The sequence below is a fragment of the Methyloprofundus sedimenti genome, assembly GCF_002072955.1.
In the GTDB taxonomy this organism is placed as follows: domain Bacteria; phylum Pseudomonadota; class Gammaproteobacteria; order Methylococcales; family Methylomonadaceae; genus Methyloprofundus; species Methyloprofundus sedimenti.
Map to the genome: position 1 here is coordinate 1,536,786 of NZ_LPUF01000001.1, position 57,671 is coordinate 1,594,456.

A 57,671-nucleotide genomic window follows, 5' to 3' on the forward strand; every position below is an offset into this window, starting at 1 on the left:
GAAGAGGAGGTTCTTAGGGATAAAGAACTGCGATCGCCTTCAGAAGCCAGGAAGACCATTACTAAAATATTTGTCATCATTTCCATCGCATCGGGAATGGAAGGACTGGTTTATATATTTAAAGCAGGAACAATCGATATGGCACTATTAATTTATCCGGCATTATTAATTCTGTTTTCTTCACTTTCCATTGTATGCCTGGGAATTTATCAGAAATTAAGTATTGGCGTGGAAGAGATCATCAATGAAGATATAAAATAAATGGCTATGGAGATATTACAGACTGTTCCCTATTGGCGTACCTGGATACCCCGTAATTGCATCTCTGCCGTCCACTAACATAAACCCCAAAAGGAAATATTCGTGAAATTAATAACGAACATAGTTTGTCTTCTGTTTATATTGACTTTATCACCGTACAGTCATGCAGATGCAATCAATGATCTTTTAACTGAGAATACAGCAGCGGATAAAAGCTCAGATAACAAGATTATTTCTCTAAATCATACAGAAAAATCCGACAGGCTGATTGAAAAACGATTGCACAAAATTTATTCTGAAATGGATGATTTAAAAGGTTTACGTGTTTATGTCAGCAATGGGATTGCAACATTGGAAGGTGAGCTTGACTCAAGCGCCTCAGAGAAAAAAGCCTTGCAGTTTGCAAACCAGATGGAAGAAGTCATAGAAGTTAAAAATAATCTGCAGGTCAGCCATAATGCAACAAAGCGCTTACAAAAAACGTTTACCAAACTCACGGCTTTGGCTGAACAGGCGATCTCCAGCTTGCCTATTATATTTCTGGCTTTTTTTGTATTTTGGATCTTCTGGGTTACAGGCAGATGGGTTTCAAATAAAAACAGCCTGTACCGGCGCATTACCATTAATCCCTTTATTGCTGACTTACTGGGAAAAATAATCCATCTGACATTTATAATCATTGGCATTGTGCTGGCTCTTAGCCTGCTGGATGCAACAGCGCTATTAGGTACAATTTTAGGTGCAGCCGGTATTTTTGGCCTGGCTATTGGTTTCGCAGTACGTGACACTGTTGAAAACTTTATTGCCAGTCTGTTGTTAAGCATACGCAATCCATTTGAAGTCAATGACGTTGTTAGCATTGATAGTCACCAGGGGCAAGTTGTTCGGCTGACGCCACGGGCCACAATCCTGTTATCATTTGATGGAAATCATATTCGTATTCCGAATGCGACTGTTTATAAAGCAATTATCACTAATTTCAGTCGTAAACCGGAGCGACGGTTTGAATTTGATATTAGCGTTGGCGTTGATCAGGATTTGTCATATGCTCAAGGTCTGGTGCTGAAAACACTCGATGAAATGCCCGGTATTCTGCAAGAACCCAAATGCCAGGTCATAGTTCATGAGCTTGGAAATTCCAGTGTCATTGTCCGTATCTATTGCTGGATCAATCAACAGGAAGTCAGTCTTGGCAAAGTTCGCAGTGAGGCCATAAAAGCAGTCAAACAAGCTTTCGATGAGGCACATATCGCCTTACCCAATCCGGTTTATGACATTCATATTTCTCGTGACAAAGCAGGTTATTCAGCCAGTCACCATCAAAAAATCAATATAAATAATAAAACAGCTATCGACCATGAGATTCAGGATGTTGCTGCAGATCACACACTTACACAGCAAATAGATCAAGAAAATGTAGCCTTTAGTGATGAAAACCTGCTTGACAGTCATTCAGAAAAAGAACTTTAGAATACGCTTCCTGACCGTCTTTGATGTGATGATGTTTACCAGGAATGAGTCCTGTCTCAGAACATATGCTTCATGTCAGTTACCAGGGAAGGTGACCAAGAAAGTGAGCTTGAGAAACACCGGTTTGTAATGGGGCTAATATGATTAAATTTTGAGGTGATTTATTCAGGTATAAATTGAGGAGCAGCCAGAGTTATTTGATACGCAATATCTAATCCTGTAAAAAACAACACAATTGGAGACAAGATTTATGAAAAGAAATACATTTAAACTAAAGGTTCTTTTTGCCATTTTATTGTTAACAGGATGGCTTGTTTCTGAAAACCTGGCATTCGCTAAAGAAAACGCTCATAAGCAGGTAACTCAGGATCTGATAAGTCTGGTGAAAAATAATCCTGACATCAAGCATATGCTGGAAAAATCGATTTCCGAAGCAAAAAAAGTTAATCCAGATCTGAAAACAAATCCGGTTCAAAACCTGTCTGATTATTATGATTTTTTAGACAGTGCTTCTGAGCTTATTCCACAGAATGTACTTGAAAACCCATCTAATCTCACCCGTGATCAAATACTGCAGAGTATCTGTTACTTTTATTTTCTTATTGACCAGCCTTTACCAGAATTGAAGGATAAGGGATTATTCAATAATTCGCTTCAGTATTACGCGCCTTTTTCTAGCTGGAATCGTGCTTTTGTGAACGCATGGGGGAAATTTCTTGATACTGAAAAATCATGGAACCAACAAACATATCAAGGGTTTTATAACGACCCGCGTTTTGGCTTACAGAAAGGATGGTATGAACCCTCATCCAACTGGAAAACATTTAACGAGTTTTTTAGCAGATATCTGAAGTCTGTTGATGAACGGCCTATTGCCTCCCCGGAAGAACCGATGGTCGTGGTTGCCCCTGCCGACTCAGTACCGCAGGGCGCATGGACAATTGATAAAGACTCAAATATCAAAGTTGCCGGTGGGTTAAAAGTCAAACTGACAACTTTTTACAATGTAGATGATTTGCTGAGTGATGACAGCCAGTATAAGGGCGCCTTTGCCAATGGCGTTCTGACACACACCTTCTTGAATGTTAACGATTACCACCGTTATCATTTCGCTGTTGGAGGCATCATAAAGGAAAAGCAAAACATTGCGCAGAATGTTGCTGTAGAAGTTATCTGGAGCAAAAAGCAAAATAAATATGCTCCCATTGTTTCAACAGGCTGGCAGTTTACCCAGACGCGTGGATATGTCATAGTCGATACAGAAAAATACGGATTGGTAGCACTTATTCCAATGGGGATGGCTCAGGTTTCTTCAGTGAATTTTGAGGGCAGTGTCAAACCTGGGATTGCGCATAAAAAAGGCAGTATGCTCGGTAATTTTCTCTTCGGCGGATCTGACTTTGTGATGCTTTTTCAGGATAAAGCCGGATTTGAACTGACTGCCCGCAAGGCCAAAACAACCGTTAAAAATGCTAATCAGAAATCAGAAGACATCTATGAACATATCCTCATGGGCGAAGAGTATGGCGTCATGAAAGGGATGCAGTAATTGCCTGCTTTTCAGTTTTGCGAAGGTTTTGAACTTAATACCTGCTCCAAAGGCATAAATAATCAGGAGCATAGTAAAATTAAATGTCTGATATGGCACTCAACCGGAGCGCGATTATAATACGGTTTAGTTGCTTAGCGTTCCGTGTTGCGTCCGGTTAGTTTTGCATAATCACTTCACTGACTGGTTCGGTTATTCATTGTAAGATTTAGGTAGTAACTTAGTACCCTGATTCTGTGGCTTAATTATCGCTAGCGCATGAGAAAATAGTAATGCAAACTTATGTAAATTCCGCTCTCTTTGTTTATACAGAAAAAACCGCAGCTTTACTGGAGCCGTTGCAAAGCAATGCTTTTGGTACACAGCTTAATACCATTTCTTTTGATAGTTTATTACTCAATCCGCACGCTTCTTTAGAAGGTGTCGGGCATGTCATTATTGCGGTAGGGTTAATAGAGATTAAGGAAATTTTTAGACTGGCTTTAAAATATAATTTTAGTGTAGGTCTAATTCCCGAGAAAGGCGAAAAAAAGTTAATCAAATCATTCAATCTGCCGATTGAATCCGATAAGTGCATCGAACTTGCATGCCGTGAAAATACTCAGGCGATTGACTTGGTATTATGCAATGATAATATTTTGCTTTTTAAAGCAACTCTAGGTTGGCTACCTTTACTGGATACCAGTGCCGATATCAGCAAAGCCAGATTCCTGATTGAATCATTTAAAAAAAGTTTTAAACTCAAACTTTTAAAATTCTGTTTTACCACAGCGAAAGGGCAAAAAATAACCACCGCAGCAAGTGGCTGTATTCTTATCCAGCAACATCAGGGAAGCCTGGTATCAAAGCTTATTGAAAATGATGGTACTGTTAACGATGGTGCTATTTCGATGGTGATTTTTTCACCTATTTCGATCGTCGTGTATAGCAAAATTTTACTGCATATACTGACTTTTTCCAGGAATAAAAATCGTTTACCTCCAGGCATTGGCTATATTAAAAGCAGTCAAATTGATATTGAAACAGTCCCGGAGCTGAACGTTACAATCGATGATGTGAGTGTGACACAGACCCCTCTACATTGTGAAGTGCTGCCTAAAGCGATTCGATTGAATATGGGTGATACACTCACTAAAACCTGCCAAAAGGTAAAGGTTTATAAAGAAAGCGTAAAAATTGCTAATCTTCCTGGCGACAAAGAACTGGATCAGATAAGCCTGAAGCATATACCCATATTTGCTTATGCTTCTGAAGCGCGTTTTCGTGAGTTATTTATCTCCTTGCGAGATGATGCAAAGATGGGTTCAATTTATATCACTTTGATGATATTAAGTACTCTGTTAGCAACTATAGGACTTTTTCAGGGAAGTACAGCCGTCGTGATAGGGGCTATGTTATTAGCGCCTTTAATGGCGCCGATCGTGTCGCTTTCAATGGGTTTATTGCGCGGCAATATTGAATTACTTAAAAATTCAGCGAGTAAAATCGCGGTAGGGATTGTGCTTGCATTATTAGCATCAGCCATCATTACTCAGCTATTCCCTTATAAAATGGTGACTGATGAGATGTCTTCGCGGCTAAGTCCCTCTTTGCTGGATTTGGCGGTGGCTATTGTATCGGGCGTAGCTGGCGCGTATTCGAAATCATATAAGGAAATCATGCAAAGTCTGGCCGGGGTTGCGGTCGCTGTCGCCTTAGTACCCCCGCTTGCAGTTGCCGGTATTGGTATTGGCCGGATGGATATGAATTTCTTTTTACAGGCCTTTCTATTATTTTCCACCAACTTGATTGGCATTACTCTCGCGGCAACATTTACCTTTAGAGTGTTAGGTTACTCCCCGATAGTTTATGCCAGGCGGGGGCTGGGGATAGTGTTTGTTTTGTTTATGGTCATTGCAGTGCCTTTATATGCATCTTATGATCAAATTGTGGAAAAGATTACTTTCGAGTCAACCTTTAAGAAAAAACGTTTTTTTATTAATGGTAAATATATTATCGTTCAGAAAGTACAGCTCAACAGGGTAAATAAACCTAAAATAGTCACGGCGGAAGTTCTGATGCGCAGCACGATCACCCGAAAGGATATGCAGGAACTTAAAAAGAAAATACAACTCCATTTTCCTGGCAAACCTATTATTAGAATCTGGGTTATGTATAATTTATAAATAGAGTGTCATAAAGATTTAACCGCGATTTATCAAGCCATAGAGATTTAATATTAGCTATGAAATTATCTCATTTATTCTTTTTGTTGGCTTTGTTGGCGGTATTCTCATGGTTTATGAAACATGAAAGTACGCCACAAATTACGCCCAGTGGCCATAAGATCAAAGTAGGCGTTATTGGTCCTTTTAGCGGTGTCAATAAAGGTCAAGGTGATAGTGGGTTGCAAGGCATAAAAATCAGTCAGGCACTCTTACCTTATCTGAATAATGGTGATGCGCTGGAATTCATAATGATTGATGATAAAAATGTCTCTGAGCAATCAGTCGAGGCGCTACGTGAACTGTCGGAAAAACACCAAGTGACTGCGATTATGATCTTTTCGGATAGTAATTCTGTGTTAGCCATCGCTAAAGTTGCAGATCGATATCAAATTCCGATTTTTGCACTGATTGCTTCTCATCCAGATATTACCAAATACAGTTCTTTTGTTACGCAGTTAAATTTTGATGATACATTCCAGGCTTCGGTCGCAGCACTGTATGTGCGAGATGAATTATTACTCGATAAAGTGGCTATTGTGGCGCAGTCGAATAACGCACATTACTTATATTTAGCTAATGAATTTTCCCGGCAGTTTAGAGCTGTAGAAGGGGAAGTTACAGATACTGTCTATTTAACTACTAGCAGACAAGACTATACGGAAATTCTTCAACAAATAAAAAACACAGCTCCTGAGTTACTCTATTTACCGGTTGATATCGACGCTTTATTCGCAATCAAAACGGCCCTGGTTAAGTTAAAGTGGGATCCTGTTATCATGGTTAGTGATGGGATTATGGCTGATGTCAAGGCACAAACAAAATACCCGATGAATTTTCTTGCCGGGATGTTAGCCGTTGATACCTATTCTTATGATATGCATTTGACTGATTTAGGTAAGCAACTGAAGGCACAGATACAATCAATGGGAATAAATATGCGAAGTATCGATACGCATAGCGCACTCGGGATGGAAGGCTATGCGTTATTAGTTGATATAATGAATCAATGCCTGGAGTCTAAAAATATGCGTGCATGCATTAATGACTCAATACTCGGCATAGATCGCTTTGAAGGAATTGAGGGGCTTATTTCTTTCGATAAAACGGGTAAGGCTCACCGGTCTCTGGTAATAAACACTATTAATGATGATGCAACCATGGATTTTATAGTTCAGGTTTATTAATGCAGTGCAGGTTTCAAGCCGTTATCATAGCGAAATTAATACGCCTGCTATGTATATACAACCGTATCCATGACCGCGAAGTATAGATTTGGAATAATGAAAATCGCGATTATCACTTAACTCAAAAAACTACCATTATGCAAAAAAAATTATTGATAAGCCTTATCTTACTGCAAGGCTGCAGTATGAATTCACCAACCCAAAATACAGCGGCAGAGCAGTTAATAGAGCCGCCTGATATTCGATACGCAAGTGTAGCACCAGACAAAGATATTCAGGAAGGACAAAGGATGCAAAATCCATTAAAGGAAAATCAGTGGCAATTGCAGAGTTATTTGAGCGAGCAGGGTATGCAGTCGGCTTTAGCAGATACACAAGCGAGTATCGAATTTTCGGAACGTAAAGTATCCGGTAGTACAGGCTGTAACAGATATTTTGCAGACTATCAGCTGATAGGTGATGACACTCTGAAAATTTCCCAGACAGGTCTAACCATGATGATTTGTGTAGAAGCTATCGCGGCGCAAGAGCAGCAGTTTTTAAAGAATCTGGCAGAGATCAATTTTTATCTGTTTCAGGATCAACAATTACGACTGCTAGATGCTGACAGGGAGGTGCGTCTGGTATTTAAAATGTTACCCGCTTTAACATTAGAGCAAACTGCCTGGCAAATGACAGGTATTAACAATGGTACGGGGAACGTGGTCAGTAGTACGCAAACGGGGAAAGCCAACTTGCAATTTATCGATGGTAAGTTGCAAGGCAGCAGTGGCTGTAATGCATTAACAGCCAGTTATCAAATCAACGGCAGTGAATTATCTATTGGTCCGGTAATCAGTACGCGTAAATTTTGTGCAGAAAATGGATTAATGATTCAGGAGCAGCGGTTATTACAAGCATTAACACAAGTGTCACGCTATGAGATTCGTGCGCAGCAGCTACGTCTAGTCGATGTGAATGGTTCATTGATGCTGAGTTTAAAGCAAAAGTGATCACTTTTCGCGGATTTAATAAATCTAAAACGGTAGCCATGTACAAAAAATCAGCGTCTCTATGTTGCTAATGAGGTTGACCTCTTTAGTCTGTTTGAAGCTTGACTATTAATTCAGGCAATTCTGATCATTATGCTGGGGGTTATTGACCCAGCTACTTACCGGTTTTAGTATTATGTCCTGGTATGCATCGCTTGCTAATAGCTGCTCTGTTGTTTCCAGCGATGCCTGCTTATCCAGCCAGTCCTTGTGATGCTCGTTGGCTATGATAACGGGCATACGCTGATGTATGGGCTTGATCAGGGCATTAGCCGGTCGGGTAATAATGCTACAGCTATAAACAGTTTCTGTGTCATGTTCCCAGTATTCCCAAAGCCCGGCCAAGGCAATTAATTGACCGTCTTTACGGCTGATGCAATAAGCCTGCTTACCTTCTTGCAACTGTTGCCACTCATAAAATCCTGTTGCTGGAATAAGACAGCGACGCTGTTTATAGGCCACTTTGAAAGCAGGCTTCTCGGTCAGCGTTTCTGCGCGGGCATTGATCATGTGATTGCTGATCTTACGCTCTTTGGCCCAATGTGGAATCAGTCCCCAGTGTAGATTAACGGCTTTGTATGAGCCATCATCCAGTTTAACAACGGAGAGTATCTTTTGCCCTGGCGGAATATTGTAACTGGTTTCATAATGCGGCAATCCGTGCAACTGAAAGGTTTCTGCCAGCTGCTCTGGACTCGCAGTTAAGTAAAATCGACCACACATAAGTCCTCCTGATAACAAATACTGAGGAATAAGACGTTAATAACTTGAGCAGGAATAAAAAAGCTTTAGCTTTTTTCGTCATACACAGCAACAGCTAAAGCTATTGCACTCCTTTTCAAATGTCGAAGTTAATAAATACTTATTCCTAAGCGTTCATTGTAATATACTTCGCGCGGTTACATATGTGGTTTTCTAGCGGCTGATTTTAGCCGATAGCCGCGCGGAGTATAGATACCAAAAATAAGAGCTTGCTTGTTTTATTAAGAATACTGTACACTTTTCTAACTTAATTTTTAGGGTGTACATATGTCCGATACAGTGAACAGTAAACGCGGTGGTGCCCGCTCTGGTGCAGGGCGTAAAAAAGGCTCTTCTGTGTATGGCGAGAGTACGCGTGCTATTCGCGTGCCTGAGAGTATGCTGCCGGAGCTTAAGGTCGTGCTCGGATTACGCAAGCAAAAAGCGCGCAATACAAGCGATCATTCGGCTGTTATATTACCTGCGGAGCAACTCACTAAATTAAACATTCCGTTGTTTAATGGCAAAGTATCAGCCGGATTTCCTTCGCCAGCAGATGATTATATAGAAAAGACACTGGACTTGAATGACCTGCTGATTCAAAAACCAGCAGCCACTTTTTTTGTCCGCGCAGAAGGGGAATCGATGCTTGGTGCAGGTATTCATCCCAATGATATTTTAGTGGTAGATCGTTCGCTTGAGCCAGTTATCGGTAAAATTGTTATCTGTGCATTAAATGGAGAGCTCACGGTAAAACGCTTAAAAAGTATCGGTAAGGAAATTGTGCTGGGAGCGGAAAATCCAGCCTATGCTGATATTATCGTGCAGGAATATATCGAGCTGGTGATTTGGGGTGTGGTGACTAATGTGATTCATCCGCTGTGAACTCCTTATCTGCACCGGGTCTTATTGCTTTGGTGGATTGTAATAATTTCTATGTGAGTTGTGAGCGGGTATTTCGTCCTGATTTATGCAATAAACCGGTCGCCGTATTGAGTAATAATGATGGCTGTATTGTTGCTCGTAGCCAGGAAGTTAAAGATCTGGGCATTAAAATGGCAGTTCCTGTTTATCAGGTGCAGCACTTGATCAAGCGCCATAAGATCCAGCTATTTTCCTCCAACTATGCGCTTTATGCCGATATGTCCGAGCGGGTTATGCAATGTTTAGAGCCGTATAGCCCTCAAATTGAAGTGTATTCCATTGACGAGTCTTTTCTGGATTTAACCGCTATTTGTGAACATAGCTCTACTGCTTATGCCCAGCAGATAAAAAAATCGATATATCGGGCGACTGGTATTCCCGTCTGTGTAGGGATGGGACCAACCAAGACCCTGGCCAAGCTGGCTAATTATGCGGCAAAAAAATGGCAAAAAACCGGCGGTGTTCTGGATCTGTCTGATCCTGTGCGTAAAGAAAAGCTTATGCGTTTAGTGCCTGTCAATGAAATATGGGGAGTGGGACGACAAACAACTCAGCGACTACAGCTAATGGGCATTAACACGGCTTATGATCTGGCAATACAGCCGGTGGAAAGCATACAGGCACAATTTAATGTGGTTATTGCCAGAACAGTGATGGAATTAAAGGGTATAGCCTGTTTATCACTGGAAGATATTGCTCCGGATAAACAGCAAATTGTTTGCTCGCGTAGCTTTAGTAGACGTTTAACCCAATATCATGAACTGGCAGAAGCATTAGCCAGCTTTAGCAGCAGGGCAGCAGAAAAGTTGCGTAAACAGCACTCTGTTACTGGTTCTATCAGCATTTTTATCCGAACGAATGCGCATAATGAGAATGAGCCACAATACCAGCGCTCAATCCGTATGGTGCTCAATCAGGCAAGCAGCGATAGCAGAAAAATTATCAGCATAGCAAAAAAACTGCTCCAGGAAATTTTTAAAACAGGTTATCGCTACCAGAAATGCGGCATTACCCTGGGGCACATCCGGCCAGCAGCAATATCTCATCAGGCAGATCTGTTTGAATTGTCAGGTCATCAGCAGAATAAAGCCAGTCAGTTGATGCTCACGATGGACAACATTAACCAGCGTTTCCCCAAAGGTATTGCTATTAGTGCAACGCATATGACAAATAGCTGGCAAAGCCCGGTAGAGTATCGATCCAGGCACTATACAACGAACTGGGATGAACTCCCGCTGGTAAAATGCCATTAAAAAACAGGAGTAAGAAAATAGATTGTTATTTGCAAACCCCTCTGAAAGCGTGTTGATTTTTTAGTTTAAAATAGCCGTCAGTTGCCGGCCAGGAACAGCCGGTAATATCAATATCTCAGAGCAAGAATCAAGAAGCTTACAGCGCATGGTGGAGACAGGAAAAGTGAAAACTATAAAAATCAAGCTGTCTGAGCCTCTTGATAACTTAGTAAGGTTTATGGTTAAACGGGTTGATTGGTGGGTGCTGTTGACTTTTTTGCCGCATCTTCAGCAACGGTGTTAAGGAGTAACATTCTATTAAAGTTAGCCATTGTCAAACCTAAGCATTTATTGCGTAAATCGACCCGTGATGACTTTATCCGTTTACCGCCACCTGACTCACTAGGCGCGTCTAGCTTTTCCTGGCTCAGCCATTCTTCGAGCTGCTGCTTGTTATTGAAAACGATACACTCGCCCGCAATGGACACGTTGCCAGATTGCTTATGTGGCTTACCTGTCGTTGTGTTATCGCTACCGAAATATCTAAAACCGTAATATTGCTTCATTGTCTTACCTCATTATTATTTTGATTAATTATAACAGCTCGGCAGGATGCGGTGAGGGACGAACCGCATCAATCGAAAAACATAACGGCTACATTTAAACTATAACGGTCTACTGCAGATTTTAATAGCCTGGAGCTACCTGGTTTTTTTACGATAAATATGGCCGAACACCATGGTTATGTAAAGCGTGGGAAGTCGCCTGAAACCGGGTAATGGCATTAATTTATCGGATGTGGCGGCAGGTGAAAACACGACTGATGCGGTTCGTCCCTCTCACCGCATCCTACGTGCTGTAGTTATTGTATATAAAGCAATAATTTTTCGTCAAGTTGCGTAAAAACAGACTATTTCTTACCAAAAATCCACAGTACATGGGCAAACATATCCTTGATGGAGTTTTCTTTTATAGTTTGCATTAACTCGCCTACTTTAAACGCATGATGTCTTTGATAGACAACACCGACTTGTTGTGCCTCGGCTAATCCCGTTTCACGGGCATGATCAACAAAGCCGTCATTTTTCCAGAAGAATGCACCCGGCATCGTGGTTGGAATAACCAGTACAAAGAATAACGAGCGACCAAAGGCGGCCATGACAATCATGGCAAGCGCCAATAGACCTGCTAAGACCAAACCTGATACACCCGATAAGCCTGTATAAATAATACTGCCAGCAACAATCAAACTGAAAGCTAATAAACCGTTGCGTAACAGATAGGATTTACCATATTGCGTGATTTGACGGTAATAAGAGGCAGCGCCTTCGTTTTCAATCGCCTGCATATCACGGGCATGAATAATATGACCCATGCTCTCGATGATTAAGCCGGCGGTGATGATTATTGCCAGTGTTTGAATCAGTCCACCCAGCGTTGATAATGGCAAAAAGATGAAGCTGACGGCAGCAATAATAAGCGCACCAAAACTAAGCGTGGAGCCTAAAAAGGCGGTTCCTGTTTGCAGGTGGTTCCAGAAAGGTCGTGCTGGAATACGGTATAGCTTATACATAAAATATAAACCTATAGGACCACTGACAATTGCCAAATAAGCAAACATATCGGCAACCAGGTTGAGCATAGATATATCGAACAGTGCAAAAAAAGCATAGCCGAGTAAACCGGTGTAAAACATCGATACACCTGCAATTTCACGACTGACAGGCGAGAGCCTTAAGTTATTAAAACCACGGTAAAAACGGTGCGGTTTACCCAAATGCATGTTTAATTTAAAGAGTCCAATGGTGCTTAGTACAAAAATCGTAGCGACCAGGCTTATATGGATAGCATAATCTTGTAATAGAGAAAAACCTGGCAGTCCGATAGCTGGGCCTATTATCAGCATTAAAAAAGCACCCACAGTCGCCTGGGTAAACAGCGTAAAAATCACATGCGCACTTTCATGGCTGGTGAGTAGTTTGCGCAGGTTCCAGTGTTTTTCATGGCCCATTTTCTCATCCACAACAGCTTTGTATTTGCCTGCGCTGTCGTCTTTATGATATTTCAGCGGCATTGAATCAGTGCGTGTCATTTCACGATGGTTCTGCTTTTTTTGCTGAAAGCGAATATTGGGGTTGGTGATATCGGTAGTAGGAAAGCCAGGGATTTCAGCGATGGCCTGATCACGTTTTTCAGGGATATTTTCAATCACGCCAAAATCCAGGGCATTGCCCAGACAGGCACTGACACAAGAAGGTTTTAAACCAACTTCCAGACGGTCAACACACATATTACATTTACTGACTTCTCCTTTTACCGGATCAAGCTGGGGAGCATTATAAGGACAAACCCAGGTACAGTAACCACAACCAAAACAAATATCGGGGTCTTGTAGTACTGCGCCATATTCGGTAAATTTGGTATAAGCACGTGTCGGACAACCGGTTAAACATACCGGATCATCGCAGTGATTACAGGCCATGGATATATTAAGCCGCTGGTAATCAGGATAGGTACCGCCTTCAACATAGCCGACAGAACGAAAAGCGATATGCGCCGGATTATCATTTTTTTCACTGCATGCCGCTTCGCAGGCGTGACAACCGATACAGTTATCTGCATTGAGGAAAAACCCATGTTGCTTATTCCGGTTAGGGTTCTCCCCTATGCCATCATCACCATTGATATTGAGGCTTTTGTTTCTACGTTCGTCGCCTTCTTCGGTGAGTTCAATATTTTTTCCATAGCGATTCTTTTCTTTGGTTTCTTTATCCCAAAGGTAGGCATATTCAGGTTCGTCACTTCTTACTTTAATCATTTGTTGTTCTCGTTCCCATGTTCTGCGTGGAAATGCGTGTTTAGACGCTCTGCGTCCCGGAGCGTAGTAGCACTCCTGTATGGATTCCCACACGGAGCATGGGAACTTGCAAATAGCGGGTAAAAAATGCAGCTAATATTAAAAACTACGCGATTCTTTATTAATCCTGGCAGCTTCTTCCTGATTGATATGCTCAATACGTACTGCTGATTGTTTGAATGCAGGCTGTCTTGAATGAGGGTCTAATAAACCCAGTGTTAAGCGATTAACACAATCAAAAAAGTGAAAAGGGATAAACACCATATTCCTGGGCACTCGCTGGGTCAGCATCACCATGACCACAGCATCACTGCGTCTGGAAACAACGCGCACATAAGTCTGATGTAATATCCCTAAATCAGCCGCTGCATCAGGATTCATCTCCATAAAAGGTGTCGGACTGTATTTATTGTTGTTACCGATTTTTCCGGTACGCGTTCGGGTGTGAAAATGTTCAACCAAACGTCCAGAATTTAACCAGAAGGGATATTGTTCATCAGGTATTTCGTTATTATCAATAAAGGGCAGGGGAATCAGTTTAGCCAATCCATCTGCATAGCGGAAAGTAGCTGGCTCAGTATATAAACGTTTGCCACCTTGAGGAGGCTGTTCACCGTTATTAGCCTGTTCTTCGGTATAAGGCCACTGAATGCCACGATTTTTTTCAATCAAATCATGCGTCATCCCCGATATATCTACTAACCGGCCTTTAGATAAATGACGCATTTCCTCAAATACGTCAGCAGGTTTATAAGGGAAAGTCATTTTTTCCGATCGCTCAAACTGCTTGGCAATCTCATTAAAAATATGCAAATCTGTTTTGGTGTTTGCATAAGGCTCTTTTATCTTGCGCACAATATTGACGCGTCTTTCAGTATTGGTAAAACACCCCTCTTTTTCAGCCCAGATGGCAGCAGGCAAAAAGATATGCGCATATTCTATGGTTTCAACATCCTGATAGCTGTCTTGAACCACTAAACATTCCAGTTTCTCCAGTGTTTTACGTATCCGCGCGGTATTAGGCATGGAGGTCATTGGATTGGTGCCAATTAGCCATAGTCCTTTTATGGCACCGGTTTCAATGGCAGGGAAAATATCCGTTTGAGCCATACCGCGTTTTTTAGGGAAGAATTCAGGGTCAACATTCCAGAATGCGCCGATTTCTTCACGATCCTGTTTATTTTCCAAGGCACGGTAACCTGGTAAACCTGAGCATGATGACCATTCACGGGTGCCCATGGCATTACACTGTCCGGTAATCGATAAACTGGTGCCGCCGGGTTTGCCGATATTACCAGTCAATAAACTCAGGTTATTCAAGCCAACCACACCATCAGAACCATGAGTACTCTGATTAATGCCCATCGTCCAGATATTCATCGCAGCACCTGCTTTGGCATAAAGCCGTGCGACATGGCGAATAGTATCCTCATCAATCCCGCAAATTTTTGCGGCACTGATTGGATCATAATTTTGCACTTCTTTTTGCAGTTGTTCGAAGCCGTTAGTATTGGCTTTTATATAGTCTGTGTCCTCAAGACCTTCAGCCAGAATCACATGCATTAAAGCATTTTGCAGCACCACATCAGTGCCTGGCGTAATTGCCAGGTGCATATCTGCATTTTGTGCCAGCATGGTCACGCGAGGATCAATGACAATTAATGGAAAGCCGCGTTTTTCCTGAGCTTCTTTCATGCGCCAGTAGATAATAGGATGTTGCTCTGGAAGGTTAGAACCCCAGGCAATTAGACAGTCCGTATGCTCAAAATCTTCATAACATCCGGGCGGTCCGTCAGAGCCAAATGAACGTTTATAACCGGATACGGCTGAGGCCATACACAAGGTGGTATTGCCATCATAGTTATTGGTACCAATAACACCACGAGCCAGTTTTCCTAAGGTATAAAAACCTTCAGTCAGAATTTGTCCGGTGGATACGATGGCAAATGCATCACGCCCATAAGTTGACTGGATGCGCTTGATTTCGGCAGCCATTTTAGCGGTTGCATCATCCCAGTCTGAATTTTGCCAAGGGTCATGAAAATCATTGCGGATTAACGGCGTTGTGCCTCGGCCCGGCGATTCAAATAATTCATGTTCAAAAATCCCTTTTAAACAAAGCTTGCCTTGATTGACATCAGCACCACCCACACCACGGGAAGAAACAGGTATACCGTCCTGATTAGTGCCGATTTCAATAGAACAGCCAGTAGAGCAATAGCCGCAGGTTGAATAAGTCCACTTTTCAACTTTTTTATCTGCAATAGTAATGGGATTTTTTTTATTACGACCGAATAGCATAATATTTCTATGTTTATAATGAAATCATTGCAGATAGCAGTGACACATGGTGAGGTTACTCAGTTGCCTTTTAAAAAAAAGTGCCTGCCCTTTTGCAGGGCAAGCACTCAAGCTCAAGGAAAAACTAAAGGAATAACGAGGTACATTAATTCAAATGCAATAGCTATGCCAATATAATTGCGTGTGTATCTAGTTGTTTTATATGGAATAAAAATAGAAGGCTTGTTAGCAGGTAATAATCGTGTGATTTTTTATGTCTTAATTTGGTGCAATAATCACATTCTTGGTGCGATGGATTGTTGTCAATATTCAATATCAGACAACCTGAACTCACGATAGTTTCTTGATATTACATTAATCATGGGCGAGGCAAACCTTTGGCCTAGTTCCCATGGTCTCCGTGGGAATTCATACGGGAACGCTCTGCGTTCTGTGACGCAGAACGTCACAAACTGCATTCCCACGCAGAGCGTGAGGAACGAGAAAATTTAAATTGATACTGATCTATGAATTAGAGTCTCATCTTATTTTCTTAGGATAATCGTCAAGCTTGAGCATCGAGCGATAGCAATCAAATCCTGTATTGAAAGACTGTTTTGTTGGTTATTGCAGCCAATAAAATACATCGGCTTGATTTACCCTGGAAACCGCAGTTGACCGCTATAAAACATTATCAGTGACTGAATATAAAATATAATGTTCGTAAATGCTTGTCACCTGTTGGGCGACAATACTCCGTTGCATCCGTCCTCAACTGCGGTTACCCGGTTTACTTTGCTATAAGAAATTAAGCCTACCATTTTTTATAAGGCAAAAATTTCCCGTTCATGGTGACTTTGACTCGGTCACCTTTCGGGTCTTCTACTTTATCAATATCCAAAGTGAAATCTATGGCACTCATGATGCCATCGCCGAATTTCTCCTGTATGACTTCCTTCATAGGCATTCCATAGATTTGCATGATTTCATAAAATCGATATATCAGAGGATCGGTAGGAACCAAAGGCCCAAGCCCTTTGACAGGATATTCAGTTAACTTATTAAAGATGTCTTGTTCAAGCTCAAGTGCAACGCTTATTATTGATGCTTCTTCTTCGGAAGCACTCGCTTGACGGTAAAAAAGCGCTGCGACCCAGACTTCATCTCTGTTGATAAGTTTGCCTAAATCCGCAAAACTTTTCTCTTTTTTGTTTTTTGCGGCTAACAGTTTTTGAGTTATTTCACTGGTTTCCATATTTGACTCCACTAAGGTAATAAAATGAAACGGGTTTATTAAGGGTGCAAAGCACGGACAAATAACGCCGGATTTACGTAATTTATAATGTTTGATTACAATTTTCTTGTTTTACGAAAAATCGCCTACTGTTAATACCCATATGCGCTGTTACATCATTAAGAAAATGTGCTGCCTCAGTTACTCAATAATACGCCTATAATAATTGTCAGGATTAAACAGACACCTTTCCAGAAAACCACTGGATTACGTTCCATCAGTGGCGGGCGGGTTTTATTTAAAAATTCTCTATTAGGGTGACGCAGATCAAATACAAACTCGGATAATTCCTGATAACGCTGGTATGGGTTTGGATGTAATACCTTTCTGAGTGCGTCATCAATCCACTCAGGAATATCGCGGTCATCATTAAGTAGGGTGCTATAGCTTAATTTATTTTGTGCCGCTTTAGTCCTGGATTTTGCTACTTGAGTTCCATAGGGTAGTCTGCCGGTTAACATTTGGTAACAAATAACGCCCAAAGAAAACATATCCGAGCGCACTGAGCCTGATTCTCCCAGAAAATATTCTGGTGCAGTATATTGAGCAGTACCGAGCAGATTGTTTTGTTCAATGGGCCTTGTCATTTCCATAATGCCGGCTACTCTAGTTGAACCAAAATCAATAATTTTGACCGTTCCCGTGCGGTCAATCATAATATTGTTGGGTCTTAAATCCTGATGCAGCATTTCCAGACGGTGAAAAGCGCGTAATCCTTTGGCAATTTGTTCCACTATGCCACGCACTGATTCTATCTCCGGTTTTGGATGATCGATCATCCACTGAGCTAAGGTCTGGCCATCAATGAATTCCATGACGATATAGAGATAATGACGTTGCCGGGTCTGTAAGCACGGCTTGAGTACATGTGCATTATTTATGCGTCTGGCGATCCACTCTTCCATCAAAAATCGTTCCAGATAAGCCGGGTCATCCCGAAGGTCAATGGAAGGCGCCTTTATGATGACTTGCGTATTGGTTGCATTATCCAACACCAGGTAAACGTGACTACGACTGCTGGCATGTATTTCTCTGATAATGGTGTAGCCATCAAAAGTCATCCTTGCTTCAAGTACGGGAGGAAACGGTAATCTGGTTAATTGCTGATAAATCTGATCGGAGCCCGGATCGGGTAGTTCATCAACTCTGATAATTTGCGTGGTGAGATTATCTGTACTGCCTCTTTTGTAGGCTTCTTCTACAATAATTTTAGCTGCCTTATCCAGATTATTTTGATGCTTATTTATCGCTTTGCTGATGAAATGATCAGCAGCATATTCATAAACACCATCTGTCGCTAACAGGAAAATATCTCCCTTTTCCACGGGCAGGGTTTGATAATCAATTTCAATATGAGAATCGATACCTAAAGCACGGCTAAGGTAGCTTTTATCCGGCGAAACCCACAAGCGATGATCATGGGTCAATTGCTCTAAAGCATTACCGTTCAACCGATAGATACGGGTATCTCCCACATGAAAAATATGCGCCATTGTCGATTTGATAATGATGGCGCTGAATGTGCATACATAGCCCCGGTCTTTATTAAAACGGTATTGGCTTTGCCGAGTCTGTGCATGTAACCAGGAGTTGGTTGCAATCAGAACGCGTTGTGCAGATTTCTTTACTGACCAGGCTTCCGAGGTGCAAAAATAGTCTTCTAAAAAGCCTGTAATCGCCGCTTTACTGGCAATCTGGCTGACATCACTACTACTGATACCATCGGCAAGGGCAATGGCAATTCCTTTGGTCGTTAGCAGAGGTTCCTGCGGGATGCCGATGCCATGGAAGTCCTGATTGACTTCCTTACGACCTTTGTCAGAGTATTGACCGGTGGCTATTTTTAATTGATTTGGCATAATAAAAGTTTCAGCTCTTTGTGAGCTGATAATTCATTTACTTTGATAGCAAGCTTACCGTTATAAAGCACGTTGCGGGCTAGTTCTTACATGAGTGTAATACAAGGGTAATCCAACAAATACAAAGCCGCCGACTAAATTACCCAATACAGTAGGCAGTTCATTCCAGATTAAATAGTCTGCTACAGTAAACCCACCTCCCATAATCATTGAGAATGGGAATAAGAACATATTTACAATTGAATGCTCAAAGCCCATATAAAAGAACAGCATAATGGGCATCCACATTGCCATCATTTTCCCCGTTGCGGAAGTAGAAATCATCGCACCGACAACCCCCATAGAAACCATCCAGTTACACAGCATGCCGCGTATAAAAATCGTCATCCACCCAGAAATTCCGTATTGTTTATAACCCAAGGTTCTGGCTTCACCTATTTTTCCCACTTTTGCTGCGATGGCACCACCATCAGTGCTATAGCCATAAGTCAAAATAAAAGACATCATAAAAGCAACAGCCAGGGCACCTGCGAAATTACCAATAAACACTAATCCCCAGTTGCGCAATACCTGATTTACGGTGACCCCGGGCCTTTTATCAAGAAGAGCAAGCGGCACGAGCATAAAGACGCCAGTTAACAAGTCAAATTTCATTAGATATAACATAATGAATCCAACCGGGAAAAGCACTGCACCTAATAAAGGTGAGCCTGTTTTTACTGCGACAGTAATCGCAAATATAGCCGCAAGCGCTAACGTTGCTCCGGCCATGAACGCGCGAATCAAAGTGTCTTTAGTTGACATATAAACTTTAGATTCACCAGCATCAACCATTTTGGTAACAAATTCGGTTGGTTCTAAATAAGACATAATTATTTCTCTCTAAGATAGGGTTCAAAGTTTTTTTAAGGGGGAGTTATGTAAATCGCTTTTTACATATCACATGATCAAAGCAACAACTGTTCCAAAAATAGCTAATATCTCGCTATAGTCATTGTTTTATTTTGCGCGGTACATTTTTTAATCCTAGAAACCGCAGTTGAGTACGGATTTCGTGCTCAGATTTATCCACAAAATTGTGAAGCGGTGTATAGTCACCCAACAGGTGACAAGCGTTTACGATCATTATATTTGTATATTCCGCCACTTATAGTGTTTTATAGCGTTCAACTGCGGTTTCCAGGTTAATAGAAGTACGGATGCTTTAGTATTTTTTACAAGACTATTCTTGCCTGGAGTGCGATCTTTAAGTGCAGTATAAAAAATTTATGCACTTTTGTGGGGCAGTGCTAGTGGGCAGAGAGGAACTTAGCTGATTGACTGGTTTTTTTGATTTTCTGCAACAACGGAGAGCAGGGATGTTAAATCACGTGAAAATTATTATTAATGAATATGAGAATTTGCTTTCCTGAATTTGGATTTCAGAGCAATATCAAAAGTGATATTCAACACCAATCCAGCCATTGTTATTATGGACATTACGTGTTTCATAACTAAATTTTCGGTTGCCATGCTGCCAACCGGCTTTTAGCGCAATTGCTTCAGTCATTTCATACAAAAATTCGATCTCTCCCTGATAAACATTTTCGTAGCTATCATGATGAATATCATTTTCATATGGGCTGGTATAATCATTATGTTCGTAATCAAAGATTATGTTCATGAACAGTTCAGGTAGTAGACGGAGCTTAAGTTCGGCTGATGCAAAATGATTGATATAGCCGATATCATCCTGATATTGGGCGGTTTGATCTTTATCGGTATAACCGCGTTCAAAATGATAGCCGACTAATAGCTCAATGTCAGGGGTAATAATCCACTCCAGGTGTGGACCAATGGTAAAAAACTGGGTATCACGATAGCTAAAAGGCTGGTTGTATAATCTGGCTCCATAGCGAACCAAAGCACGTAAAATAAGATGCTCAGTGAGCTCTTGTTCAAGATGTATTGCCAAAATATGATTGTTTAATTGTTCATCTACTTCGGTTTCATTATGTTCTTCTGAGCCGCTAAGGTGTTCTTCAGGTAGTGAATTCTTTCCTAAAAATAGCCCGGGAATAAAATCACCCGAATTCATATAATAACTGCAACACCTCTTTAAAGGGTTAGATGGTATAGTTTCCGTCGACTAAAACCTGAAACTAAAAAGAGGTGCTCAATGAACACGTTTAACCATCTAACCCAAGAGGAAAGATTTTACATTTATACGCAACTAAAACAAGGCGTTTCTAAGAATCAAATAGCCATCACATTGGGGCGTCATAAATCGACTATTGGACGTGAAATTACGCGTAATACAGGTCAGTGTGGTTATCGTTACAAGCAAGCTGAGAGAATAGCTAAACAACGCCATATTGATAAGCCCAAAAACATCAAGATGACGGCTGAGTTACAACAGATAATAACGCCTTTAATCAAAGAGAAATGGAGTTCTGACTGTATTTCAGGACGCTTAAAACAACAAGGTAAGGACTCCGTCAGTCATGAGACTATTTACCGTTATATTTTAGCTAACAAAGCAGCCGGTGGCGATTTGTATACTTATTTGAGGCATCAAGCCAAACCTTATCGTAAGCGATATGGAAAAAATGATTATCGCGGAACGATACCCAGCCGTGTTGATATTGATGAGCGACCACAAGTGGTTGATGATAAAACGCGTTTAGGTGATTGGGAAGCAGATACTGTTATCGGTAAAGGACATAAAGGCGTATTGGTGACGCTGACTGAACGGGTCTCAAAGCTCAACTTCGCCATCTCAATTGAGCGTAAAGAATCTGAACTAACGAAAGAGGCGATTATCAATGCTCTTGAGCCTTTTAAACGTTGGGTTCACACGATTACCTTTGATAATGGACGTGAGTTTTGTGGGCATGAAGCCATTGCAAAAACACTCGACTGCGGCACTTATTTTGCCAAACCGTATCATTCGTGGCAACGAGGTTTAAATGAAAACCACAATGGCTTATTAAGGCAATACTTCCCTAAAAAAGAACCTTTGGATAAGGTAACTCAAGATGAGGTTGATAGTGCAATTACAGCACTTAATCATCGTCCAAGAAAAGGGTTAAATTACAGAACTCCATGGGAAGTATTTTGCCAAATAACGGGGGTTGATATAAATAATAGAAGTTACGCATTGACAGTCAATGTTAAACTATAATACAGAAAAATGCCGAATCCACTATAAATCTAGACCTTGATAAGAGAAATAACCCGCCCATCAACTGCTCGTTGTACTTTACCGATGTACATAGGATTTTTGTTAAGTGAGCCTAAACAGGCTAGCTGTTGCCGGCTAGGAGAAGTTATGTCAATTTCACATGATAGCGTCAACCGATTTCTGAATCGTGAATCGTATACCGGGCGCGATTTATATAACGAAGCCAGTCCTACTTTGAATTTAAAGGGCGGAACCTTAAGTGTTGACGATAGCGTACTGGATAAGCCTCATAGTCAGTACATGGCTTTTGTCAGTCATTTTTGGTCAGGCAAGCATCACCGAGCGGTCAAAGGGATTAACCTTGTTACTTTGTACTACACGGATACTCAAGGAAAACACCAACCTGTCAATTTTCGAGTGGTAGATAAAGCCGAAGGGAAAACAAAAAATGACTACTTTCTGGATATGCTTGCAGAGGTATTATCTTGGGGGCTTGAGCCAGGCTTTGTAACAGGAGATAGTTGGTACAGTTGCGTAAAAAATCTTAAACGGATTAGAAATCATCAGATAGGATTGCTCTTTGCGCTGGAAAGTAACCGCTTGGTTTCTGTTGAAGAAGGAACATGGGTTCAAGTTAAGCAACTAGAAGTTCCAGAGGAAGGCTTGGTCGTTTGGCTCAAAAATTTTGGGTACGTGAAATTATTTCGGACAAAGTTGAAAGACCAACTTCGCCATTATATAAGTGCACTACCTAATGACGAGCAAACCAAGTCCTTTGGCAGTAGGGATTTTACCGAACAACATGATCGGCATTGGCAAATTGAGCAATATCATCGTGCAATTAAGCAAGTATGTAACATTGAGCGATTTCAGGTTCGCAGCAAAGGAGCCATTAAAAATCACCTTTTTGCTGCAATTTGTGGGTTTGTTCAATTACAAAAATTGAGCTTCGCAGAGGTCATTAGTAATTGCTATAGCGTGCAAAGAAATTTATTCAAAGATATCATGGCTTCATTTATTGAGACGTTTATGCCAAATATAAGCCATTTAAACCCAGAATTTCAACCTGTCGTCAATGCGTAACTTCTAAATAAATCACAGGGTGTTGCATTAATTGCTTGAATTCGCGTCATAATACAGTTTTAAATTTGTATTTTCAGCGAGTTCCTGTTCAATGGCAAACTGGAAAAAACCATGAGTGTAGTCTGAATGATCTTGAAAAATATATCCGCCAGCATCAAGAGACATTACAAATTCTCCCAGATTATTTTCAGTACCCCAGCTGATGTTGGCATTAGGTTCATAGACAAAATCAGAACCCTGGTCTGGCTCATCTACTATAGGTTGGGTAGGGTCCTCCTCTAATGAAAGACGGCGTGTGACTGAAAACAGGCCGACATCATCTGTATAGTAGGTACTTAAATCAAAACCTCCAGACCATTCGGCTTGTGCTGTATTGGACATTGCCAGGCAGCCAGCCAGTATTGATATTCGGCGGATAAGGGGGAAAATGTATGCCTGCATAGTATTAGCGCTTCGTTATTAGCATAATCTTGACGCTGAATTTGCAAATACAGTTCCGGAGAAATGTCTATTGTTTATGACGATAAATATCATACTTAATATCAATCGTAAAATCACCATATCCTAATATCAGGATTATGCATATACCCCTTTGGCTATACTCAAGGCCTCGTTATTTCTGCAGACTTTTAGCAGGATTCCAGGTAGATAAGAAAATAGATTCCCGATAAAATATTTCGGGAATGACCGGCTACTTTTTTAATATACTGAATTTAATGCTTTTATTCTATAGTAGCTGCAACTAATACGTAATCAGGAAAGCGAAAGGAACGATGAGATTCGGTCAGGGTATTTATAACTGATATTGATATATACCTAGATGTTATCAGGCACTAAGCTGTTCTACTGCATCAATCGTCTGAAAAAACACCAAACCTGGGCTTAATTGATCAAGCAGATCAGTTTGATTCAGTTTATCAAGCACTGGGCCTTTGACTTCTGCTAAATGCAGTAGGATATGTTGTTTTTTTAACGTGTTAATGAGATTTTCCAGAGCTTCAAAAGCAGTACTATCAATATAGCTGACAGAAGAAAAAATTAATATGACATGTTTTAACTCTTTATTATTGAGAGTTTCCTCTTCTATAAAATCGATAATATAGCTGACATTCGCGAAGCTGATATTTTCATCGATTCTAATCAATAGTAGTTTTTTCCATGTTTCTACCTGATGACGCTTTATATTCCTGAAATGTTGCGTCGCTTTTATGCGCCCTACAACTGCAATATGCGGATGGCTGGTGCGGCGTAAATAACATAATATGGTAATGATAACGCCCAGGGCAATGCCTTTTTCAATGCCTAGTGCGAGTACTCCAAGCAAGGTAATTAATTCGGCAATACCATCGCCTGGATCATATTTCCAGGTGGTAATGATTTTACGTAATTTTATTAGAGGAAAAATAGCGATGAGGATAACTGCGGCTAAAGCGGCTTTAGGCAGGTAGGTGAATTGTTCGGCAAAAAAGATAACCGTGATGCTGAGTAGTACCACGGCAATTAACATAGCCATTTGCGTGCGTGCACCGGCAGTGAAATTAACCATGGTACGACTAAACCCGCCCGCAACTGACATGCCGCCCGAAAATGCTGTTGCCAGATTAGCAGCACCTAAGGCAATCAGTTCCTGATTAGGGTTGATCTTCTGGTTTCTTAAATTGGCGGTGACTTTGGCAATAGCGACGCTTTCAACATAGGCAATAATGGCGATAAAAGTAGCGCCGGGTAATAAGGCTTGCCATTGAGTGATGTTGCTGAAAAATGCAAAACTGATATTTGGCAGGCCGGGTTGAATTTCACCGACAATAGAGACATTATGCAAGTCTGACAACTGATAAAATTTAACCAGTAAAGTGGTCATGATAACGGCTAATAAAGGTGCGCTTTTACTGAACCCGATGATCATGTTTGGTCTAACTTTAAATTGTTTAAGCAGCATTGCCAAAGGCGAGCCAAAGGACAGTAATAGCAAGATACTAAAAAGACTTAGTCCCACAGTATAGTGATTGAAGTGTTGAAAATAGTCGCCATAGCAGGCCAGGTCAAGGCCACATTGAGGTTTTGATAAACCGAGTAAGTGCGGAATCTGACTTAATACGATCAGTATTGCTGCGCCACTGGTAAATCCTGTTAGTACCGGGTGACTGATAAAATTTACTAGCCCCCCCATGCGTAGCATGGCCATGAATAATAAAATAAAACCACCTTCCGCAGCCAGGATAATGGCATTTTCAACAGTGCTGCCTAATTCTGTGATTTCTGGTGCAGTTAAAACACTGGCGATCATAATGGCGGCGATAGAAACAGGACCTACTGATAAAGTTTTGCTGGTGCCTAAAAGAGCGTAAATAAGTGGAGGCAGGATACTGGCATATAAACCGACTTGTGGTGGAAGCCCAGCCAGCATTGCATAGGCAATGCCTTGGGGAAGCAACAAAATAGCTGTAATAATACCAGCAAAAATATCACCGCTCAGATCTTCCCGGGTGTAATTTTTTAACCAGACTGAGATAGTGAAGTATGTGTTAATCCATTTGCTGGTTTTTGGTAAAGCCATGAAAGTTATTATGATTGTTTGGGAAATGAGTAGTGCAGGTTTATTGATTACTGTGACACGTTAACTTTCGTTTGCAACAAAACAGCATCAAATCTGTAGGGCGGCTGTAGCTCGCTAATGCCAGAGAGGGCATTTAAAGGCGGGCTTAAGCCGCGCCCTACACATAGTTATGTCCCATCTTAAAGTAGATCATCACCAAAGCTGGCTGATGACAAAAGACAAGTTAGACTCGGGTATTATTGAATTCTCGCTGCTTAGTCTTCTTTGGTCAGATTCTCCACGTAAGAGGCTTTATGTGGAATATCAAAACGTATACCTTTAATCATGATATGCCAATATAACCACGGAAAGCCGAATGTTTTCCCAAACCACCACAGACGGCTATTTGTTCTGGGATCAAGAAAAGGGAATGAAGGCGTTACTTTACCGCCATAGGCAAATTCAGCTAACATCACCATGTTTAATGATGTGGTTAGCGGACAAGAGCCATAACCATCATAGCCGTCAATAACTGATTGATTCTCCAACAACTTGAGAATGTTATCGACAACTACAGGCACTTGTTTTCTGACTGCAGCTGCTGTTTTAGCGTTTGGTGTTGACGTCACATCACCTAATCCAAAAATATTGCTGTATTTGTTATGCTGTAAGGTGCCTTGATGAACATCAACCCAGCCAGCTTCATTTGCTAAAGGACTTGTTTTGATAAAGTCAGGGGCACTTTGCGGAGGGGTGACGTGTATCATGTCAAATGCTTTAGTCACTGTCGATTTAAGACCATCAGCATCAGTTGCTTCGAAGGTTGCTGTTTTAGCTGCGCCATCAATGGCTACTAAATTATGATTAAAGTGAGTGGTAATCCCGTAATCTTTAACCACTTTGCTCAGTGCTTTGGCAAAGAAAGGCACACCAAACATCCCCGGGCCAGCATTAAGGAATTCCACATTAACTTTATCTGCTATACCTTTTTTGCGAAAACGGTCAGCCGCCAGATACATGATTTTTTGCGGCGCACCGGCACATTTGATAGGCATAGGTGGCTGGGTGAATAAGGCATTTCCTGACTCTATTTTTTGCAAGACTTCCCAGGTATATTCCACAGTATCTGCAGAATAATTACTGCAAACACCGTTTTTTCCTAATGTTTCAACTAACCCCTCAATTTTATTAAAATCCAGTTGCAGACCAGGGCAGACGACTAAAAAGTCGTAACTGATAACGTCACCGGATTTTAAGGTGACTTTATTTTCTTCAGGCTGAAAACTCTCGGCAAAATCCTTAATCCAGGTCACACTTGAATGTATCAGATCCGCTTCGTTTTTGCTTGCTCGTTTCAGCGTATAAGCGCCGCCGCCAATAATAGTAAAGCCGGGTTGATAGTAATGTTTCTCAGACGGTTCGATCAGGGCAATATCAATCGTTGCATTTTTACGCCGCATATTATTTGCTGTAGAAACACCTGCAGCGCCTCCGCCAACAATAAGAATAGAATGATGTAGTTCAGACATATTTCCTCGCTTTAATTATTATTTTTAGTTTTAAGGTGATGATTAACAACACCTATTAAAGTGCTGCTGATCCGATAATACTCGCTATAGTTGTTGTTTCCAAGCCTCATAGCCACCGGCAATCGACAGCACATTGGTGTAGCCCATACCTTGCATAGTATTGGCAGCTAAAGCAGAGCGTTTTCCAGTGGCGCAATAAACAATGATTGCAGCCGATTTGTCGGTAAGTTCAGCTATCGAATTGATTTTAAACTCTAATACACCTCTAGGTAACGGGATTGCATGGTCAATATGCCCCGCATTAAACTCGCTTTCTTCTCTTACATCGACAATATTGACAGCGCTATTGGCTATAATCTCTTGTGCTTTGAGTGGCTCAATTTCGGTTATGTTTTGTTTGATTTGCTTGAGCAGGTCTTCCATATTGGACATTTTGCGTTTAGGATCCGAGCCTGCAACGCGATTCTCGGCCGCTTGATTGGCAAGTTCTTCATCTATACCGCAATAACGGTTAGCTGGAACTGCCATGTCAATTAGCTTAGGTTTGGGCAGGTTCAGCTTGGCCATAATATCCATAAATTCTGCTTTGGTTTTTCCAGCTATCCGCGAATTGCTACTGCGTTCCTGGGCAATATTACTAATCCAGTGTCCTTTATAGTCATGTCCCGGGTAAACGATAGTTTCATCAGGCAGGGTAAATAATCGTTGCGTGATACTGTCATATTGAGCTTCAGCACTACCGCCTTGAAAATCAGTGCGACCACAGCCATCAATAAATAGCGTATCGCCAGTAAAAACTCGGTCTCGCCATAAAAATGAAATACTACCGGGAGTATGCCCTGGAGTAGCAATAACTTTGATATTTTCACCTTTGCCGAACTCAAATACATCACCATCCTGGATTTGAATATCTGCACCGCTTGCACCACAAAGCGAACTTACGGCGGTTTTAGCGCCTACTTTTTGTCTTAATTGTCCACTTGCGGTGATATGATCAGCATGTACATGAGTTTCCAGTGAGTACTTTAAAGTAAGATCATTTTCTTGCAATAAGTTGAGGTACTCGTCTAAGTGTGTATCTACAGGATCAATTAAAACGGCTTCTTTAGTATCCTGGTCAGCAATCAAATAAGTGTAAGTACAGCTTTCTTTATCAAATAGTTGTTTAAACAGCATGGTTATAGCTCCTGATGTTATGAATAGGGTTTGGCGCGATGTAGAGATACTGGTGATCTATAATATAATAAAACTCTAATATATGGAATTGTTTTTGATGCTTCACCTGAAAACGTTGGCAACCAGGCGTAAGCGAAGTGAAGATTTTTAGTCCCTGCTTAACTTTTGCCGTGTTGTAGACAACGATGCCTAAAATAAGCTTGCGTAAAAATATGGATTCCCCCCGAATCTGTTAGAATTCGCTAACGATATTTTGGAATTTATACAATATGATACTCATTATGTTAAATAATATCTGATAACTTGCCGATCTACTTAATGGTTTACCAAAAAAAACAGTGCCCTGTAGTGTGTGCAATAAAGTTAAATTAAGCAAAAAAATAATACGAATTTAAAACATTTAAACTGTTTCTACTTTCGATATATCCAGAAGAGTAGACAGCAAAAAGATCTATAACACTCTATTTACCTTAAAGTTAACCCGGGTAGATAATGATTTATTAAATAGACAGGAAACGGGAAACGTATGCAGAATAGCACCCACTATCAAGCCGATGTACTGGAACGTTTTATACCTATTAGTTTAGATAGACTGATCAGTGATTTATTAACTGCAGAGTTATTGCCCGCAGAGCAGCACAATGCATTTAAACAATTCTGTTCAACCTATACCTCTTTATTCCACGCTCAATCCCACACACACCTACAGGATCTGAAGCGACTGTATTTACCGTTTAATCCCGATCGGGATACCTTAATGACTGCGCAGGAAAATACCAGTACACAGCTAACGCATTTAAAAGAAAAACTTTATTTGATTTTGGAAGATGCTAACTACGAGCAGATTTCAGAAGCGGATTTGAATGAGGCACTCAATAAAATTTCTCCTTACGGCGTGCAAGTTTCCGTTGATTTTGGAGATTTCGCTGAAGTCGCTTTGTTTTATCGTGGTTCAGCTATACAGCAAAAACTATATCGAAACTGGAAAAAACTCAGCTTTAAAAAGCAACCTATTGATATTCTAATTTATCGACGCTTATTTGTTTTGCTACAGCCAAAAAACCGCCAGCAATGGATAGAACATTTTATTAATAACAAAAAAATGTCGGTACAAAAAGCTGAAAAAAAAGCCGATGCAGCATTAAAGGTCTTTGGTATAAGCAATGACAATGATGTTGTGTATTTAAAATTATTTAAAGATATTCCACGCGAAGATCTGGAAATGCAATTTCCCAATACACGCATACAAATGCGTCTTTTTGATAAAATTAAATTAGCAGTAACCGGAGGCGGGGGAACCGCTGGCGGCGTAATGGCAACGATTGGTAAACTCAGTGCTACTATTGATCCAATCTCCGCACTCATTGCTATCGGTGGTTTATTGGGGCTGTTATGGCGACAAATCGCCAAGATTTTTTCGCAGCGAGCTAAATACAGTGCAATGTTAACCAAGAATCTGTATTTTTACAGTTTGGATAATAATATGGGCGCGCTGACCTATTTAGCGGATACCGCTGAAGCTGAAGAATCTAAAGAAGCAATACTTGCATACTTTTTTTTATTGCTTGCTGGCGAAACTAGCCGGGCCAATTTAGATCAAAGTATTGAAAACTATATACATGAAAAATATGCCATTCCCATGGATTTTGAGATTGATGATGGCTTGGACAAACTACAACAATCAAATTTACTGTCACGTTGTGATCAACTGATTAATGCAATTCCATTAGTTGAGGCAAATAGCCGATTAAGACAGCAATGGGATCAGGTGATTGATAATAAAGTTTTTGTTTAAACGAGGATAAAAATTTTAGAAGAAACTGCATATGAGATCAAGGGGTGTGCCAAAGGGATAGTCAGTAAATATATAAAACAATGAGATATATTTATCAAGATCAAAGGAGATCAATAGAGTCTCTGACCCTTTGGTTTCCTTTGGTTCTATTGGTTACTATGGATTAGAAAAAGTACGTGCTATCAGTGCTCCATTTTTACAGGAGTGAAGTAAAGCAGTCGGTATTCAAAAAATGATTTAAAGCCTGACAACACAATAACTGTTTATACACAAAGGAATATTTATGAAATTAAAATATTTATCACTACTCGTTATCCTGAGCACTGCGGCATTATCCGGTTGCTCAACAATGTATTACAACACGCTCGATTCCATGGGTATCCCCAAACGGGACATCATGGTACACCGTGTTGAAAAAGCACGCGATACTCAAGAAGAGACCATGGAGCAATTTCAAACAGCCCTGGAACAATTCACCGCGGTGACCAATTTTGATGGCGGGGACCTAGAAAAAGCCTACGATAAACTTAACAAAGAATACCTTGCCAGTGTCGATAAAGCGCAGGAAGTTAATAAACGTATTAAAGATATTGAAGACGTTTCTGGCGCACTATTTAAAGAATGGGAACAGGAACTCGATCAATACAGCAGTGCGTCTTTAAAAAGAAGTAGTCAACAACAACTCAATCAGACACAAGAGCAATACCACCAGCTTATTGCCGCTATGAAACGGGCAGAAAAGAAAATAGATCCTGTTTTAGTAATTTTCAAAGATCAGGTTTTATATTTAAAACATAATCTCAATGCCCAGGCTATTTCTTCTCTGAAAGGCGAATTACGGACTATTGAATCAGATGTGTCAGTACTGATTGATGCCATGCAACAATCTATTAATGAAGCTAATTCATTTATCAATACAATGGAAAAGAAATAAGTTTTGGATTCACAGGCAATGACTTCTGCGGGTGCAGGCTGTATGGCAACACTGGATGCCGAGAAATACCCGGATGATTTAGCAGGTTAAACAATAAAAATGGGCGGAACGAAGTGTGAATTAAAAACCACAGAGCAAAGCTGTTAAAGCCTATAAACAATTTGTTAGCCAGGGGCGCGGACAGTCATCGCCTTGGGAGGCTTTGAGAAATAAAGTGTTTTTAGGTAATGAGCATTTTGTTGAATCTATGCAGTGTTTGTTAAATGCAGAACAGGACTTAAGCGAAATCCCAAGGGCTCAACGAAGGAGGATTGTCAAACCACTGTCTGAATATGCTGAAAAATATATTCTAAATGACGCTTCCACGATTAGTGGAATTATTAATAATCATAGTTCAAATACCTGCCCCCTTTCTCTTCCGAAATGGCTATCTTCACCAATTATCTGAAGCTGATAGGACAGAAATAATTGATAAGCACTCAATATTAACAGTTGAAATGAAAAGTTTACTGAAAATGAGAATTTAAACATATTTGCGTCTGTATGCCTCACACCACTCATGGTTTTTTAATGATATAGTTTGATTAAAATATTCTAAAGTATAAATATAAAACTTAATGGCAACATTCTCTAACTTTTTAAGTTCATTTGACCCTGAAAAAAAGGGCATCCAATTTGAACATTTCGTTAAGTGGTTTCTAAAAAATGACCCTGAATGGTCTACACAAATTGATCAAGTTTGGTTATGGGACGAATACCCAGACCGATGGGGACGTGATTGTGGTATTGATCTTGTTTTTAAACATAAAAATAACGATATTTGGGCAGTTCAGGCAAAATGCTATTCTCCTGAGTATTCTATCAGCAAATCTGATGTCGATAAATTTCTAAGTGAATCAAATCGAACAGGAATTGATAAAAGGCTATTAATTGCAACGACAGATCAAATGGGCCAAAATGCCAAGCAAGTCTGTCATGCTCAAGAAAAGACGGTTACACATTTTTTCCTTTCTGATTTTGATCAAGCTGCAATTGAATACCCTGAACACATATCTGCACTCAATACCGCAAAACGAAAATCACGACCGATCCCTCGACCACACCAGATAGAGGCCATTGATGCTGTAGAAAAAGGCTTTAAAAATAATGGACGTGGTCAATTGATCATGGCTTGTGGCACGGGGAAGACATATACAACACTCTGGATTAAAGAACGCCAGGCGGCTGTATCAACACTGGTATTGCTCCCGTCACTCGGATTATTATCACAGTCGTTAAGAGAATGGACATATGCTGCGAATACACCTTTTGATGTTTTATGTATATGTTCAGACCAAACCGTGGGCAAGCAATCAAGTGAAGATGACATAATTCACTCTGTAAAAGACCTCTCATTCCCTGTTACATCGGATATGCATATCATCAGCCAGTTTTTAAAAGGTTCTGGTAATAAAGTTATTTTCTCAACCTATCAATCATCTCCTATTATTGCTGATGCTCAACGTGATAATAACATTCCAGAGTTTGATTTAGTGATTGCCGATGAAGCGCATCGCTGTACAGGTAAAGCTGGAAGCGATTTTACGACGATATTAGATCAATCCCGAATCAGAGCAAACAAAAGATTATTCACAACAGCAACGCCAAAAACTTATTCTGCAAATCTAAAAAAGAAAGCTAGTGAAATGGGCGTGGATGTCACAGGAATGGATGATGAATCTGTTTTTGGCAAAGTCCTGTATGCCTTAACATTTGGTGAGGCCATCAAGCGTAAATTATTAACCGATTATCAGATGGTACTAGTTGGTGTTGATAATCCGATGATAGCGCAATGGATACAACAAAGTAAACTGGTAAAAACAGAAGCTGGTGACACACAGGATGCAAAATCATTAGCATCACAAATAGGGCTTATTAAGGCCATTAAAGACTATGACCTGAAGAGGATGATCAGTTTTCATAGTCGGGTAAATAGAGCAGAAACATTTGCCTCAGAGATACAGAATTCGATTGATTTAATCGAGGAAGAATACCGTCCTGATGGGAAAATCTGGGCTGACTTTGTATCCGGAAAAATGACTACCCATAAAAGACGCTTAAAGCTTGATCAACTCAAAAGCCTTACTATAAGTGAGCGTGGACTATTATCGAATGCAAGATGCTTATCTGAAGGGGTTGATGTTCCCTCACTGGATGGTGTGGCATTTATAGATCCAAGAAGTAGTCATGTTGATATTATCCAGGCAGTTGGCAGAGCCATCCGCTTAAGCGATGACAAGACTATTGGCACCATTATTGTCCCTGTATTTATTGAAGATGGGGATAATATAGAATCATCCATGCAATCCAGTCACTTTAAGCCTGTATGGGAAGTGCTGAATGCCTTGAAATCACATGATGAAGTGCTGGCATACGAACTGGATGAATTTCGTACTAATTTAGGTAGGGGCAGTAATTTAGCTAATTCTGAAAAAAGTTTTTCAAAAATTGCTTTTGATTTACCTACTACGATAGATGAGTCATTTTCAGAATCATTAAAAACATATCTTGTTGAAAAAACCACATCGTCCTGGCATTTCTGGTTTGGGTTGTTGGAGGTGTTTGTTGAACAAGAAGGTCATGCAAGAGTTCCTAGCAAATATAAAACAGCAGATGGATTTAAATTAGGTAATTGGCTCAGTAATCAAAAGGCAAAGAAAAAGTCATTAACTGATGAACAGCTTTCAAGGTTGGAATCATTAGAGGGCTGGGTTTGGGATGTATCAGCATTTCAATGGGAAGAAGGTTTTTCTCGTTTAGAACAATATGTTCAACAGAAAGGGTATGCACGAGTGCCTTCAAACTATAAAACATCGGATGGATATAAATTAGGTGGTTGGGTTAATAATCAAAAGACGGTGAGAAAGTCTTTGACTAATGAACAACTTTCAAGACTGGAATCGTTAGAGGGCTGGGCCTGGGATGTGTCAGCATTTCAATGGGAAGAAGGTTTTTCTCGTTTAGAACAATATGTTCAACAGAAAGGTCATGCACGAGTTTCTAAGGAATATAAAACAGTAGATGGATATAAATTGGGGCAATGGGTCAGCACTCAAAAGCAAAATAAAACACAGTTAACAGCAGAACGGATAACCAAATTGAAATCGTTAGAGGGCTGGGTTTGGGACTTGTTGGAGTTTCAATGGGAGCAAGGCTTTTCATATATAAAAAAATACGCCCAAGAGCATGGCCATACAAGAGTTTCTGGTGATTACAAAACAGCAGATGGGTTTAATTTAGGTAATTGGGTCACTAATCAAAGAGCTAAAATGGGACAATTAACACCTGAAAGACTTTCAAGACTGGAATCGTTGGATGGCTGGGTTTGGGGTGTATCAGCATTTCAATGGGAACAAGGTTTTAATTATTTAAAGTTGTATACTCTACAAAAAGGTCACGCAAGAGTACTCTGGAATTATAAAACATCAGATGGATATAACCTGGGGCAATGGGTTAATATGCAAAGACGTAATAGGCACCAATTATCTTCGAAACAAATTTCACTATTAGAGGCGTTAGATGACTGGGTTTGGGGGTTATTTGATTTGAAATGGGAACAGGGTTTTTCTTATTTAGAAGAGTATATTTTACACGAAGGTCATGCAAGAGTTTCTGGTGATTACAAAACAGCAGATGGGTTTAATTTAGGTAATTGGGTCACTAATCAAAGAGTTAAAAGGAGGCAATTAACACCTGAAAGACTTTCAAGACTGGAATCGTTGGATGGCTGGGTTTGGAGCTTACTAGAGTTTAATTGGGAGCAAGGCTTTGCTTATCTAGAAGAATATACCTGTAGTGGTCTAATAATCCTGTACTAAACGATAGGAGTTTATAATAACCCCTTAATCAAAGATGCAGACCAATGAGTAAACGAAAAAGTTATACAACAGAATTTAAACATGAAGCGGCCAGTCTGGTATTAGATCAGGCATATTCCATAAATGATGCTTGCGAAGCTATGGGCGTTGGAACTACAGCAATGCGCCGTTGGGTCACTCAATTAAAAGAAGAGCGTCATGGTGTTACGCCAAAAGGAAGCCGAGCGATTACTTCTGATCAGCAAAAGATTCAAGATTTGGAAAGTCAGATAAAGAAACTAAAGAGGGAGAAAGAGATTTTAAAAAAGGCTTCAGCTCTCTTAATATCGGACGTGTATCAATTTTAATGCTAATTGATGAGTTAAGAGAGCAATACAAACAATGCGAATTATTGCAAACATTTGAGATGAGTCGTAGTAGTTACAACTACCACCGTAAGCATGCAAACAAGGCAGATCCTGAGCGAGACAGGTTAAAATCCAAGGTTATTGCGTTACATGAAGCGAGCCGCAGTTCAGCGGGGAGTCGTACCCTTTCTGCTCAATTAAAACAGCAAGGTGAATCTGTTGGACGCTTCAAAACACGGAGTTTAATGCAAGAAGCGGAGCTGACAAGTAAACAGCCAGGCGCACATCGTTACAAGGTGGCTGAAAAGCCATCAAACATAGCGGATAACCACTTAAACCGTGAATTTTCTACCGAACTGGCTAATCAAGTTTGGTGTGGTGATGTCACCTATATTTGGTCGGGTACAGGCTGGATATATTTAGCATTGGTGATTGATTTAAATGCGCGCCGTATCGTGGGGTGGGCTTGCTCAACTAGTCCTGACTCAGTATTGACTACACGAGCGTTAAAATTAGCTTATGCGGCTAGAGGAGAGCCCAAGAACTTGATGTTTCATTCTGATCAGGGGTGCCATTACACCAGTAAGGTATTCCAGCAGCAATTGTCGGAATATGAGATCAAGCAAAGCATGAGTCGGCGTGGTAACTGTTGGGATAATGCACCGATGGAGCGTTGTTTTAGAAGCTTTAAATCTGAATGGATGCCTAAGACTTTTTATTCATCTTATGAACAGGCAGAGAAAGATATTATGCAATACATCAAGTATTACAATAGTTTCCGTGTACATAGTTATAACAATTATTTAACCCCAATCCAAGCGGAGAAAGAAGCCGCTTAAAAAACCGATCGTTATGTACGAATTTACTTGACCACTACAACCCAACAAGAAGGTCATGCAAGAGTGCCTTCAAACTATAAAACATCGGATGGATATAAATTAGGTATTTGGGTCAGTACTCAAAGGCGTGGTAGGGAACAATTAGCAGCGAAATATATATCACAATTAGAATTATTACCAGGATGGGGTTGGGATCCATTAGAGTTTCAATGGGATCAAGGATATTCCTATCTAGAGAAGTATGTTCAACAGCAAGGTCATGCAAGAGTTCCTTCAACGTATAAAACCGAAGATGAATATTATTTGGGGAGATGGGTTAGGACCCAAAGAAAACAAATAGAACAATTAACACCTGAACGACTTTCAAAATTAGAATCACTGGAGAGTTGGGTTTGGGATCCATTAGAATTTAATTGGGAAGAGGGCTTTGCTTATTTAAAGCAATATGTTCAACAACACGGTCATTCAAGAATTCCATATAAATATAAAGTAGCGGATGGGTTTAACTTGGGACGTTGGGCTGCTAGGCAAAGGAGAAATAAGGTTCAATTAACAGCAGAACGGATATTGAAACTAGATTCGATAAGTTTTGATTGGGTGGTATGAGAGTGATCAAGGGGGCAGCCAGTAATACCGCTACCAGTGAAACATTAAGTCGTTGAATTATAATGGTTAAGTATGAATATTTTTCATCTTTTCTAAATATATGATCGCTTTAGAAACAATGACTTTAACCGTTGTATATTATTTTTCTGGTACAATTTTTAATAAACGATTTTCGTAAGCTATTGTTTGTCACTGTAGTGTATATTATTAATGATTTATTTGACTGGTAGCGGTATTACTGGCTGCCCCCTTGATTTACATGGAAAATTTGCTCTGCTTACGCACCGTAAATTCCCAGTGATGCTGAGCGTTATAATTTTTAGCAAATATGAGAAGTAGTTGAATAAAAAAAATCCTATTCGTTTATCTACAAAAGCAATGACAGCATTGAGAAATGTTTACGATCCATCATTCAAGATAAGAACTAAAAAACTAGAAGATATCCAAGAATATAGCTTTTCTATCTTACTATATTGGAATCAAATCGAATCTTTAATTAAGCTTTTAAAGTACTACAAAAAAATCGATGAAGAATATCCTGATAAACTTAACTTTATCAATAGAAGCTGGGGTATTTTAAAAAATCTACACCAAGCAAACAGCAACAATTATATTATTATTTTTGCTGATGGGAAGAAAACCAGTGAAAGCTTGTGGGGTACAAGAGATAGGATTGCACACGCCAGCCATATTGTAACTAAAGAAGAATACAATCAATTTAAAGAATCGGCTATATGGGTTTTTAGTCAGTTATTTACTAATATGGCGGAAACATTTGATTTGGCGCATAATCAGTATTTAACACACAAGAAAAGTAAAGTACTTGCAAGTAAAAAAATAAACAAACCAATGGGGTCGGTATAGATTGAAATAGGACCCCTAGGGGTCAGGTCTTTGATTTATGAAATAGGTTGTGATATGTTATCAGCTAAAGAAAAATAAAGGATAGCAAGATGGCTAGACCACTAAGGCTTGAATTTTCTGGCGCGTTGTATCATGTCACTTCCCGAGGAAATCGACAGGAAGCGATTTATGAAACCGATACCGACAGAGAAAACTTTTTAACGATCTTATCTGAAGTGTGTAAGCGATATCATTGGCTCTGTCACGCCTATTGTCTGATGGGTAATCATTACCATTTACTGATTGAAACCCCCGAGGGGAATTTATCCCAGGGCATGCGGCAGTTAAACGGGAAATATACACAATCATTTAATCGTACTCATCAACATGTTGGGCATGTATTTCAAGGGCGTTATAAGGCCATCCTGGTGGATAAAGACAGCTATTTACTGGAATTATGCCGATATATCGTGCTGAATCCCGTGCGCGCTGGCATGGTGCGGTCGGCAAAAGATTGGCAATGGAGTAGTTATCGTGCCATGATCGGTTTGAAAAATACACCGGAATGGCTGGAGACGGATGGGGTGTTATCAAATTTTGCGGGACACAAAGCCGAAGCTGTTCAAGCCTATAAACACTTTGTTAGCCAGGGGCGGGGACAGGCATCGCCTTGGGAGGCTTTGAGAAATCAGGTGTTTTTAGGTAATGAGCATTTTGTTGAATCTATGCAGTGTTTGTTAAATGCAGAACAGGACTTAAGCGAAATTCCAAGAGCTCAACGAAGGGGGATTGTCAAACCACTGTCTGAATATGCTGAAAAATATATTCGCAATGAGGCTATTGCAAATGCTTATGCCAGCGGGGGTTATAGTATGAAAGAAATTGGCGATTATTTTGGTCTGCATTATTCTACGATTAGTGGAATAATTAATAATCATAGTTCAAAGACCTGACCCTTTTCCTCTTGTGACCCTTTTCCTCTTGACTTAACCTGTCCCAGTGCTAGACTTGAGATTTTTAATCATGGAAAAATGGTCTGGTTTACAGACTAAATAATATAATTTTATGAGCGGATGTTGTGATGATAGTTGCGCTGTAGAGGCACTAAGAGAAAAACAAAGGGGGACATTGCTAAGTGTACTAAGTATAAATTTAGCCATGTTTCTGATTATAGTTGTTGCCGCTATGTATGGGAAATCAACAGCATTATTCGCGGACAGTCTGGATAATCTTGGCGATGCATTAACATACGCACTAAGTTTATATGCTGTAACTAGAGAAAATGCAACAAAGGCCAAGGTTGCACTATTTAAAGGTTTTCTGATTTTGTTCGCAGCAATTGCTGTGCTTGTTCAAATTGTCTATCACATTATGGTGCCAACAGTTCCAGTGTTTGAAATCATGGGAGCATTTAGTTTGCTTGGCCTAATCGCTAATTCTATTTGTCTTTATCTGCTTTGGCGCCACAGGAATGAAGATGTAAATATGAGTTCAGTCTGGGAATGTTCGCGAAATGATATCGTGATAAATATTTCCGTTTTTGTCGCAGCAGGCGCGGTGTGGATTACTGAATCAGGTTGGCCAGATATTTTAGTTGCGATTGCTCTGGTTTGGTTATTAATGCGTTCATCTATTCGGGTCATAACTTCAGCTAGGCAGGAACTTCGAGCAGCAACATAATATGCCAGTGGGGTTATATTATGAAAAAAACAGGAGATTATTTTGGTCTGCATTATTTCTCGATTAGTGGAATTATTAATAATCATCTATCAAAGACCTTACCCCTCATTCTTCTCGCATTTCCTTGTTAAGTTTTTAATCCTCAAACCGACTTGATTGTTTGAAAAAGTGCGTTACAATTCAAAGGCATAGGCGATTACATCGGATATTAAGAAAGGGGGCTTAATGAACGGAATAATTCTCACGCCAACCAAAATTAATGCCTTATTCCTTGAAGAAGACCGATATGTTGTTCCGCCAGCTGTAGATTTTTCAAGTCTGCCTTGGTCAGATGGTTTTCATGACCATAACCCCGATACACCCTATCTCAGTTTAAGTGTTCTGAATTCTTCCTTTGCTTCTGATACCTTCCGATTAAAACCTGGAATCCACTTGCATTGGCTTTTACCTGCGGCCTATCGAAGAGCATTTCTCAATTCTCAAAATGGTATGTCGCATATTTATTGTCCAGCTCCCAATATCTGGCTTGTTAGACGTTTTTCAGGTGATGGTGAAAGTAAGGAATGGGTGGTGGAGAGTGATGTTTTAATGCCGCCTGCATATTTTCCGCATGCCAGTGGCAGTTATATGCCATATGATTCCAAGCATGGTTCTCCACCTTTTAGAATGATAGGCCGGACATTAGCTTTACAAAAATGACTGGATGAACAAAAAGCGCCAGACAGATATCCTAAATTGACGGCAATGGGTTACGGTGATGCTGCTTTCGCTTCTTATTACCCGTCCAGCTCCAGGTGTTTTGGTTTTCATGACCCGGATATATTTGATTTAAAAAAGCCTCCGACTTATGAAGTAATAGGCTGGAGAAAAGAAAAAGATGACAACCTGATCAACTGGATTGTAAATAACAGCATCTCGGGAAAACGTTTTAATACGGATGAATTGATTTCAAAGTCATTTGGTTGGCACCTTGGACATGCTAATCCAGGCAACAAATCAACGATTCAATCCAATCCGTCCGATGTCGTTGTTTGCTACTCACGCATAAAAATAGGCCCAGGTGATAGTAAACCGGGTAAGTTAACTAATCATCAAGTGTCTTTAGGTAGTAATGCAAATGATGCCTTAGCCGCTTATCTGACAAAACAGACTCTTAATAATGGAAAAAGCGTACTCAAAAAATCTCAAATAGAAGAACAACTTGATTACCTAAGTGCCATTAATGCAATTGCAAATAAAAAAAGTGACAAATATTACAAACTTCTTGAAACACGCCATGAACAGAGTTATGTTGCAGAATCAGGTGGTATCAGCTGGGCATTACGTAACGAACCCAACAAAGAAACCGCCAATGCTGTTAACACTGGCAATCGTTTAGCACAGGAATATCCCGCTGAACTGGGAAAATTACTTGGAAAAGCTAATGAACTGCAAAAAGAATATCAAACCGCGCAATATTCGATTATTGATTTGCAAACTCAAATATTTTTCGACTGGCATCGCTATCAGTTTGCCATGTATCCACAAGGTACGGAAAATAGGATTCATGCAAACGTCGATGAAATAAAGCATTTTATACAGAATGTTTCAATAAAGAAACTACATGAAATGCAACGTGACACGGGTGAAATCAATTATCGATTCACTGAGAATCAAACCTTACTTAAAGCAAAAGCATCAACGGGAACTAAAGCAAACACGGCGCAAACTTTAGCTACAGCACTTAATCAATTAACGAAAAAACTGTCAATTTATAATCATTGCTTTATTTCGGGGAAAATTCACGGAGACATCACCCTGGAACAAGATTCTACAATCGGGGGTATCTTCGTTTTGGAGATGCCAATACTTTTGTCAAAATGGATCATCTAGAGGGCTTAAACGGCCCAATACTCTACGAAGATAAACCATTACGAGATTTTTCCCTGGTTTTCTGGCTTAAATTAAATCCGGGAGAAGGTGGCATTGTCGTCTCATTTGATCCCACGCAATGGTTCGAAATCGAAGTGCTACGTAGCGGTAATTCGTCAGGTCATCTAGTGTTGACCACAGTCAATTCATTAGGTGTGATAGACCGAATGGAAAGTAATGAGCTTGTTGCCAACGGACAATGGCGAAGTATCACTGTCACCTATAATACATCTCAATCCGAACAATCCATCCAGATAGATCAGCTGGACAAACAATCTAAACCCACCCAATCTGGACTGATTGGCGGTCGTAAAACGCGCTCCGGTTATCTGGGAGTCTCTACTTTCACCGCTGAATTCTCAGATCTACAAGAAGTTAAAGGCAACTTTAAAGGTGCAATAACAGGTCTTCGATTTATTAGAGGACAGGCAGACTCTAAACAACTCAAGGCAATAATAAACCCTGGCAACAGACCTGCTTTTTCCTTACGCCAGGTTGCAGCACCACGATTTTGGCAACCCAAAGAACCCGCAGTGGCAATTGTGGGAGACGATGCAACAAGCAGTGATAGCTTTCAAACTGAAGATCATTACCCACATGATCTATTGAGATGTACTTATATACAAGGATTATCAACCGACGCGCTTCTGGGTAATGATAAGCCAGCATCACTCAAGGTTATTCAGTCGTTGCGAAAAACTCTCGATCATATTCAACAGTCAAAACCTGATTCATTCGGTTATTTTGAAGCGGATGGGACTTCCTGGAATCCCTTATTTGCTGAATGGGAAGTTGCATTGTATCCCTTGGCAATTAGTCATCTTCATAACGGAAAAAGTAGCCAGTATGATCCAGAGTTTATTTATCAGGGTTATCAATTACCGCGAGAGTCTAATGAATTGGAACTGATGCCAGAACAATGCCCATTAGCACAAACAGCAAGTTTTTTAGGCGGCAGAAGTTTGATCAGTCCAAATGCATCAGCAGCAATGAATGTACGACTGGATGAATTTATTAATGCCCATAAAGGCATTGTACCCAAAGAGTTTTTGGATATACAAAAAAACTATCTGCAACAAAAGCGCAAATGCTGACATTCCCGCTCAGTGGCATTAACGCTGCCATGCTGCAAAAGCAACAGGTTATGCAATTACCTGCTGATGATCCTCTGGCTTTTGCAGAATACGCCGAGTTCGCCCAAAGGGTCAAAAATGCGGTTGGACAACAACGCACGACAGCGCCTGACCCAACACTGGATTTTCACCCGATCCAATCCGGTGCATTGGAATTGCGTCGTCTGCGCTTAATTGACAATTTTGGTCAAAGCCGGGAACAATCCGTTAACAAAATAGAACGGACCGAACGACTTGAAGTGGCACAGCATGACAATCTGGTATCACTGCCGGTTCGCCTTTCACAATCGGCAAGACTCGAGTTTCGCCTGCTACAGGCTGCCGAGAAAATTAAAGATGCGTCAGAACACCACAATAGATCGCCGGTTTGTGGCTGGCTGACAGTGAATGATCTTGATGAATTAATTATGGTTCATGATGCAAAGGGGCATCCTCTGGGTACATTAAATGCTGATTCAGACCTGATTTGGCAACCTGCGCCCGGCATGGAACGGCCGTTGGCACCGGCAATGTTTTCCAATCCAACGCTGAGGAGGGTCATCGAATGGTTAATCAGGCAAGGGGGGAAATTTATCGATCTTTTTGCTCATACGTTGGAAAATTCCCTGGACACTATCCATCCCGAGAACTTTGGTGCCGACGAATGGGCTTTGATGAGTGGACGGCCTTTGGCGATTGTACAGGTTAAAGTGGAACTGTTACTAAAAGGACTACCCGCAAATGACCAGGGCTACGGAGCATTCCATCGCGATCTGCATAGCGGTATTCGTGATAGTGCCGGTTATGAAAATGTCAAGTTCCCGGTACGGATCGGAGATCATAGGCAAGTTAACGATGGCCTGGTCGGCTATTGGCGGGAAGACAACGAAGAGCGACTTAGTAAGCAGTTTCATGCACCTAACGCGAACGCCGTTGAGATGGCGCAGCAGGAAACAGGCAGCTCCTCAAAAACTGAAAATAAAATCATCGGGGCTACAGAGCCTCCGCTAATTCCGCTTTCAATTCGTCAGCCTGCACAGATACTTACCTTGCTGATTGACCCTCGCGGTCATTTGCAGGCAACCAGTGGCATACTGCCACAAAAAAGCATCACCTTGCCGAAACAGTTTTATAGTGAAGCATTAGCAAAAATGCGACCGATATTTCTGACTGCACCCGTACTGACCCCCAGTGACAAGCTCACCCTGCCATTACCGCGTCATCACGGATTACACTGGGACTGGTTAGAAAGGCGACGTGAACAATGGGAGCGGACAGATCAACAAGCGATATCTGAGCCTGCGGCGGCTTCAGGTGCATCATCCGCTAAACAGGAAATTCGCGAAGGCTGGCTGGAACTTAACCCGAATAAGCAAGATAACGAAAATAACTAGGAGCGCACATGGCCGAACTTGATGACGGATTGATACTTCACCTGCCACTTACAGAGTCTCTGCAGAACGGTTCTATTGACAAATCGTCCCATCGACATGAAGTTCATGTGCGGGGGAGGCTAGGCGTTTTCAATGTGAGCTATGCAGCGGCTTGGGAACTTGGGCGCCTGTTAGGTCTTTCTGCAGGAAGTTTCGCTCAGTCCTTGATTCGCTGGAAGCATAAGGAAAAAACCGCTATCCTGGCTAACAAGGCGGAGCTACAAGTCAGTCATATCGGGTTTGCCCGGTCGGCAAATTCCCCAATTTCCGCGGATGAAGTTCCTGAAGAAATTTCCTCATTTCTAAATAAACTCGCATCCCTTGAGCTTGTTCCATTAAATTATCTTTTGCCAGAAGAAGCAATGTTACCAATTGATTCTATAAGATTTTTTCAGGTGGATAACTTTTGGTTAAAATGCTTGCTGGAAGGAGCATTTAGTCCCGGTCGTTTTCTCTCAAACGATCATCAGCATGAACTTAAGCTAAGAACAGCAATAGAATCCGTTAATTTCCCGGTTGCCGGTTTCTTAATGCGCTCAGAAATTGTCTCTGCATATCCTGGATTGATGGCGCAGGGGATTGATAAGAATAGTGTTAAACAATCATCAGTCATGCGTCGTCTGTCACCTCATCTGATGTTGTGTACATTTAATGTTGAAGTTGTACAGATCGATTTACATCTTGCCCCCAAAGCGTTGCACTGTGGGGTGGAAAATAATTTCAAAAAATTTGTTCGCAAGTCAAATGGCGAGCTTTCAAAAATATCCAAAAAAGTTAACATCAAAAACCGAAAAATAGCTGTCAAAGATTTATCCGATGATTTAGCGAATGCCGCTAAATTACTCAAATTTGATAATAATGGTAAAGCCGGTTTTTTTGCACTGCAGATGATAGAGGGTGTCCAGTTGATGAGATATAAATTATAGACATCGAGTAAAAATCTGATTACCTGGAATTTTTGATAGGGCCAGCAGAATTTTCATACAGCCAGATTTTTTGGTGCTCCTGTCAATGGAAATAATATCCAGGCCGCCCGTCCTGGTCTATATCAATCATCTGCGTTGAAATGGTTTAATACACCACGACACTTCTAAAGGCTGACTTATAATGGCATTCGAGGTGAATATGAGTAAGCAAAATAAACCAAAAAGACCTGAATATAATCTTGAATTTAAACAAGATGCAGCCAAATACGTTATCGAGACAGGACATATCCACTAACAAGTCGCAGACAGCTTAAGCGTATCCCTTAAGTGTCATTGAGCGTTGAGTTAGAGCAGGACGAAGACAAAAAATCGAAATAAAATCAACACCTAGCTCATCTGGTTAGTAATTAGTCTGGTTACGTAAGGAAGTTGAGTAATTGCTCATGGAACGCGAAATATTAAAAAAGGCAGCGGTTTTCCTCGCCAAAGAAGTCGAGTAAAGTATTTTATTATTCGAGAGCAATAGAAGGCCCAGCCTGAGGCTGTTATATCACCGTAACGACAGGCATAAAAAAAGGGCAGTAGCCTTACGGCTGTAGCCCTTTATTTATATGTGGTGCCTCGGGCCGGAGTCGAACCGGCACACCCAGAAGGCGAGGGATTTTAAGTCCCTTGCGTCTACCAATTTCGCCACCGAGGCATCAATCTCTGATTGAGAGCAGACTATTATAATGCTTTTTTTGGGTTTGACTAGTAAATTTTTGTTTTATTCGGAGGATTCTCTGTAATATTTTGTTTGTAGAGGGATTTTTTTTAATGAGTAAATAAATCCCATACAGGCGGGATGCTTTTTGGCAGTGAGCTTAAACGACCTAGTTCAACCCATTGGTTTTTTGGCGTGTGAAAATCTGAGCCAACTGAGCCATAGAGTTCGTATTGTTTGGCGAAATGAATCGTGCGCCTTATTTCGTCGGGGTTGCTGCGTGCTGTAATAATTTCTATTCCCTGGCCGCCCATTTCTTTAAAGTCAGATAAAAACCGGCGCATCCAGCTTGCAGTGAGTTTATAGCGCATCGGGTGGGCCAGTACAGCAATGCCTTTAGCTGCTTTAATCCAGTGTATAGCATCTGCTAGGTCTACCCATTGGGTTTTTACGAAAGCTGGTTTGCCTTCTCCTAGATAACGGTCAAAGGCTTCCTGGGTCGTGCTGACATGGCCTTTTTTAATTAAAAAATCAGCAAAGTGTGGTCGGGTAATCATGCCAGGACCTGCAGCTTCATGTACTGCTTCGAATGCACCGGGGATTTTGTGTTTTTCTAATTTGGATGCAATTTTTTTGGCTCGCTCAAGACGAATAATTTGTAATTGATGCGTTCCTGCTAGCAGTTCGGCATTATTGGCATCTATATTGAGTCCTAATATATGGAATGTTTTCTTATTCCAGATGCAGGAAAGTTCAATGCCGGGAATGAAATTCAGATCATGTTGCTCACTGGTGTGTTGCGCTTCGAAGAGACCTGAAACTGTATCATGGTCAGTTAGAGCGAGGGTGGTAACGCCTTGCTCTATGGCACGTAAAATAAGTTCAGTCGGAGATAGTGAGCCATCGGAAAAGCTGGAGTGGCAATGCAAGTCATATTTTTTTTCAATCATTGCTGATATTCTCCATACAGTTTTGCATAAAGTCCATTTTGATTGATTAATTTTTCGTGGCTACCTTGTTCACAAATTTTACCTTCTTCAAACACATATACGTGATCTGCTTGTTTTATCGCGCTGAGTCTGTGGGCAATAATGATGGTGGTGCGGTTTTTTAAGAAATCTGCCAAGGCTAGATGTAACTTGCGTTCGGTTTCTGTATCCAGGGCAGATGTAGCTTCATCAAGAATCACGATACTGGGTTTGGCAATGACCATACGCGCGATGGCCATGCGCTGTCTTTGTCCACCGGACAGGCGCATTCCCTGGCGCCCAATTATGGTATCCAGAGCTTTTTCCAGTTGACTGACTGTATCTTTTAATTGCGCTATTTCAAGTGCTTTCCATAATTCTATATCGGTAACCAGTTTACCTAGCGCAAGGTTTTCACGAATCGTATCATTAAACAGTATCGGGTGTTGCAGGACAGTAACTACATGCTCTCGAACCCGGTCAAAACCAATTTTATTAATTGGCACATTGTCATAATAAATCATTCCTTTTTTAGCCGGGTATAAGCCTATCAAGGTTTGAATTAATGTCGATTTACCGCCGCCGCTAGCACCAACCAGGGCTATTTTTTCGCCGGCTTTAACAGATAAATTAATGCCTGTTAGTATTTCATCTTGTTCATCAGCATAGCTAAAGTGCAAGTCCTTAATGCGCAAACTAACAGTATGTTTATTTTTAAATGGGTCCTCAAGTGCAGGATAAATCGGTTCCTGTTGTAAGGCTTGCAGGCGATTGATGCGAGCGAGCGCTGCTTTAGCACCAAAAAATGAATATTGTATGCCTAATACTTCTTGTACTGGAGCCATCATAAACCATAGATAACCGAATACGGCGAGCATTTCACCGATACTTAAGTTTGAATACAGCACCATTAGCATGGCCGCTGAACGAAAGATATCGAACCCAAATAAGAAGATTAAGAAACTGAAACGGGTTGCAGCATCACTTTTCCAGGCAAAGGAAATGGAGTGTTCTTTTACCTCGGCAGCGGAATCGATCAGTTTTTTATAATAATGTTTTTCCCGGTTGCTGACACGGATTTGCTGAATGGCTTCTAAAGTTTCGGATAAAGCCTGCTGGAAAATGCCGTAAGCAGAATTTTCTTTTGCCTTCAAGGTTTTAACTTTTTTGCCCAGGCTACGCGTAAAGAAGATTACGATAGGGTTAAGCAATAAGATAAATAAGCCCAATTGCCAGTGCATCCATAACAGGATGACACCGGTGCCAATAATGGTTAAGCAGGCAACTAGTAGTTTGCTGGTGGTACTGCCGATAAAAGTATCGATGGTATCCAGGTCTGTAACCAAGTGAGTGATGACTGTGCCGCTACCTAAGCTCTCATATTCAGCCATAGAGATATGCTTAAGGTGGTTGATCTGATTTTTTCGAATATGAAAAATAATATCTTTAGAAATACGACAAAATTGACGCGACTGGATAATATTAAAAATAATTCCAAGTGTTCTTAAAACAAGACTGGTGATTAATATAACACTGATATAAAGTATCGGTGTTTGCCAATGAAATGGTACAAATTGGTTAATGGTATGTATGGTGAAGCCGGGTTTATTTAGCAAAACTTCATCAACCAGTAAAGGCATTAACAGTGGTACTGGCACGGTCGCGAGAGTTGCAAGAATAGCGAGTAATTGTGCGCTAACAAGTTCTTTTTTGTGTTGTCTGACGATACTTAAAATATAAGGCCATGTATATAGAGTTGTTTTGGGCGTGTCTTGATTTAGCACGATGTTTACTTAGTTTGGTAGTTATAGATATTTAAGATGAATTATAGCTTTATTTGGAGAGTTTCTGTGTTTAAAAATGGTGGTAAAGCTACAATTAAAAAGGGAAGTATGTGGCTTAAATGCCAGAAAATTTTGTTTCTATTTCTTCTTTCTGGTTCGTTTGAGAGTTATGCAAGTGTGCTTGAGCAACAGCGCCAGGGCTTTTTGCAAGCCGAGATGATGATAGCATCGGGTGATGATCAGGGTTATGCTGCGATAAGCACTGATTTAAAATCATATCCATTGTATTTTTATTTGCAATATCAATGGTTAAGTAAGCATTTAGAGCAAGATAAGCAAATACTTGATTTTTTGCACAACGCCAAGGAGTCTCGTTACACGCAGAAATTACGCTGGAAATGGCTAGATTATCTTTATCGGCAGGGTAAATGGAATACCTTTGTTGCAAATTACACGTCTTCTAACAGTAAATTATTTCAATGTCGATATAATTGGGCACAGTATCAGCGAAACTATAAAACCAAGGCGCTAAAGGCTACAAAAAAAATATGGTTAACGGGCTCTTCGTTGCCAAAAGGTTGCGATCCCTTACTGACAAAATTTACGCAGTCATCTTATTTAACACAAGAGTTGATTTGGCAACGATTTATGCTTGCGGCGAAGGCCAGGCAGTATAGTTTAGCGACTTATTTAGTCAAAATGTTAAGCAGTGCCATTGAGCGTGAAAATGCTGAAAAATGGTTAAAGCTGGTAAAAAATCCAGCATTAATCTCACAGGCAGGTTTTTTTTCAGCAGTTTCAAAAGCACAGCAAGCGGAAATGTTTACTTATGCCATGAAAAGGATGGTGAGTGCTGATGTAGAAAATGCCGCAGGATTATGGGATGCAAAAAAGACAGCTTTTAAGTTATCAAAGAATCAGGTTTTTCAAGTCGAACGAGCCATTGCTTTACAGTTTACCTTTAATAAATCTGCTAAAGCGTATGCCCGCTTTAGTGAATTACCTCAATTAGATGCAACAACACGAATATGGGCAGTCAGAGCGGCATTAATTGAGAATAATTGGCAGCATGTTGATCAGGCATTACAGAACTTATCAGTCAAGGAAAAAAATCAGGAACGCTGGCGATATTGGCAAGCTAAAGCATTATTACAGACTAATCAGAGCGAGAAAGGCCTGGCAATTTATAAGCAACTTGCGAATGAACGTAGTTATTATGGATTTTTGGCGGCTGACTATTTGCATCAGGATTATGCTTTAGTTGATAAGCCAATAATATTGAATGAAAGTAATAAGTTACGTTTATTGTCACAAGAGAAATTTGTTATCATTAATGAATTTCGAGCACTGGAAATGGAAAAAGAAGCGCAACAATTTTGGTGGGAGGCTGTGCGTAACTTGAAGGGTGATGATTTGTTATCAGCAGCAAAAATAGCTCAGCAATGGCAATGGCATAGACTAGCGATACTTACGGTGTCTAGAGCAAAGTACTGGGACGATGTAGGGTTACGTTTTCCTGTTGATTATGCGGAAAAGATTGAGGAAAATGCACTGATTCAACAGTTGGAGAGTGCAATAATATATGGCCTGGTGCGTAGGGAGAGTATGTTTGATCCGTCAGCGGGGTCTCCAGCCGGTGCTATGGGACTTATGCAAATTATGCCGGGCACAGGCAGACAGATAGCGAAAGAAACACACTTTCCCTGGCGTTCAAAGGCAGTCTTATTGCAGCCATCAGTAAATTTAAAATTTGGTGCTTATTATTACAAGCAAATGTTAGATAAGTTTGATGGAAATTTTGCGCTTGCGGCTGCTGCTTATAACGCAGGCCCGCACAATGTTAATAAATGGCTTAAAATTGATCGGGACTATGCGGCTGATATCTGGATAGAAACAATTCCTTATAAAGAAACCAGAGCTTATGTGGCTGCCGTCCTTACTTATGCTTTGATTTATCAAAGCCGTTTGCAGAGTGGCAACTTGCGTATGAATGATTTTATGCAAGATATTAAATATAAATAATAAATTTTAGCCCAGTAATTTTGCTGTTTAGAGCTTATTAGTTTTATTTTTGGCAGATATTTTAACGATAGAAAACGGATGATAATTTTTTCTACCTTTATTAATAACAGGGTATAATGCTCGACTGAAAACATAATTATAAAAAATGAAACAGGATTTGGAATGCAAAAGCAGCATAGTTATGATCGCGCAGACTTATTAGAATCAGGACATAATGGTCTATTTGGTCCTGGCAACGCTAAATTGCCTCTACCTAATATGTTAATGATGGATCGAATTACTCTTATCACTGATGAGGGCGGCGAATTTGATAAAGGCGAAATTATTGCAGAGCTAGATATTAACCCGGATTTATGGTTTTTTAAATGTCATTTCGAAGGCGACCCGGTTATGCCTGGTTGCTTAGGGCTTGATGCAATGTGGCAATTAGTAGGGTTTTATCTGGGCTGGAAAGGTGGACCTGGAAGAGGGCGTGCTTTAGGCGTGGGTGAAGTTAAATTTACGGGCCAGGTTTTACCTACGGCGAAAAAAGTGACCTATCGCATTCAGTTAAAGCGCGTAATTATGCGTAAACTTGTTATGGGAATTGCAGATGCAACAATGGAAGTTGATGGCAATGTAATTTACACAGCAAAAGACCTACGTGTAGGTTTATTTACAAATACAACAGAGTTTTAAGAGGCGAGATATGAAAAGAATAGTTATAACTGGACTAGGGATTGTTTCTAGTATTGGAAATAACAGTGAACAAGTTCTTGCATCTTTAAAAGAAGGGAAGTCAGGCATTAGCTTTGCTGAAGACTATAAAGAATTAGGCTTTCGTAGTCATGTGCGCGGTGCGATTGATATAAATCTGGATGATTTTATTGAACGTAAAATTAAGCGTTTTATGGGTGATGGTGCGGCTTTTAATTATATTGCCATGCAGCAAGCTATTCTAGATGCAGGTCTGGAAGAGAATGAAGTTTCCAATGTGCGCACTGGTTTGATTATGGGATCTGGTGGTCCTTCTACATCAAATCTGGTTGCTGCAGCTGATATTTTACGCGAAAAGGGTATTAAGAAAGTAGGCCCTTATATGGTGCCACGTACAATGTCGAGCACTAATATTGCGTGTTTAGCAACACCATTTAAGATAAAGGGTATCAATTACTCAATTACCTCGGCTTGTGCAACCAGTGCGCATTGTATTGGTAATGCGATGGAACAGATTCAGATGGGTAAGCAGGATGTTGTTTTTGCCGGTGGCGGTGAAGAAGTACATTGGACTATGTCTGTCCTGTTTGATGCTATGGGAGCTATGTCGTCTAAATATAATGACGCTCCTACTACGGCTTCTCGAGCGTATGACTTAACGCGTGATGGCTTTGTTATATCCGGTGGAGGGGGTGTGCTTGTGCTTGAAGAGTTGGAGCATGCAAAAGCTCGCGGTGCGAAAATATATGCTGAAATAACCGGTTATGGTGCCACATCTGATGGCTATGATATGGTACAACCTTCAGGGGAAGGTGCTATTCGTTGTATGCGACAGGCGATGGCGACTACTGATGGTAAAGTTGATTATGTGAATGCTCATGGTACCAGCACACCTGTGGGTGATGAGCGTGAAATAGGTGCTTTGCGTGAAGTATTTTCGCCCGAAGACATGCCTTTTATTACTTCCACAAAATCCTTAACAGGTCATGCTTTAGGCGCGGCGGGAGTTAACGAGGCGATTTATTCTATCTTGATGATGCAGAATAATTTTATCAGTGCCTCGGCAAATATTACCCAGCTTGATCCGATGGCAGAAGGGATGCCTATCGTTACAGAGCGTAAAGATAATGTTACTTTAAATACTTTGATGTCGAATAGCTTTGGCTTTGGTGGAACAAATGCATCTTTGATTTTTCAACGCTATAACGGCTAATAGTGTAAAGCCGGATTTAGAGCGGACTGAATTTTATTCTACGCTTAAGTATTAAACATAAGCCATTCAATAAACAAAACAAAAGGCGAGAAAGTGTTTTCTAATAGAGGCATTTTCTCGCCTTTTGTCGTTATAACTAAAATGTTTTTTCATGACTAATCCTAAAAAAGATCGCACCGAATTTAATAAACTGCATAAACGCCTGCGTAGAAATGTAGGTAGTGCGATTGCTGACTTCAATATGATAGAAGCAGGCGATAAAATCATGGTGTGTTTATCGGGCGGCAAAGATTCTTATACTTTGCTGGACATTTTGATGCATTTACAGAAAACAGCACCGATTCAATTCGATATATTGGCGGTTAATCTGGATCAGAAACAGCCGGGTTTCCCCGAGCATGTATTACCAGGTTATCTGGAAAAACTGGGTGTTGCGTATCATATTATTGAGAATGATACTTATAGTATCGTTAAGCGAGTGATACCGGAAGGCCAGACAACTTGTGGTCTGTGTTCACGATTGCGTCGTGGGTCTTTGTATGGCTATGCTCAAGAGCAAGGTGTGACCAAAATTGCTTTAGGCCACCATCGAGATGATATTCTGGAAACGTTTTTTCTGAATATATTTTATGCGGGTAAATTAAAGGCTATGCCGCCCAAGTTACTTAGTGATGATGGGCAAAATATGGTAATCAGGCCGCTTGCCTATTGTAAAGAACAAGATATTGTTAAGTATAATGAGTACATGCAGTTTCCAATTATTCCGTGCAATTTATGTGGTTCGCAAGAAAATCTGCAACGTCAGGCGATGAAACACATGCTGGAAGGCTGGGATAAGCTGTTTCCAGGGCGACTGGAAAGTATTTTTTCCAGCCTGCAAAATATAGCGCCTTCGCAAATGGCAGATACTCAGTTATTTGATTTTATGGGTTTAAAGTTAGATAGACAAAGCAGTGAAAAGCCACTTGTGTTTGAAAGCGATACTGCAGGACTGGATATTTTGCAGTAAGTTTTGGCGGAATGGGCTAAAGATTAATTTCCAGGCAGTTTCACACTAAGTACCCGCAGAAGAGATGGCAAGTGACTCAATACCAAGCTAAAGATTTTATTCAGACTAAAGAGGGGCTGGTTTTTGCCGTTGTAGAACAAGGTCTGGAAGAGGGGAAAGTGCTCTGTTTTTTGCGTTATAAACAACAGGGGGAATCGTGGCAAAAACTGGCAACCCAGCAAGCTAATCAATTACTAAAAACGCAATATCCTCAATATTTATTTTATTCAGAAGTAAAATCTGCGCATTTACATGCAATTTCAGTGTCTTCTATTAGCATTCATTATCAACCTCGTCAGCGTTTACAGAGTATTCTGGCTAAACAAAATCCTGATGCTATTGAGCAAGATCTTATTTCATTGTGTCAGTTATTGATAGAGCAGGGAATGCAGTTACACGACTTAGGTATCACGGGTTCATTATTGATAGGTGCGCAACAAACAAACTCTGATATTGATCTGGTCGTTTACGGCAGAACACCCTTTCATATACACCGACGGCTGATCAGGCAGTTAATTGCAAAAAACAAACTGCAACAACTGGACGAGATGGCCTGGCAGGAGTCATACCTGCGTAGACAGTGTGATTTGACTTATTCCGAGTATGTCTGGCATGAACAGAGAAAGTATAATAAGGCGCTGATTAAGCAACGAAAATTTGATCTAAACTTGATTGAGCCAGTTGTTGAGCAAGCAAATATAAGTTATTTAAAACAGGGAGCGATTGTTATTCAGGCAACAGTTATTGATGCTCACAAAGCTTTTGATTATCCAGCAAAATTTATGCTTGATCACCCGTCTATAACTGAAATTGTTTGCTATACGGCAACTTATACCGGACAGGCTGAGCAGGGCGAGCGTATTGAAGTATCTGGTCAGCTGGAAATTGCCAGCACTGGACAAGTGCGTATTCTGGTCGGTTCAACACGAGAAGCACAGGGAGAATATATTAAAGTGATCTCCAGGGTATGAGTCTTCTACCAGATTATAATGCCATTATTCTGGATATGGATGGTTTGATTTTAGACACCGAATCTACGTATTTTACAGCCTGGCAACAAGCAGCTTTTGAACTTGGCTATGCTATGAGTGATGTATTTTGTACCTCTCTTTCCGGTCTTCCTTTTTCGGTTATTGAGCTCAAGCTGACTGAGTATTTTGCTGAGGAATTTCCTTTTACAGAATTTTACGCATTAAGTGCAGAGTTTTGGCGTAGCAATGTAGAGCGAGAGGGAATTGCAGTCAAAAAGGGGGGGTATGATTTATTAACAGTCCTTCAAGAGACTCAGACACCTTTTTGCCTGGCAACTAATAGCCCGGAATTTAATGCGCGAGAATGTTTACAATATGCAGGTATTGAGAATTTATTTAGTATTATCGTATGTCGTGATCATGTTCAGAAACCCAAACCTGCAGCAGATATTTTTCTGCGAGCAGCTGCCAAAATGCAGCAACCAATTCAATCCTGCCTGGTCGTTGAGGATTCTTTAACTGGATTATTGGCGGCAAACAATGCTAATGCATTTTCAATCCTGATTCCTTCTAGTCCTGATGTTGACGGCAAAATGCAAGCTTTAGCAAGCATTGTGCTCAATGATTTGTTTGAACTCTGTTTACTTTTACAAGGCAAATATGACAACAGTAATCCTGTATAATGCTCATTTTTAATCGATTCTGGTATTGAATATAGTCCGTTGAAAGTAACTCATAACAAAATTACAGTGATTGCTCCCGCACGTTTGCATATGGGCTTTATCGATTTAAGTGGTTCATTAGGGCGGCATTTCGGTAGTATTGGTGTTGCATTAAATGAAATTAATACTCGCTTGTCTGTTGGTTATTCTGATCAACTAAAACTCACAGGAATGCCGTCTGATCGAGCTTTAAAAAGTATCAAACTATTGTGTTCGGCATTAAATGTCTCGGATAAACTGCATCTTGAATTAACTAGTAGTATCCCGGAGCATGTGGGCTTAGGATCGGGAACACAAATGTCGATTGCTTTGGGTCTGGCTATCAGTGTTTATTATGGCTTAGGGCTTGATGTGCGCGATATTGCCAGATTAACAGCGCGTGGCACACGCTCAGGAATCGGTATTGCTACTTTTGAGCTGGGAGGGCTGGTCGTTGATGGTGGACGAGGCGAACACACATTGACCCCGCCAGTTATATCCCGAATGAATGTTCCTGAGGATTGGCGTTTTATCCTGGTATTTGACAAACGCGGACAGGGTTTACATGGTGATGCTGAAATACAAGCCTTTAAAGAACTTCCTCCTTTTCCGCATCAGGAAGCAGCGCGGTTGTGTTATTTGCTGATGATGCAAGGTTTGCCGGCTTTGGCCGAGGATAATCTTGGTTTATTTGGCGATGTGATTACTCAGTTACAATCCTCGGTTGGTGAGCATTTTGCCAGTGCGCAGGGCGGTGTGTTTACCAGTCAGGAAGTAGCAGCAGCAATGCAGTTTCTTCAGCAACAAGGGGCTGTAGCGATAGGGCAGACATCATGGGGACCTACAGGATTTTGTGCTGTACAAGGTGACGACCTGGCTGAACAGTTAAAGCAGCAAGTAGAGCAAAAATTTGCGTGTTGTGAAAATCTATCTGTTTTAGTTGTCAGTGCCAGAAATACGGGTGGTGAAGTACAGGTAGAGCGGACTTAGGTTCAGAGCTAAACAACTGATGTCCGATATTCCAGATACTGGCAGACTAAAGCAGGCTCAACAAGGTGTCCTGGTTATTGCTAATTCAGGGCGGATGTTAGCAAATGCAGTAAGGTCGGCGGGTTATATTTCACTGGTTATTGATCTGTTTGCAGATCAGGATACTGAACAGCTGGCGGAGCAAGTCTGGCAAGTAAAGAATATGTCCTTAGCGGTTATTCGGGAAGTTGTACAAAAATTATTATTAAGCTATAAAATCCAATGGGTTATTTATGGTAGCGGACTGGAAAATCATCCTGAAACGCTCGAGTATCTAGCTGGTCATTTTTGTGTCACGGGTAATGATTTTTCAGTCATTAAGCAATTGGTAGCTAACAGAATATTTTTTAAAAGACTGGATAGCCTGAATATAGCGCATCCTGAAGTGCAGTTTTATCCTCCGATAAATAGTGCTGACTGGTTGATAAAGCCGACAAATCATGTGGGTGGAATAGGTATTAGTTGGTGTAGAAGAAGCGCAAGAGATGATGAATATTATCAGAAATTTTGCCAGGGAGAGGCCGGTTCAGTTTTGTTTTGTGCGGATGGTGAGCAATTTACACTAATAGGTTTTCATCGGCAATGGACAGTAACCCATGATAACTTCGCTTTTGCAGGTATTATGACAGACGCGTGTTTAGCAGTAGAGCACCAGAAAACAGTATGTGAATGGCTAAAAAAGTTAGTTAGCTATTTTCGCTTAACAGGTCTGGCAAGCCTGGATTTTATTTACAATAATACTGGGTGTTACTTTTTAGAAATAAATCCACGCCCCCCTGCGAGCATGATGTTATACCCTGAATTAGATTTGTTAACTGCCCATCGGACAGGGCGGATAAATATTACGACAGAAGCCAAGTTGATTCGTGCCATTCAAATTGTTTATGCAAAGCAACAAAGTAGAATTCAACAGGGAATCGACTGGCCAGAATGGAGTTTTGACAGGCCTAAATGTAAAACTAGTATTCAGGTTGATGAACCCGTTTGTAGTATCATGGCGCAGGGGTCAACAGTTGAGCAGACTTTTACCCTGTTAAAGAGCAAACAAATACACATTGAAAATATAATATTAAATAGGTAATTATCATCATGCAATACACGGCGAGCGTTAATAAGCTGACAAGGCCTTTAGTACAAGAATTAATTGAAAATGCAGATAAATTAAGATTGAATGTGCAACAACTGGAAAACGGCTGCACCATTATTGATGCCGGGATTAATGTGCCTGGAGGGCTTGAGGCCGGGCGCATTATTACTGAAATTTGTCTGGGCGGCATGGGTACGGTATCTCTTGCGCATAGTTCTTATACGGATAATTGGCCGATCACTGTTAATGTGCATACCAGCAATCCAGTTCTAGCTTGCTTAGGTAGTCAGTATGCCGGCTGGAGTCTGGCGCATGAAAAATACTTTGCATTAGGTTCAGGGCCTGCAAGAGCAATGGCGACTAAAGAAAAAGAGGGTCAGGTTTTACCGGTTGAAGATTTATATAAAGAATTAGACTATAGAGATGTTGCTGAAACAGCCACTTTAGTCATCGAAAATGATGCAATTCCTCCTATGGAAATAGTTGAAAAAATTGCTGAGGCCTGTGCAGTTGACTTCGATAAGCTCACTATTATTGTTACCCCAACAAGCAGTTTAGCAGGGGGGGTGCAAGTGGTCGGCCGTGTATTGGAAGTGGCTATGCACAAAGCACATGAATTACATTTTCCTCTGGAAAATATTCTTGATGGTATGGGTAGTGCTCCGCTGTGTCCTCCGCATCCTGACTTTGTACAGGCTATGGGGCGTACCAACGATGCGATTTTATTTGCTGGCCAGGTGCATTTGTTTGTAAAAGGCTCTGATGAAGAAGCAGAAAAACTGGCCACTGC

Annotated in this window: 46 protein-coding genes and 1 tRNA gene (2 of these 47 cut by a window edge); 32 read left to right on the forward strand and 15 right to left on the reverse strand. The window is 40.7% G+C overall.

Annotated features, from left to right (window positions below):
* The 6 genes from AU255_RS06805 to AU255_RS06830 form a co-directional block, all read left to right on the forward strand.
* Positions 1-261: the 3' portion of a hypothetical protein gene (locus AU255_RS06805; protein WP_080522171.1), read on the forward strand. It extends 210 nt beyond the left edge of the window; only the last 261 of its 471 coding nucleotides appear in the window; its start codon lies beyond the left edge, outside the window; its stop codon occupies positions 259-261.
* Between the two features lie 102 nt (positions 262-363).
* Complete coding sequence (locus tag AU255_RS06810; protein WP_143735872.1) at positions 364-1,731, forward strand: mechanosensitive ion channel family protein; 1,368 nt, start codon at positions 364-366, stop codon at positions 1,729-1,731.
* Positions 1,732-1,981: 250 nt separating this feature from the next.
* The gene (locus AU255_RS06815) at positions 1,982-3,280 is read left to right on the forward strand and encodes a phosphatidylserine decarboxylase (RefSeq protein ID WP_198942555.1); all 1,299 of its coding nucleotides are present in this window, start codon (positions 1,982-1,984) and stop codon (positions 3,278-3,280) included.
* A 272-nt stretch (positions 3,281-3,552) separates the two neighbouring features.
* Entirely contained in the window at positions 3,553-5,445 is a 1,893-nt protein-coding gene (locus AU255_RS06820) for a TIGR00341 family protein (protein WP_080522173.1), read from the forward strand.
* Positions 5,446-5,504: 59 nt separating this feature from the next.
* The gene (locus tag AU255_RS06825) at positions 5,505-6,671 is read left to right on the forward strand and encodes an ABC transporter substrate-binding protein (RefSeq protein ID WP_080522174.1); all 1,167 of its coding nucleotides are present in this window, start codon (positions 5,505-5,507) and stop codon (positions 6,669-6,671) included.
* 185 nt (positions 6,672-6,856) lie between these two features.
* A complete protein-coding gene (locus tag AU255_RS06830) occupies positions 6,857-7,663 on the forward strand; it encodes an META domain-containing protein (RefSeq protein WP_158083073.1) in 807 nt (268 codons plus the stop codon).
* A 108-nt stretch (positions 7,664-7,771) separates the two neighbouring features.
* Here AU255_RS06830 and AU255_RS06835 read toward each other — a convergent pair whose 3' ends face one another.
* On the reverse strand, positions 7,772-8,425 hold the full coding sequence (locus AU255_RS06835; protein ID WP_080522176.1) for an SOS response-associated peptidase: 654 nt from the start codon (positions 8,423-8,425) through the stop codon (positions 7,772-7,774).
* Between the two features lie 306 nt (positions 8,426-8,731).
* Here AU255_RS06835 and AU255_RS06840 point away from each other — a divergent pair, with 306 nt between their 5' ends.
* Together AU255_RS06840 and AU255_RS06845 are read left to right on the forward strand one after the other, a co-directional pair.
* A complete protein-coding gene (locus AU255_RS06840) occupies positions 8,732-9,328 on the forward strand; it encodes a LexA family protein (RefSeq protein ID WP_080522177.1) in 597 nt (198 codons plus the stop codon).
* Complete coding sequence (locus AU255_RS06845; RefSeq protein WP_080522178.1) at positions 9,325-10,620, forward strand: Y-family DNA polymerase; 1,296 nt, start codon at positions 9,325-9,327, stop codon at positions 10,618-10,620. Before AU255_RS06840 ends, AU255_RS06845 begins: the two co-directional genes overlap by 4 nt.
* Before the next feature lie 221 nt (positions 10,621-10,841).
* Here the strand turns inward: AU255_RS06845 and AU255_RS06850 are convergent, their stop codons facing one another.
* The 7 genes from AU255_RS06850 to AU255_RS06880 form a co-directional block, all read right to left on the reverse strand.
* Positions 10,842-11,165, reverse strand: coding sequence for a hypothetical protein (locus AU255_RS06850; RefSeq protein ID WP_080522179.1), 324 nt, complete (start codon positions 11,163-11,165; stop codon positions 10,842-10,844).
* Between the two features lie 344 nt (positions 11,166-11,509).
* Positions 11,510-13,417 (reverse strand): DmsC/YnfH family molybdoenzyme membrane anchor subunit, encoded by a 1,908-nt coding sequence (locus tag AU255_RS06855; protein WP_080522180.1) that lies wholly within the window; start codon positions 13,415-13,417, stop codon positions 11,510-11,512.
* 138 nt (positions 13,418-13,555) lie between these two features.
* Positions 13,556-15,757, reverse strand: coding sequence for a molybdopterin oxidoreductase family protein (locus AU255_RS06860; protein ID WP_080522181.1), 2,202 nt, complete (start codon positions 15,755-15,757; stop codon positions 13,556-13,558).
* A 793-nt stretch (positions 15,758-16,550) separates the two neighbouring features.
* On the reverse strand, positions 16,551-16,991 hold the full coding sequence (gene cynS, locus AU255_RS06865; protein WP_080522182.1) for a cyanase: 441 nt from the start codon (positions 16,989-16,991) through the stop codon (positions 16,551-16,553).
* A gap of 176 nt (positions 16,992-17,167) precedes the next feature.
* Positions 17,168-18,889, reverse strand: a complete 1,722-nt coding sequence (locus AU255_RS06870) for a bifunctional protein-serine/threonine kinase/phosphatase (protein WP_080522183.1) — start codon at positions 18,887-18,889, stop codon at positions 17,168-17,170.
* A gap of 60 nt (positions 18,890-18,949) precedes the next feature.
* Entirely contained in the window at positions 18,950-19,759 is an 810-nt protein-coding gene (locus tag AU255_RS06875) for a formate/nitrite transporter family protein (RefSeq protein WP_080522184.1), read from the reverse strand.
* A 562-nt stretch (positions 19,760-20,321) separates the two neighbouring features.
* Positions 20,322-20,966, reverse strand: a complete 645-nt coding sequence (locus AU255_RS06880; RefSeq protein WP_080522185.1) for an outer membrane beta-barrel protein — start codon at positions 20,964-20,966, stop codon at positions 20,322-20,324.
* A gap of 81 nt (positions 20,967-21,047) precedes the next feature.
* On the opposite strand from AU255_RS06880, the gene AU255_RS06885 reads away from it, so the two are divergent.
* Both AU255_RS06885 and AU255_RS06890 read left to right on the forward strand, forming a co-directional pair.
* Positions 21,048-22,052, forward strand: coding sequence for an IS30 family transposase (locus tag AU255_RS06885; RefSeq protein ID WP_143735873.1), 1,005 nt, complete (start codon positions 21,048-21,050; stop codon positions 22,050-22,052).
* Positions 22,053-22,091: 39 nt separating this feature from the next.
* Positions 22,092-23,135 (forward strand): IS701 family transposase, encoded by a 1,044-nt coding sequence (locus AU255_RS06890; protein WP_080523234.1) that lies wholly within the window; start codon positions 22,092-22,094, stop codon positions 23,133-23,135.
* A gap of 27 nt (positions 23,136-23,162) precedes the next feature.
* Here AU255_RS06890 and AU255_RS06895 read toward each other — a convergent pair whose 3' ends face one another.
* The 4 genes from AU255_RS06895 to AU255_RS06910 form a co-directional block, all read right to left on the reverse strand.
* Positions 23,163-23,516 (reverse strand): hypothetical protein, encoded by a 354-nt coding sequence (locus AU255_RS06895; protein ID WP_143735874.1) that lies wholly within the window; start codon positions 23,514-23,516, stop codon positions 23,163-23,165.
* 445 nt (positions 23,517-23,961) lie between these two features.
* Entirely contained in the window at positions 23,962-25,692 is a 1,731-nt protein-coding gene (locus AU255_RS06900) for a SulP family inorganic anion transporter (RefSeq protein WP_080522187.1), read from the reverse strand.
* A 254-nt stretch (positions 25,693-25,946) separates the two neighbouring features.
* Positions 25,947-27,200, reverse strand: a complete 1,254-nt coding sequence (locus AU255_RS06905) for an NAD(P)/FAD-dependent oxidoreductase (RefSeq protein ID WP_080522188.1) — start codon at positions 27,198-27,200, stop codon at positions 25,947-25,949.
* 84 nt (positions 27,201-27,284) lie between these two features.
* A complete protein-coding gene (locus AU255_RS06910; protein ID WP_080522189.1) occupies positions 27,285-28,376 on the reverse strand; it encodes an MBL fold metallo-hydrolase in 1,092 nt (363 codons plus the stop codon).
* Between the two features lie 526 nt (positions 28,377-28,902).
* Between AU255_RS06910 and AU255_RS06915 the strand changes: the two genes are divergently transcribed.
* The 13 genes from AU255_RS06915 (at position 28,903) to AU255_RS06975 (ending at position 44,659) form a co-directional block, all read left to right on the forward strand.
* Positions 28,903-30,171: a DUF3754 domain-containing protein gene (locus tag AU255_RS06915; protein ID WP_080522190.1), complete on the forward strand. Its 1,269-nt coding sequence runs from the start codon at positions 28,903-28,905 to the stop codon at positions 30,169-30,171.
* Positions 30,172-30,454: 283 nt separating this feature from the next.
* The gene (locus AU255_RS06920) at positions 30,455-31,105 is read left to right on the forward strand and encodes a DUF2959 domain-containing protein (protein ID WP_080522191.1); all 651 of its coding nucleotides are present in this window, start codon (positions 30,455-30,457) and stop codon (positions 31,103-31,105) included.
* A 617-nt stretch (positions 31,106-31,722) separates the two neighbouring features.
* Entirely contained in the window at positions 31,723-34,962 is a 3,240-nt protein-coding gene (locus AU255_RS06925) for a DEAD/DEAH box helicase (protein ID WP_080522192.1), read from the forward strand.
* A gap of 44 nt (positions 34,963-35,006) precedes the next feature.
* Positions 35,007-36,148, forward strand: a protein-coding gene (locus AU255_RS06930) for an IS3 family transposase (RefSeq protein ID WP_143735875.1) whose coding sequence is annotated in 2 segments (ribosomal slippage) — positions 35,007-35,262 and positions 35,262-36,148 — 1,143 coding nt in all. Because the reading frame shifts where the segments join, the coding sequence is not laid out codon by codon here.
* Positions 36,149-36,175: 27 nt separating this feature from the next.
* Positions 36,176-36,754, forward strand: a complete 579-nt coding sequence (locus AU255_RS06935; protein ID WP_080522193.1) for a helicase associated domain-containing protein — start codon at positions 36,176-36,178, stop codon at positions 36,752-36,754.
* Positions 36,755-37,093: 339 nt separating this feature from the next.
* Positions 37,094-37,618, forward strand: coding sequence for a hypothetical protein (locus tag AU255_RS06940; protein ID WP_080522194.1), 525 nt, complete (start codon positions 37,094-37,096; stop codon positions 37,616-37,618).
* 89 nt (positions 37,619-37,707) lie between these two features.
* Positions 37,708-38,550: an REP-associated tyrosine transposase gene (locus AU255_RS06945; protein ID WP_080522195.1), complete on the forward strand. Its 843-nt coding sequence runs from the start codon at positions 37,708-37,710 to the stop codon at positions 38,548-38,550.
* A gap of 112 nt (positions 38,551-38,662) precedes the next feature.
* Entirely contained in the window at positions 38,663-39,277 is a 615-nt protein-coding gene (locus tag AU255_RS06950) for a cation transporter (protein WP_080522196.1), read from the forward strand.
* A 225-nt stretch (positions 39,278-39,502) separates the two neighbouring features.
* Entirely contained in the window at positions 39,503-39,976 is a 474-nt protein-coding gene (locus tag AU255_RS06955; protein ID WP_080522197.1) for a hypothetical protein, read from the forward strand.
* Between the two features lie 45 nt (positions 39,977-40,021).
* On the forward strand, positions 40,022-41,149 hold the full coding sequence (locus AU255_RS06960; RefSeq protein WP_080522198.1) for a hypothetical protein: 1,128 nt from the start codon (positions 40,022-40,024) through the stop codon (positions 41,147-41,149).
* On the forward strand, positions 41,137-42,282 hold the full coding sequence (locus AU255_RS06965; protein ID WP_080522199.1) for a LamG domain-containing protein: 1,146 nt from the start codon (positions 41,137-41,139) through the stop codon (positions 42,280-42,282). The genes AU255_RS06960 and AU255_RS06965 overlap by 13 nt, the downstream gene beginning before the upstream one ends.
* Positions 42,276-43,694, forward strand: coding sequence for a hypothetical protein (locus tag AU255_RS06970; protein WP_080522200.1), 1,419 nt, complete (start codon positions 42,276-42,278; stop codon positions 43,692-43,694). Before AU255_RS06965 ends, AU255_RS06970 begins: the two co-directional genes overlap by 7 nt.
* Before the next feature lie 8 nt (positions 43,695-43,702).
* Positions 43,703-44,659, forward strand: coding sequence for a hypothetical protein (locus AU255_RS06975; RefSeq protein WP_143735876.1), 957 nt, complete (start codon positions 43,703-43,705; stop codon positions 44,657-44,659).
* A gap of 614 nt (positions 44,660-45,273) precedes the next feature.
* Here AU255_RS06975 and AU255_RS06980 read toward each other — a convergent pair.
* From AU255_RS06980 to AU255_RS06990, 3 genes are all read right to left on the reverse strand, one after another.
* Positions 45,274-45,359, reverse strand: a tRNA-Leu gene (locus AU255_RS06980).
* 113 nt (positions 45,360-45,472) lie between these two features.
* Positions 45,473-46,312: a PHP domain-containing protein gene (locus tag AU255_RS06985; RefSeq protein ID WP_332889034.1), complete on the reverse strand. Its 840-nt coding sequence runs from the start codon at positions 46,310-46,312 to the stop codon at positions 45,473-45,475.
* Positions 46,309-48,114, reverse strand: coding sequence for an ABC transporter ATP-binding protein (locus tag AU255_RS06990; protein ID WP_080522202.1), 1,806 nt, complete (start codon positions 48,112-48,114; stop codon positions 46,309-46,311). The genes AU255_RS06985 and AU255_RS06990 overlap by 4 nt, the downstream gene beginning before the upstream one ends.
* 66 nt (positions 48,115-48,180) lie before the next feature.
* Between AU255_RS06990 and AU255_RS06995 the strand changes: the two genes are divergently transcribed.
* The 9 genes from AU255_RS06995 to mch form a co-directional block, all read left to right on the forward strand.
* Entirely contained in the window at positions 48,181-50,136 is a 1,956-nt protein-coding gene (locus tag AU255_RS06995) for a transglycosylase SLT domain-containing protein (RefSeq protein WP_158083074.1), read from the forward strand.
* Between the two features lie 162 nt (positions 50,137-50,298).
* On the forward strand, positions 50,299-50,814 hold the full coding sequence (fabA, locus tag AU255_RS07000; RefSeq protein WP_080522204.1) for a 3-hydroxyacyl-[acyl-carrier-protein] dehydratase FabA: 516 nt from the start codon (positions 50,299-50,301) through the stop codon (positions 50,812-50,814).
* 10 nt (positions 50,815-50,824) lie between these two features.
* A complete protein-coding gene (fabB, locus tag AU255_RS07005) occupies positions 50,825-52,045 on the forward strand; it encodes a beta-ketoacyl-ACP synthase I (protein WP_080522205.1) in 1,221 nt (406 codons plus the stop codon).
* 151 nt (positions 52,046-52,196) lie between these two features.
* On the forward strand, positions 52,197-53,054 hold the full coding sequence (gene ttcA / locus AU255_RS07010; protein ID WP_080522206.1) for a tRNA 2-thiocytidine(32) synthetase TtcA: 858 nt from the start codon (positions 52,197-52,199) through the stop codon (positions 53,052-53,054).
* Between the two features lie 71 nt (positions 53,055-53,125).
* Positions 53,126-54,064, forward strand: a complete 939-nt coding sequence (locus AU255_RS07015; protein ID WP_080522207.1) for a hypothetical protein — start codon at positions 53,126-53,128, stop codon at positions 54,062-54,064.
* Positions 54,061-54,747: an HAD family hydrolase gene (locus AU255_RS07020; RefSeq protein ID WP_080522208.1), complete on the forward strand. Its 687-nt coding sequence runs from the start codon at positions 54,061-54,063 to the stop codon at positions 54,745-54,747. Before AU255_RS07015 ends, AU255_RS07020 begins: the two co-directional genes overlap by 4 nt.
* Positions 54,748-54,786: 39 nt before the next feature.
* The gene (locus AU255_RS07025; RefSeq protein ID WP_080522209.1) at positions 54,787-55,755 is read left to right on the forward strand and encodes a beta-ribofuranosylaminobenzene 5'-phosphate synthase family protein; all 969 of its coding nucleotides are present in this window, start codon (positions 54,787-54,789) and stop codon (positions 55,753-55,755) included.
* Between the two features lie 19 nt (positions 55,756-55,774).
* Positions 55,775-56,875 (forward strand): ATP-grasp domain-containing protein, encoded by a 1,101-nt coding sequence (locus AU255_RS07030; RefSeq protein ID WP_080522210.1) that lies wholly within the window; start codon positions 55,775-55,777, stop codon positions 56,873-56,875.
* 8 nt (positions 56,876-56,883) lie between these two features.
* A protein-coding gene (gene mch / locus AU255_RS07035; protein WP_080522211.1) for a methenyltetrahydromethanopterin cyclohydrolase crosses the window boundary here: on the forward strand, positions 56,884-57,671 show its 5' portion. Its footprint extends 196 nt past the window's final position; only the first 788 of its 984 coding nucleotides appear in the window; its start codon is at positions 56,884-56,886; the stop codon falls past the right edge of the window.

Excerpts from the sequence above, each read along its gene's own strand:
- AU255_RS06855 (WP_080522180.1), bottom strand. The coding sequence starts at position 13,417 with ATGATTAAAGTAAGAAGTGACGAACCTGAATATGCCTACCTTTGGGAT.
- AU255_RS07020 (WP_080522208.1), top strand. The coding sequence starts at position 54,061 with ATGAGTCTTCTACCAGATTATAATGCCATTATTCTGGATATGGATGGT.
- AU255_RS06950 (WP_080522196.1), top strand. The coding sequence starts at position 38,663 with ATGAGCGGATGTTGTGATGATAGTTGCGCTGTAGAGGCACTAAGAGAA.
- AU255_RS06970 (WP_080522200.1), top strand. The coding sequence starts at position 42,276 with ATGCTGACATTCCCGCTCAGTGGCATTAACGCTGCCATGCTGCAAAAG.
- AU255_RS07030 (WP_080522210.1), top strand. The coding sequence starts at position 55,775 with ATGTCCGATATTCCAGATACTGGCAGACTAAAGCAGGCTCAACAAGGT.
- AU255_RS06910 (WP_080522189.1), bottom strand. The coding sequence starts at position 28,376 with ATGCTGTTTAAACAACTATTTGATAAAGAAAGCTGTACTTACACTTAT.
- AU255_RS06925 (WP_080522192.1), top strand. The coding sequence starts at position 31,723 with ATGGCAACATTCTCTAACTTTTTAAGTTCATTTGACCCTGAAAAAAAG.
- AU255_RS06975 (WP_143735876.1), top strand. The coding sequence starts at position 43,703 with ATGGCCGAACTTGATGACGGATTGATACTTCACCTGCCACTTACAGAG.
- AU255_RS06840 (WP_080522177.1), top strand. The coding sequence starts at position 8,732 with ATGTCCGATACAGTGAACAGTAAACGCGGTGGTGCCCGCTCTGGTGCA.
- AU255_RS06850 (WP_080522179.1), bottom strand. The coding sequence starts at position 11,165 with ATGAAGCAATATTACGGTTTTAGATATTTCGGTAGCGATAACACAACG.
- fabA (WP_080522204.1), top strand. The coding sequence starts at position 50,299 with ATGCAAAAGCAGCATAGTTATGATCGCGCAGACTTATTAGAATCAGGA.
- AU255_RS06915 (WP_080522190.1), top strand. The coding sequence starts at position 28,903 with ATGCAGAATAGCACCCACTATCAAGCCGATGTACTGGAACGTTTTATA.
- AU255_RS06820 (WP_080522173.1), top strand. The coding sequence starts at position 3,553 with ATGCAAACTTATGTAAATTCCGCTCTCTTTGTTTATACAGAAAAAACC.
- AU255_RS06955 (WP_080522197.1), top strand. The coding sequence starts at position 39,503 with ATGAACGGAATAATTCTCACGCCAACCAAAATTAATGCCTTATTCCTT.
- AU255_RS06985 (WP_332889034.1), bottom strand. The coding sequence starts at position 46,312 with ATGATTGAAAAAAAATATGACTTGCATTGCCACTCCAGCTTTTCCGAT.
- AU255_RS06875 (WP_080522184.1), bottom strand. The coding sequence starts at position 19,759 with ATGTCTTATTTAGAACCAACCGAATTTGTTACCAAAATGGTTGATGCT.
- AU255_RS06870 (WP_080522183.1), bottom strand. The coding sequence starts at position 18,889 with ATGCCAAATCAATTAAAAATAGCCACCGGTCAATACTCTGACAAAGGT.
- cynS (WP_080522182.1), bottom strand. The coding sequence starts at position 16,991 with ATGGAAACCAGTGAAATAACTCAAAAACTGTTAGCCGCAAAAAACAAA.
- AU255_RS06920 (WP_080522191.1), top strand. The coding sequence starts at position 30,455 with ATGAAATTAAAATATTTATCACTACTCGTTATCCTGAGCACTGCGGCA.
- fabB (WP_080522205.1), top strand. The coding sequence starts at position 50,825 with ATGAAAAGAATAGTTATAACTGGACTAGGGATTGTTTCTAGTATTGGA.
- AU255_RS06895 (WP_143735874.1), bottom strand. The coding sequence starts at position 23,516 with ATGTCCAATACAGCACAAGCCGAATGGTCTGGAGGTTTTGATTTAAGT.
- AU255_RS06900 (WP_080522187.1), bottom strand. The coding sequence starts at position 25,692 with ATGGCTTTACCAAAAACCAGCAAATGGATTAACACATACTTCACTATC.
- AU255_RS06830 (WP_158083073.1), top strand. The coding sequence starts at position 6,857 with ATGAATTCACCAACCCAAAATACAGCGGCAGAGCAGTTAATAGAGCCG.
- AU255_RS06960 (WP_080522198.1), top strand. The coding sequence starts at position 40,022 with ATGGGTTACGGTGATGCTGCTTTCGCTTCTTATTACCCGTCCAGCTCC.
- ttcA (WP_080522206.1), top strand. The coding sequence starts at position 52,197 with ATGACTAATCCTAAAAAAGATCGCACCGAATTTAATAAACTGCATAAA.
- AU255_RS06885 (WP_143735873.1), top strand. The coding sequence starts at position 21,048 with ATGAACACGTTTAACCATCTAACCCAAGAGGAAAGATTTTACATTTAT.
- AU255_RS06880 (WP_080522185.1), bottom strand. The coding sequence starts at position 20,966 with ATGAATTCGGGTGATTTTATTCCCGGGCTATTTTTAGGAAAGAATTCA.
- AU255_RS06905 (WP_080522188.1), bottom strand. The coding sequence starts at position 27,200 with ATGTCTGAACTACATCATTCTATTCTTATTGTTGGCGGAGGCGCTGCA.
- AU255_RS06860 (WP_080522181.1), bottom strand. The coding sequence starts at position 15,757 with ATGCTATTCGGTCGTAATAAAAAAAATCCCATTACTATTGCAGATAAA.
- AU255_RS06825 (WP_080522174.1), top strand. The coding sequence starts at position 5,505 with ATGAAATTATCTCATTTATTCTTTTTGTTGGCTTTGTTGGCGGTATTC.
- AU255_RS06815 (WP_198942555.1), top strand. The coding sequence starts at position 1,982 with ATGAAAAGAAATACATTTAAACTAAAGGTTCTTTTTGCCATTTTATTG.
- AU255_RS06945 (WP_080522195.1), top strand. The coding sequence starts at position 37,708 with ATGGCTAGACCACTAAGGCTTGAATTTTCTGGCGCGTTGTATCATGTC.
- AU255_RS06835 (WP_080522176.1), bottom strand. The coding sequence starts at position 8,425 with ATGTGTGGTCGATTTTACTTAACTGCGAGTCCAGAGCAGCTGGCAGAA.
- AU255_RS06965 (WP_080522199.1), top strand. The coding sequence starts at position 41,137 with ATGGATCATCTAGAGGGCTTAAACGGCCCAATACTCTACGAAGATAAA.